Consider the following 47,237-nt stretch of genomic DNA (forward strand, 5'->3'; position numbering starts at 1 on the left):
CGGAACCCCCGCGCACCCGGGGGTTCCGCCGCGCCGCGGCCACTCCGGCCGTGACGAAAGTGACCGACCGTCAACTCTCGTCGGCCGCAATGAAGATCAGCGACGCCGAGGCCGTCGCCACCCCACCCCTCGCCGAACTCGCCGGCCGCCTCGGCCTCACCCGCTTCGAGCGCGACACCCTGTTCCTGTGCGCGGCCGTCGAACTGGACCCCTCCATCACCCGCCTCTACGCCCTCGCCCAGGGCGACGAACGCCTCACCCACCCCACCTTCGGCCTCGCCCTCGCCGTCCTCCCCGACCCCGCGTGGGACGTCGTCTCCCCGCAAGGCGGCCTGCGCTACTGGCAGTTGGTCGAGATCGCCCGCCCGCCCGGACAGAGCCTGGTCGGCAGCGTCCTGCGCGCGGACGAGCGGGTCGTCAACCACCTCAAGGGCCTGAACGACCTCGACGACCGCCTCACCCCGCTCGTCGAGCGCTTCCGCCCCGGCTCCCCCGCCGACCTGCCGCCCTCCCAGCAGGCCGTCGCCGACGAGATCGCCCGCACCTGGCGGCGGCCCGGCGCACCCGTCGTCCAGCTCGTCGGCGCCGACGCCCCCGGCAAGCGGCTCGTCGCCGCCCGCGCCGCCGCCGAGAGCGGACTGCTCGTCTGCCGCCTGCCCGCCGCGCTGCTGCCCGCCGAACCCGCCGCACTCGACCACTTCGCCCGGCTCTGGCGCCGCGAGGCCGCCCTCCTGCCGCTCGCGCTCTACCTCGACGCCGAGGACACCGACCCCGCGGACCCGCTGCCCGAACGCTTCCTCGCCCGGGCCGGCGGCGCCCGTCTGCTCGCCGCCCGCGAGGGCCGCCCCGACCCGGACGGCGAGGCACTGCTCCTCGACGTCGCGCCGCCGACCCCGGCCGAACGGGCCCGCGCCTGGCGGGACTTCTACGGCCCGGTGCCCGAAACGGACGCGCTCGCCGCGCAGTTCGGGCTGGAGCTGCCCGCCATCCGCGCGGCCGCCGCCGTCGCCGACGGGGACCCGGCGGCCGCCTGGCGGGCCTGCCGGATCCGCACCCGGCCCCGCCTGGACTCCCTCGCCCAGCGCCTCGAACCCAAGGTCACCTGGGACGACATCGTGCTGCCCGAGGCCGGCCGGCGCGCGCTGGAGCGGATCGCCGACCAGGTGGCGCACCGCACCACGATCTACGAGACCTGGGGCTTCGGGGAGCGCATCACCCGGGGCCTCGGCGTGGCCGCGCTGTTCGCCGGCCCGAGCGGCTCCGGCAAGACGATGGCCGCCGAGGTGCTCGCCCACCACCTGCGCCTCGACCTGTACCGGATCGACCTGTCCGCCGTCGTCAGCAAGTACGTCGGGGAGACGGAGAAGAACCTGCGCCGCCTGTTCGACGCGGCCGAGGACGGCGGCGCGATCCTGTTCTTCGACGAGGCGGACGCGCTGTTCGGCAAGCGCAGCGAGGTGCGGGACGCGCACGACCGCTACGCCAACATCGAGGTCAACTACCTGCTCCAGCGCATGGAGGCCTACCGGGGCCTCGCCGTGCTGGCCACCAACCTCCGCTCGGCGCTGGACGGCGCGTTCCTGCGGCGGCTGCGGTTCGTCGTCGAGTTCGAGTTCCCCGGCCCCGAGCAGCGCCAGGCGATCTGGGCGAAGGCGTTCCCGGACCCGGCCCCGCGGGGCGGTCTCGACCTCGACCGGCTCGCCCGGCTCCAGGCGAGCGGCGGCATGATCCGCAACATCGCCGTCAACGCCGCCTTCCTGGCCGCCGCCGCGGGCACGCCGATCACCATGCCGCACGTCCTGTCGGCCGCCCGCAGCGAGTTCGAGAAGCTCGAACTGCCCATGACCGAACGGGACTTCGCCTGGGAAGGAGAGCGGCCGTGACGATCGAGCTGCACATCGACCACCTTGTTCTCGACGGCCTGGACGGCCTGGACGACTTGGACGGTCTGGACGGCCCGGACGGCTCGCGCGGCGCCACGGAGGCGATCGCCGCCGCCCTGCGCACCGAGCTCGCCCGCCTCCTCTCCTCCGCCCCGGCGGCGACGTGGCGCCCCGCCCGGGCCGGCGTGCTGCACGGTCCCGAGGTGACCGTCGGCGGCGCCGAGTCGACCGGACGCGAGCTCGCCGGATCCGTCTTCCGGGCGGTGCGCGATGGGCGCTGAACACGTCCACCGTCCGGCCGACCGGGCCTGCGGGAAGGCCGAGAACGCCGGCGCGCCCCTGCCCGCGCCCACCGCCGAGCGGATGGGCGCCGCCCTCGGCCAGGACTTCAGCGAGGTCCGTGTCCACACCGGCGCCGACGCCGACCGGGCGGCCCGCGGGGCCGACGCTCAGGCGTTCACCGTCGGCCACGACGTCGTGTTCGCCGACGGCGGCTTCGCCCCGGGCACCGAGCACGGCGACCGGCTCCTCGCCCACGAACTCGGCCACGTCGTCGAGCAGCGCACCACCGGCCCCCGGCTCGCCCGCCAGCCCGCCGGGCAGCCGGTCGCCCCGCCGGAGACCGACCGGGGGCTCTTCGTCGACGAGGCGACCCGGTTCCTGCGCGGCGCCGCCGAGTACTACGGCCTCTCCGGCCCGCCGGGCCCCGGCGGTGGGCCGCTGGTGCGGGTCCAGCCCGCCGCCGTCCCCGGCCGGCTGAAGGACTTCCTGCGGATCCGCGACGACGCCTCGACCGCGATCACCGCGGTGCTGGGCGGCGACCCGACGCGCAGCGGCACCCTCCGCAGGGCCTACGCCGACGCCGTCCGCACCCTGCTCACCGCGGCGGCCGCCGCCTCCCCCGGCACGACCACCGACGCGCTCTACCTCCGACACCAGCGGCTCATCCACGCCTGGGGCTGGCCCGAGACCCGCCTCGACCCGCAGCGGAACGTCCTCCTGGACACCCTGCCCGCCGCCGAACGGGCCCGGATCCGCGTCACCACCGACGACGTGACACTCGCGGGGATCGCCACGGTCTTCGGCCCCAACCCGCCCGTCCGCCCGCTGCCGCCGGACACCACCGTGACGCTCGCACCCACCATCCCCGCCGGACAGCGGACGGGCCTCGCCAACCTGGCCCGCTACCTCGTCACCGACGCCCCGCCGCTCCTCGCGCCGAACCGGAGCACCACGCTGCGCCTCGACCTCACCGCCCAGGGCGGCGGCCGGGGCACGTACCGGTTCACCGAGGTCGAGCACCCCGGCCCGCCCGTCCGGCGCGAGGTGCTGGTGGAGCACCTCGCGACCCTCGGGCCGGAGCGCGACCAGGGCCAACCGCGGCCGGGTGACAACGAGTTGTTCACCCGGCACCGGTTCGTCCGCGGCACCGCCTGGACCGACGGCGAGTACGCCCAGCTCCTCGGCGCGCTGGCCGCCGTCCCCGACGGCGTCCTCGGCCGGATCGAGCAGATCACGTTCATCCGCGTGGCCTCCCTGTCCTCGGGACACGACGCCGAGTACTCGCTCGCGGACCACACCGTGTCCGTCGCCGACAGCGCCTTCCAGGGACGGGCCGGCTCCCTGCGCGCCTTCCAGGGCCCGGACCAGCCGGGGAGCGGCTTCCAGCGGCTGATCGCGCACGAGCTCGGGCACGCGTACGACTGGGCGGCCCTGCGCACCGCGCAGACCGCCGCCGCCCAGGCCACCACGGCGCGCAACACCTTCCTCCAGCAGAACGGGCGGCCCCGGCGCGGCGGACAGTTCTCCATCCCGCCCGGCCAGACCGCCGCCTGGGACCGGGTCCGGCACGCCGACGACGACGCCCGGGCCGCCGTCGGCACGGCGCGCGGCGGGTCCGGCGCCCGCTTCGTCCGCGACCTGCGCACCGGGACGAACACCCTCACCGACGCCCTCCCCACGGGCGAGGCCGCCGCCTTCCGCACCGCCGCCGCCCAGGACGGCGACACCCGGATCACCACCTACGCCGACCGCAACTGGCGCGAGTTCTACGCGGAGTCCTTCGCCCTCTACCTCACCGACCCGGAGACCTTCCAGCGCCTGCGCCCCCACCTGTACCAGCACTTCGCCGACCGCCTGCCCGCCCCGGGGAGGCAGCCGTGACCGCCCGCGAAGTCGCCGAACCCGCCGACCGCACGCCCGTCCTCAGGCGCTGCGCCCACGAGTCCGACGAGACCCGGCTGCGCCGCGCCACCACCGCCACCGCCACCGCCACCGCCACCGGCACCGGCACCGGCACCGGGCCCACGCACGCGCCGCAGGCCGTCCACGACGTCCTCGACACGCCCGGCGTCCCGCTCGACCCGGGGGCCCGCGCCGTGCTGGAGCCGCGCTTCGGGCGGGACTTCAGCCAGGTGCGCGTCCACGCCGACGCCGCCGCCGGCGCGTCCGCCCGGGCCGTCGGCGCCCGCGCCTACACCGTCGGGCAGGACATCGTGTTCGGCGCCGGCCGCTACGCACCGGGCACCGCCGAGGGGCGGCGGCTGCTCGCCCACGAGCTGGCGCACGTCGTGCAACAGAGCACCGCCGGCCCGGCCCTGGCCGCCGCGCCGCTCGCCGTCGGCACCGTCGACGACCCGGCCGAGCACGAGGCCGAGCGCACGGCGGAGCGCGTCACGGCCGGGCACTCGGCCGCACTCGCGCCCGCCCCGGCCGCCCGGGTCGTCCGGCGCGCCCCCACCGGGACGTCGGTCATCGTGGACACCGTCGCGCCCGGCAGCCTCACCAGCCACGGGTTCGTCTTCGACGGCCGGGTGGACCGCGTCCAGTACCGGAACCAGGGCGACGCCGACCGGGCCCGGGCCAACCCCTCGGCCGGCGTGCCGGTCATGGACACCGGCCACGCGCAGGTCCGCTACGACGCGCTCACCCGCCGCCTGACACTGCCGCTCGCGATCGCCTTCCGGGGCGCGACGCCCGCCGAGATCACCGCGGCCGGCGCACTCGTCGACCCCGGCCAGAGCGCCCCGGCCTCCGTCGACCCGAAGCTCGTCGACCGCGTCGCCGCCCAATACCTCGACACCGTCAACACCGCGCTCAACGGCTGGTACGAGGTGGAGACGGAGGGCGGCACCGGGATCTGCGCGGGCCCGCCGATCCCGATCGTCGTCGAGGTGACCAAGGCCACCGGCGGCACGCCCGACTACACCGTGGCCGTGAGCGGCCTGCGCGGCCGCTCCTACGTGTCCCAGGCCACCGGCACGGCCCTGTTCTTCGCGGGCAGCGCGGACCGGCTGACCTACGCCCACGAGGCCACCCACATGGTGCTCGGCCACCCGGACGAGTACCGCGAGACGAACGCGCGGCTGCGCAGGGACCACCCGCTCCAGAAGGGCGACGAGCGCATCCGCGACGACTTCCCGCTGACCGCGAGCCAGTTCGACTACGGGAGCTTCGTCCTCCTCCACGAACGGCACTTCTCGTTCGTCCCGGTCTTCCTGCGCAGCGTGTTCACCCAGCTCGGCCAGCCGCAGTGCCGCCCGGTCCTGCACGCGCGCACCCGTCCGATCGTGCCCGAGATCCGCCTCTCCGGCAGCGTCGGGTACGCCTCCTACGGCCGCGGCGCGCTGGGCGCCACCGTCGGCGCCGACCTCGGGCTGGAGCTCGACCGCACCCGGGAGTGGCAGTTCTTCCTCGGCGCGCACGCCTCCGTCCTGGGCGCGCTGGACTACCGCAGCGCCTCGGCCTTCCTCGCCGGCGCCCGCTTCGGGATCGGCTACCGCAACCGCCCGGCCGCCGGCGGGCTCCAGCTCGGCGGCTACGGGGAGGTGGGCGCGGCCGGCGAGTTCGGCAGCCCGGACGCCCGCCGGACCCTGCCCTTCGTCGGCGGTGGGCTGCGGGCCGGCTACCAGAGCGGCCGCTTCGACGGCGGCAAGGCCGCCGACTTCGGCCTGGACCTCGGCGCCGGGACCCGCCTCGGGGACCCCGACCCGGTGCGCTGGTTCCGGATCGGCGTGGAAGCGGGGATCTCCTTCTGATGAGCGTACCGAGAAGCCCGAAGGAGGTGTCCCCGTGACCGCGTTCCCCGAGGCGTTCAACCCGGTGCGCGGCGGGTTCGTGCTGGTCGACCCCGACCGCGGCACGGTGCAGCGCACGATCCCGTTCCAGTACAACCCGGACACGCTCACCCGCACGCTCACCCCGCAGGGCATCGGCAGCGAGCCCGGCGACCGGCTGGAGGTGCTGCGGCTCAAGGGGCCGGCGCACGAGCAGTTCCGGTTCGACGCCGAGTTCGACGCCGCCGACGCCCCGGAGAAGTACCCGGACGGGCTCCACCCGGTGCTCTCCGCCCTGGAGTTGAGCATGTACCCGACGGTCGAGCAGCTGCGCCACGAGGACGCCCTCGCGCGGGCCGGGCAGATCGAGGTGGCGCCGATGGAGTCGCCGCTGCTGGTCCTGGTGCTCGGTCCCAAGCGGGTGGTGCCGGTGCGGATCACCGAGTTCACCGTCACCGAGGAGTTCTTCGACCAGGCGCTCAACCCGGTGCGGGCGAAGGTCGGGATCGGCGTGCGGGTGCTCACCGTGGACGACCTCGGCCACCAGCACCACGGCGGGGTGCTCTACCTGACCTACCAGGGCCGCAAGGAGGGCTTCGCGCAGTCCGTCCGCAATCCGGTCTCCGACGTCGGCACGCCGCGCGTCTGACGATCCCGCGCGTCCGACCGACCCCACGCGTCCGACCGACCCCACGAGGAGACAGCCGTGTTCGCCCTCACCAGCCGCTACCGCGCCCTGCCGACCGCCACCCACCGCCTGCCGGACGGGCGGACGGTGACGTACGTCCGGCGGCGCTTCCTGCCGCACCCGGAGGACCTCACCCTCCTGCGCGAACACGTCGTCGCCGCGGGCGAGCGGGCGGACCGGATCGCCTTCGCCGAACTGGGCGACGCCGAGCTCGCCTGGCAGCTCGCGGACGCCAACCGGGCCGACGACCCGGACGAACTCGCCGTCACCGGGCGGCGGTTGCGCGTGACACTGCCCGCCGTGCCGGGACCGGGCGCCGCCTCACTGCTCGTCCCCGGAGCGCTCCATGGCTAGGAGCGTCCAACTCCTGCTCCGGATCGGCGACATCGTCACCGCGCCCGCGCCGCAGCCGCTCATGGACGCGCTGCAGTCCGTGCAGGTGACGTCGAGCGCCGGGGCCCGCAGCGGCTTCCAGCTCACCTTCGCCGTCAGCAAGAAGTCCGTCATCACCCGGACGCTGCTGCCGGCCGGCCTGCTCGACCCGCCCGCCCGGGTGGTGATCGCCGCGATCGTCGCCGGTTCCACCGAGGTGCTGATGGACGGCGTGATCACCCGGCACGAGCTCAACCCCGGCGACGCGCCCGGCACCGGCACGCTCACCGTCACCGGCGAGGACCTCACCCTCCTCATGGACCTGCGCACCGAGCACGCCTGCTACCCGGCCATGCCGCACAACGTCCGCGCCACGCTCGTCCTGCTCAAGTACGCGCTGTACGGGGTCGTTCCGGTCGCCGTCCCGCCGATCGTCCCCACCGTCCCGAACCCGCTCGACCAGATCCCCGTCCAGTCGTCCACCGACCTCGCGTACCTGCGCAGCCTCGGCCAGGAGGTCGGGTACACCTTCTACCTCGTGCCGGGGCCGGCGCCCGGCACGAGCATCGCCTACTGGGGCCCGGAGGTGCGCATCGGCGTGCCGCAGCCCGCGCTGACCGTCAACTCCGGTGCGGCGGACAACGTCGAGCACCTGTCCTTCTCCTTCGACGGGCTCGCGCGCACGCAGTACACCGTCCGCATCACCGAACCCACCACCAAGATCGGCATCTCGGTGCCGATCCCCAGCCTCAGCCTCCTCAAGCCGCCGCTCGCCGCCCGCCCGGCCGTCGCCCTGCGCGAGGAACCGCTCGTCAAGGTCACCGACCGCTCGCTCACCGACGCGATGCTGCGCGCCGTCAGCGTCACGTCCCAGGCCGCCGACGCCGTGTCCGGACAGGGCAAGCTCGACGTCCTGCGCTACGGCCGCGTGCTCGCCGCGCGCGGCCTCGTCGGCGTGCGCGGCGCGGGCCCCGCGTACGACGGCCTGTACTACGTCGGCAGCGTCACCCACGACATCAAGCGCGGCGAGTACACCCAGAGCTTCACCCTCGCCCGGGACGGCTTCGTCCCCTTCACCGACCGGGTGGCCCCGTGACCGCGCCCAGCGCCAACCAGCAGCCCGACTTCCGCGACCTCTACCGCGGCGTCGTCGTCTCCAACTTCGACCCGCTGCAGAAGAACCGCGTCATGGTCCGGGTCGACGACGTCCTGGGCAACGACCCGTGCATCTGGGCCGTCCCGCAGTACGCGACCGCCGGGATGCACGTCGTGCCGGCCGTGCAGTCCGGCGTGTGGGTCAAGTTCGAGGACGGCGACGTCAACCGGGCCGTGTGGACCGGGTTCTGGCGCGGCGGGACGATCGAGCAGCCGCCGGTCGCCGCGCTCGTGCCGCCCGAGGTGCCGCAGGTCGTGCTCAGCACCCCGGGCGGCTCCTACGTGCTGCTCACCGACGCCACCGAGCCCACCGGCGGCATCCGGCTCCAACTGCACGGCGCCGCAGGGCCGTACATCAAGCTCAGCGAGGCCGGGATCGAACTCTCCTGCGGGCCCGGCCTCGCGAGCATCCGCCTCGCCGGCACCTCCGTGATCATCAACAACGGCACGCTCGTCGTACCGCAATAGCGCTTGGGGGACCACATGCCCGGCCTCGCCCTCCACACCGGAGCGACCATGACCTGCCCGCACGGCGGCACCGTGACCATCCTGCCCGCCGGGCCGCCCGGGGCGCTGGTCCAGGGGATGCCGGTCGCGACCAGCGCCGGCCGGCTCGTGATCGCGGGCTGCGCCGTGACGCCGCCGTGCGCGACCGTGCAGTGGGCGAACGTGTCCTCCGTGCTCGTCAACGGCGCGCCACTGCTGGTGCAGGCGCCGCCGCCGACCCCGCCGCCCGTGCCCGGCGGCGGGGTGTGCATCGGGTCGCCGACTCCCGCTCCTCCGCTGGTCCTTGCGATGCAGACCCTCGTCACGGGGCTGTGAGCCATGGACCCGGCCTTCCCCTTCCGCATCGACGGCCGCGGCCGCACCGCCGAGGCCGCCTACCCGGACCACGTGCGCGACATGATCGAGCAACTCCTGTTCACCACCCCCGGCGAGCGCGTCAACCGCCCCGACTTCGGCTGCGGCCTGCTCGACCTCGTCTTCGAGCCCGACAGCGTCGAACTCGCCGCCGCCCTCCAGGTCTCCGCCGAGGGTGCCCTGCACCGCTGGCTCGGCGACGTCATCGTCGTCGACTCGCTCCGGGTGACGGCCGAGGAGAGCACCCTGCGCATCGAGCTGCGCTACCTGCTCATCGCCACCGGCGAGGTCCGCACCGACGTCCTCGAAGGGAGCGTGGCACGGTGACGTGTTCGGACGAGCGGCGGCGCGCCAAGCTGCGCACCTCCGACCTCAACGGCATCGACAGCGTGGACGTCCTCGACGACGCCCTCGTCGTCGTCCTCTTCGGCAAGGCGCCCGCGGGCCTCACTCCCGCCAACTTCCGCATCGACGGCGGCGAGCGGATCACCGGCATCACCGTCACGGCGGTGCGCCGGGAGGCCGACGCGGAACGGGAGTTGGCCGACCGGCTGGTCCTCTCCGTCGACCGGCCCGGCGATCTCTCCGCCTACCGCCTGAGCGTCGTCCGCGCCGACCCGCACGGGCGGCCGAGCACCGACCCGTACCCCGGATTCGACTCCCGGTACGCGAGCGCCGCGTTCACCTTCCGGCCCGAGTGCGCGACGCTCGACTGCGCCCCCGCCGACACCTGCACGCCCGCGCCCCCGCCCGCGCCCGAGATCGACTACCTCGCCAAGGACTACGCGAGCTTCCGCCAACTCCTGCTCGACCGGCTCTCGTTGACCATGCCCGCCTGGACCGAGCGGCACGTCCCCGACCTCGCCATCACCCTCGTCGAACTCCTCGCCTACGAGGCCGACCGCCTCGGCTACCGCCAGGACGCCGCCGCCACCGAGGCCTACCTCGACACCGCCCGCCACCGCGTCTCCGTGCGCCGCCACGCCCGGCTCGTCGACTACGCCATGCACGACGGCTGCGCCGCCCGCGCCTGGGTCTGCCTGGAGACCGGCGAGGAACTCACCCTGCCCGCCGGGGACTTCCGCTTCCTCACGCTCGCCCCCACCGTCCTGCCCGAGCTCGGCCCCGCCCTGCTCGCCACCGACCTCCAGCAGCGCCGCCACCTGCCGCCGTACCAGGTCTTCGAACCCGTCCACGCCGAACCCGTGCCGCTGCGCCCCGCCCACAACCTGATCCACGTGTGGACGTGGGGCGACGCCGAGTGCTGCCTCCCGGCCGGTGCCACCTCGGCCTCCCTCGCCGACGGTTCACCGGACCGCCGGGCCCTGTGCCTGCGCCCCGGCGACGTCCTGGTCTTCGAGGAGGTCCTCGGCGCCAGGACGGGCGCCCCCGCCGACGCCGACCGCACCCACCGCCAGGCCGTCCGCCTCGTCTCCGTCACCGAGGACCTCGACCGGCTCTACGACCAGCCCCTCCTGAACGTCACCTGGGCCCACGAGGACGCGCTGGCCTTCCCGCTCTGCGTCAGCGCGCGCGGCGGCCCCGACTGCACGGACCTGGAGGTCGGCGTCGCGCGCGGCAACACCGTGCTCGTCGAGCACGGCGCGAGCATCGACTGGTGCCACCAGCCGGCGGAGCCGATCGACGTGCCGGTCGCGCCGGCGCAGGAACCCGGTTGTCCTTCGTGCTGCGCAGACGACACCGTCGGCCGGCCGGCCTACCCGCCGCTGCCCGTCCGCTTCTCCCCCGCGCTGCGCCTGCTCCCCGTGACGCAGAGCGCCCCCTTCCCCACCGACCCCGTCATCGCCGCCGCCCAGGCCGCGCGCCTCCTCGGCCTGCCCGACCGCGCCGGGCAGCGCCTCACCGCCATCTGGCACCGCCTGTCCCCGCACGACGGCACGCTCACTCCGGCCGAACGCGCCTACCTGGTCGTGCTGTTCGGCGAGGCCGTCCTCCAGCGCCTCGGTGCCGACGACCACCCGCGCGAGGCGCTGCGCACCCTGCTCGCCCGCTTCGACGACCTCCTCGCGGCCAAGCTCGCCCGCCTGCGCGAGCTCGTCCGCCGGGCGAGGGCCGGCCAGGTGCTCCGGCACGACGCCGAGGGCTGGGAGCTCGGGCAGAGCTGGGGCGAGGACGAGGCCGCGCACCTCCGCGAGGACGACCCCGCGTTCCGCGGCCCGGCCGCGCTCGCCACCGCCCCCGACCCCCGCGCCGCGCTGCCCGCCGTCTGCCTCACCGACCAGGACGGCCAGGACTGGCACCCCCGCCGCGACCTGCTGGACAGCGGCCCGGCGGACCGCGACTTCGTCGGCGAGACGGACGACGACGGCGTCCTGCGGCTGCGCTTCGGCGACGGCCTGAACGGCGCGGCGTTCCCCCTCGCCGATGCCCCCGGCGCGCAGTGCACCGCCCGCTACCGCGTCGGCAACGGCACACCCGGCAACGTCGGCCCCGAGGCGATCAGCCGGATCGTCCTCCGCGCCACCCACCAGCACGGCATCCGCGCAGTCCGCAACCCGCTGCCCGCCGCCGGCGGCGTCGATCCCGAGCCCGTCGACGACGTCCGCCGCCTCGCGCCGGTCGTGCCGACCACCCGGCTCCTGCGCGCGATCACCGCCGACGACTACGCGGCGCTGGCCGCCGCCGTCCCGGGCGTCCGCCGGGCGGCGGCGGACCTCCGCTGGACGGGCAGCTGGTACGAGGCGCAGGTGGCCGTCGAGGCCTTCGGCACCGAGACGGCCCCCGGCGCGCTGCTCGACGCCGTCCGGGCGGCGCTGTTCCGCTACCGCCGGATCGGCCACGACCTCGCGGAGTTCACCGCGACGCTCGTTCCGCTCGACGTCGCGCTCCACGTGCGGGTCGAGCCCGGCCACGTCGCCGGGCACGTCCGCGCCGGGCTGCTGGCCGCCTTCGCCGCGCTCTTCGCCCCGGACGCGCTCGTCTTCGGCGACCCCGTCCGGGTCAGCCGGCTGGTGGCAGCGGCGGCGGCCGTCCCCGGCGTGCAGCACGCCGAAGTCACCCGCCTGCACCGCCTGTTCGCCGATCCGGCCGACCGCGGCGACGCGCTCACCAGCGGGGTGCTGCCGATCGGTCCGCTGGAGGTCGCGCAGCTCGACAACGACCCGTCCCGGCCCGAACACGGCCGGCTCGCACTCGACTTGGAGGGCGGCCGATGACCTGTACGTCCGGCTCCTGCGCCGACACCTGCTGCACGGGCGGCACCTGCTGTACAGGCGTGGAGGCCGTCACGCCGACGCCCGTCTTCAACCCGCCCGGGCAGCCTGCGCTCGCCTACCGCGCGGGCACCTACGCGACCTTCCGCGCGTCCATGCTCGCCCGGCTCTCCAGCCGCCGCGCCCTCGACCCGCTCACCACCCGCGAACCGGACGACCCCGCGATCGCCCTGCTCGACTGCTGGGCGGTGGTCGGCGAGGTGCTCACCTTCTACCAGGAGCGCATCGCCGACGAGGGCTACCTGCGCACCGCCACCGAGCCGGAGTCCCTCGACCACCTCGGCCTGCTCGCCGGCCACCGCCCCCGCCCGCCGCTCGGGTCGAGCACCCACCTCGCGTACACGCTCGACCCGGGGGCGCACACCCTCGTCCCGGCCGGGTCCGGGGTGAAGAGCCAGGCGGCGGCCGGGCAGCTGCCGCAGACCTTCGAGACGAGCGAGGACCTCGTCGCCCGCGCCGAGTGGAACACCCTGGCCGTCCGCCTCGCCGACCCGCCGGACATCACGCGCGAGAACATCGACTCGGCGCTCGTCACCTTCGCCGTGGACGGGACGACCGCCAACCTCCGCAAGGGGGACCGGCTGCTGTTCACGTTCGCCCCGACCGGCCTCGCCGCCGACGTTCACGCCCGGACGGTCGCCGAGTCCGCCGTCGACTTCACCGCCGGACGGACCCAGGTCACGCTCGTCTCCACCACCACACCGCTCGGCGCGTTCACCGCCGCCGTCGCCGCCCTCGCCGACGCCGTGCGCACCGCCACCGGGGACGCCGTGACCCGCACCGACCCGGTGGCGGCACGCATCGCCAGCGACATCCTCACCCCGCTGGCGGCCCTGCTCCTGCCCACGCTCACCCCGGCCGGCGCCCTGTTCGAGGTCGCCCCCGAGCTCCAACGGCTCACAGAGGCCGTGGCATTGGCCGCCCGCGGCGCGAGCTGCGCCCTCGCCGACTGGCTCGGGTCCGACTCCACCACCACCCCGAGTGCCGTCGCCACCGTCCGGAGCGACGGCGCCGCCCTGCTCGTCCTCGCCGCCCGACTGGCCCGCCGGACGGACCCCGAGCTCACCGGACTGCGCTCGCTCGCCCGCTCGCTGGTCTGCCCGGTGAGCTGCGAAGCCGACCTCACGGACGGGGGCGACGACTGCCCCGACCCCTACCAGGCCGTCGGGCTGGTCGCGTTGACGCCCGTCCTGCCGGCCCTGCGCCGCCCGCCGTCCCGCCCGCCGACGTCGGCACGCGCCCTGGACACGTCCGTCCGGCAGCTGTTCCGGCCCGACGCGGACGCCCACCTGCGGCTGCTCGCCGCCGCCGACCCCCGGCTCAGCGGGCTGTACGACGCGTGGCGGCGCGAGCGGATCGCCGACCCGCCGCCGCTCGCCGGGCTCGTGGTCCTGCGGGTCCGCGCCGCCGTCGCGCTGGCCCGGCGGAAGACGCCCGCCTCCGACAACCGCGTCGACCAGGTCCTCCTCGACTCCGTCCACGACACGGTCCTCCCCGGGCGCCCGGTCCTCGTCGGCACCGGCGACGGCACGGACACGCTCGTCCTCTTCCCCGACCGCGTCCTGCCCGCCCAGCTCGACGTGACCGACCCGAGCGGCAGGAAGATCGGCGAAGTCACCGTCACCATGCTGGAGTTCGACACCCCGGTCGAGGCGTCGAAGCTCGCCAGGGGCACCCCGCTGTGGGCCCAGGGCGAGCCGCTCACCCCCGTCGGCCCGCCGATCCCCGACGACGTCGGCGCCGCCGCGATCGACCTCGCCCAGTGCTACGACGGCCTCAAGCCCGGCCGCTGGATCGTCGTCTCCGGCGAACGCACCGACGTCCCGCACACCAGCGGCGTGCAGGCCGCCGAACTCGCCATGATCGCCGGCGTCGGCCAGCGGCTGGACCGGACGGTCGACGGCGAGCCGGTGCTCCAGCGCGGCCAGGGCCCGCAGACCCGCCTCCTGCTGGCCAACGACCTCGCCTACACCTACCGCCGGTCCAGCGTCACGGTCTTCGGCAACGTCGTCGCCGCCACCCAGGGCGAGACCCGCGACGACGTCCTCGGCAGCGGCGACGCGAGCGTGCCGGGCCAGGCGTTCCCGCTGCACTTCGTCTCCGACTCCACCCCGCTCACCTGGACCGCCGCCGACAACCCCCTCGGCGCGCAGAACTCCCTCACCCCCCGCGTCAACGGCGTCGCCTGGCACGAGACCCCGGCCCTCGCGCTCAACGGCCCCAACGACCACGCCAACGAACTGCGCGGCGCCACCGTCGCGTTCGGCGACGGCGTGCACGGCGCCCGGCTCCCCACCGGCACGCAGAACGTCACCGCCCGCTACCGCACCGGCGCGGGCGCCTCCGGCAACCTCCCCGCCGGCAAGGTCAACCAGCTCGCCGCCCGCCCGCTCGGAGTCAGCGCCGTCACCAACCCGCTGCCCGCCACCGGCGGCGCCGACGGCGACGGCCCCGACGACGCGCGCACCGTCATCCCGCTGCGGCTGCGGGCGCTCGACCGGCTGGTGTCCGTCCAGGACTACGAGGACTTCACCCGGGCCCGGGCGGGCATCGGCAAGGCGAGCGCCGCCAAGCTGTTCGACGGCACCCGGGAGGTGGTGCACGTGACCGTCGCGGCGGTCGGCGACGCGCCGGTCGACCCGCTGTCCGACCTGTTCACCACGCTCGAACGCTCGCTGGTGGACTTCGGGGACATCGGCGTCCCGGTCCGGGTGGCCGCGCGGGAGCTGCGGCTGATCATTCTGGACGCGGGCGTCAAGGTGCTGCCCGACCACGCGTGGGAGCTCGTGGAACCCGCCGTCCGGGCGGCGCTGGCGGCCCGGTTCGGCTTCGCCGCGCGGACGCTCGGGCGGCCCGCGTACCTGAGCGAGGCGATCGCGACGATCCAGGGCGTCGAGGGCGTGGACTACACGGACGTGCACGTCTTCGCGGACGTACCCGGCGACGTCACCCCGATCCAACTGGCCCAGCTGGCCGCCGGATTGACCACGGCCAACGCCTGCCTCCCGGCACTGCCGGCCCACTTCGAGCAGATCCGGCACCGGATCCTCCGCGGCGACACGCTGACCACGGTCGCCCAGCGGTACGGCCTCGGCATCGCCGAACTCGCCGCGCTCAACCCGGCGTTGGACTCACCCAAGCTCGACATCGGCCGCCACCTCACGGTGTACCGCGGCATCCGCCCCGCACAACTCGCCGTCCTCCCGGCCGACGTCCCCGAGGCCCTCACCCTCCGGAAACTCTCATGACCCTCCACACCCCCACCCCCCGGAGAGTCCCGTGACCGCCGACCGCCTGTACGACCTCCTCCCCGCCGTCGTCCGCACCCGCGACGCCGAACAGGGCCGGCCGCTCCGGGCGTTGATCGGCGTCATCCAGGAGCAGGCCGACGTCATCGAGGCCGACATCGACCAGCTCGCCGACGACTGGTTCATCGAGACCTGCCAGGCCTGGGTCGCCCCCTACCTCGGCGAGCTCGTCGGCTACCGCGTCCTGCCCGGCTCCGCCGAGGCCCTGAGCACCCCGCCCGGCGGCACCCCCACCGAGGCCGCCCGCCGTCTCCTCGCCGCCGTCGCCGGCCGCCGCGACGTCGCCCACACCGTCGCCAACCGCCGCCGCAAGGGCACCCTCGCCCTCCTGGAGCAGCTCGCCGCCGACGTCGCCGCCTGGCCCGCGCACGCCGTCGAGTTCCGCACCCTCCTCGGCCTCACCCAGCCCGTCCGCCTCCTCGGCCGCGACCCCCGCGCCGATCGCCGCCGGCTCGCCCGCGGCCGCACGGCCGACCTCCACGCCGTCGACGAACTGGACCGCCTGGGCGGCCCGTTCGAGCGCACCGCCCGGACCGTCGACGTCCGCCGCATCGACTCGGCCCGCACCCAGGGCCGTTACAACATCCCCGAGGTCGGCCTGTTCCTCTGGCGGCTGCGCCCGTACCCCGTCACCCGCGCGCCCGCCCACTGCGACGACCGCGCCCGCACCCACTTCACCTTCAGCGTGCTCGGCAACAGCGCGCCGCTGATCGTCAGCCCGGTCAACGCCCCCGGGGCGCGCCTCGCCGACGAGAGCGCCGTGCCCGCGTTCATCCGCCGCCGCGCCTTCGCCGAGCGCACCGCGCAGTTCTACGGCCCCGGCAAGAGCCTGTGCGTCTACGTCGGCGACGAGCCCGTGCCCCTGCACCGGATCGTGCCCGCCGACCTCACCGGCTGGCGCCACCACCCCGCCAACGACCAGGTCGCGATCGACCCCGTCCTCGGCCGGATCGCCTTCCCCGCCCGCCACGCACCCACCGAGGGCGTGTGGGTGGACTACCACCACGGCTTCAGCGCCGACCTCGGCGGCGGCGAGTACGTCCGCCCGCTCGGCCTCCGCCGCCCGCCCGCGTTCTACCCGGTCGGCAAGGGCCACCAGCTCACCGGCATCGACGCCGCGCTGCGCCGCTGGCAGGCCGACAAGGCCGCCGACCCGGGCGGCAGGCACGAGGCCGTCATCGAGATCACCGACAACGGGGACTACCTGGAGCACCTCGCCGTCACCCTCGACCCCGGCGACCGCCTCACCATCCGCGCCGCCCAGCGGACCCGGCCGCTCGTACGCGTCCTCGACTGGAGCAGCAACCGCCCCGACGCCCTGCACGTCATCGGCCCCGGCCCTGCGCCCGGCGGGAAGCCCCCGTGCATCACCTTCGACGGCCTCCTCATCGCCGGCCGCGGCCTGCGCGTCTCCGGCGGCGTCGGCGCGGTCACCGTCCGCCACTGCACGCTCGTACCCGGCTGGTCGCTCGACCAGGAGTGCAACCCCGAGCACGTCGAGGAGGCGAGCATCGAACTCGCCGACACCCCGGCCTGCCTCCGGGTCGAGCACAGCATCCTGGGCCCGGTCGTCGTCAACGCCGACGAGGTCCACGCCGAGCCCAACCGCGTCTCGCTGCGCGACAGCGTCCTCGATGCCACCGCCCACGGCCTCGCCGCCCTGTCCGCCCCGGACCGCCGCCCCGCCCACGCCGTCGTCGACCTGCGCCGCACGACCGTCCTCGGCTCGGTCCTCACCCACGCCGTCGGCCTCGTCGAGAACACCATCGTCACGGGCTGCCTGCACGTCGACCACCGCCAGTCCGGCTGCGTCCGCTTCACCCGGCTCGGCCCCGGCTCCCGCACACCCCGCCGGTTCCACTGCGTCGACGGCCCGCCCCTCCCCCGCTTCACCAGCACCCGCTACGGCACCCCCGGCTACGCCCAACTCGCCCAGGACTGCCCCGACGTGATCCGGCGCGGGGCCGACGACGGTTCCGAGATGGGCGCCTTCCACGACCTCTTCCAGCCCCAGCGCGAGGACAACCTGCGGCTGCGCCTGGCCGAGTACACCCCCGCCGGCTGCGACGCCGGCCTCGTGATCGTCACGTGACCGCCCCTTAGGAGCCCGTCCATGCAAGGCGACTTCTCCCGCACCACCTTCGACCCGGGCAAGCACTACTCCGCCGTCCTCACCCAGCAGGGCCGCGTCCAGCTCGACGCCGACCTGAACGAACAGGGCGCCCTCCTCCTGCACCAGCTGCGCACGACGATCGCCGACCTCCTCGGCCCGGCCGTCGCACCCGCCGTCGGCGGCGGCTTCGCGATCGACGCGGTCACGGGCAGGAAGCCCCAGGAGGACCTGAAGATCCCGGCGGGCCGGATCTACGTGGACGGCATCCTGGTCGAGAACGAGCTCGACACCACCTACTGGACCCAGCCGGACCTGCGCCTCGACCCGACCGACCCCACCGCCCAACTCCCCCAGGACAAGCCCTTCGTGGTGTACCTGCGGGTGTGGGAGCGGCTGGTCACCTCCCTCCAGGACCCGGCGATCCGCGAGGTCGCCCTCGGCGACCCCGGACCGGACACGGCGGCCCGCGCGAAGACCGTCTGGCAGGTCGCCGCACTCCCGGTGGCCGCCGCCACGACCGCCGACGCGCTGACCGAGTTCGCCACCCGCCTCGCCGCCTTCCGCCCCACCGGACGGCTGCGCGCCGGTGCCAAGCAGCCGCCGGCCGTCCCCGAGGACCACTGCGCACTGCCGCCGGACAGCCGGTTCCGCGGCCCGGAGAACCAGCTCTACCGCATCGAGGTGCACACCGGCGGCCCCGCCTGGCCCGCCACCGCCGGCCCGAGGTCGCGCCGCGGCTTCCTCCCCGGCGCCACGTTCAAGTGGTCCCGGGAGAACGCCTCCGTGGTGTTCCCGGTCACCGCCCTCCACGGCGCGGTCGCCACCGTCTCGGCGCTCGGCCGGGACGGCAAACTCGGCCTGGAGGTGGGCGACTGGGTCGAACTCGTCGACGACACGACCGCCGGGCACGTCGCCGACGACACCGTCCTCACCGGCCCGCCCCGGCCCGCGCCCCGCCTGCGCCAGGTCCTCGCGATCGACGCCGTCGACCTCCTCGTCACCCTCGACCGGCAGGACGGCGACACCGACTGCGGCCTCGGCCCCCACCCGTTCCTGCGCCGCTGGGACCACCTCGCGGCGGCGGACGACGGCGCGCTCCCCCTGGTCGAGAACACCTGGCTCGACCTGGAGGACGGGGTCCAGGTCCGGTTCCAGCCCGCCCCGGGCGCCAAGACCGGCACCTACCGCCGAGGCGACCACTGGCTGGTCCCCGCCCGCACCGCCATCGGCGACGTCCTGTGGCCCCAAGGCGCCGACGGCCCCGCCGCCCAGGCCCCGACCGGCGTGCAGTACCACTACGCCCCGCTCGCCTACGTCAACGGCGCCACCATCGACGCGTCCCCCCGCAAGACCTTCCGCCCCCTGGGCAGTTGAGCCCTGTCGACCGGCAGTCCCGGACGCACCGGCGAGTGGGCCGGCAGCCGGTCGAGGGCTGTCGGCCCACTCACCTCACAGGGGCCTCGCGGCTCACAGGGCCTTGAGGGTCACAGGGTCTTGAGGGTCACAGGGTCTTGAGGCCGCTCAGCAGGGCCGTGCCGACCGGGCTGCCGAATCCCGTGCAGGCGTCCCAGCCGGGCCCGGCATCGTAGGCGCCGTTGCTGCCCTGGGTGATGTCGCGCAGGATGCCGGTGGAGAGCTTCGTGTAGAGCAGCGGGTTGAGGAAGCCGACCGGTGCGCTGAGGCCCTCGTTGACGCGGCTGAGCAGCGCGGCCCAGAGCGGTGCGGCGGCGCTCGTCCCGCCGATCGGGTAGAGGCCCTGGCCGTCGACGGCCGGGATGACGACGCCGGTCACCAGGTCGGCGTCGGCGGCGACGTCCGGGACACCGCGGCCGGCGCTGTGCGGCGGGTTGGCCGAGTGCGGCACGTGGGCGTCGGACTGCCACGGCGGCACGGGGAACCAGCGGCTCACGCCGCCTCCCGTGGCGAACCCGGGGCCCTGGTCCCAGACCGTCTCGCTGGCGATGCCGCCCGTGTTCGCCACCAGGCTGGTGCCGCCGACACCGAGCACGTGCGGGCTGGACGCCGGGAAGTCGGCGTGGGCCTTCAGGTCGTTCGCGTCGTCCCTGGTGCCGTCGTCGCCGGAGGCGCAGCAGATGCTGATGTTGCGGGCGCCGGCCTGGGCGAAGGCCTGGTCGGCGGAGGTGATGGCCATCCGTGTCCACGCCGAGTTGGCGGAGTCCTCGGGGTTGCCGTAGCTGCAGGAGATCACGGTGGGCTTGTTGACGGTGTCGGTCACGATGGTGTGGATCGCGTCGACCCAGCCCTGCTCGGTGAAGACCGTGAAGTAGACGACGATCTTCGCCCCGGGGGCCAGGCCGCCGACCATCGCGAGGTCGAGCATGATCTCGGGCGTGCTGTCGGCCGGGTCGCTGCCGTCGTCGCTCCCGAGGTCGTTGCCGGGGCCGGCCACCACCACGTCGGTGATGTCCGGCATCGGGTTGCCGAGCACGTTCACGAAGTAGTTGCGCAGGGCGTCGATGCTGTAGCCGCCGGAGGGCCGGCCGGGCTGGGTCATGCCGTTGAAGGCGAGCACGGCGATGCACTGGCCGGCGCCGGTGGTGCCCACGGGGAACGAGTAGTGGCGGCCGAGCTCGGTCGGCAGGAAGGTGCCGGCCGGGATGCGGGCGCCGGCGACGGCCGGGATCGTCGCACGGGCGGCGGTGGCCTGGCGGGTGCGCAGGTCGGCGCCGATCGGGCGGTTGTCCAGGCCGAGGACGCCGGTGACGATCCCGTCGAGTTCGGCGGGTACGTGGACGGCGCCTTCGCGGCCGCGGTAGGTGTGCCACCGGCTGTCGCGGCCCTGGTAGCGGTAGCGGGCCAGGGTCACCTGGAACGCGTTCGAGATCTGTTCCACGGTGCCGGTCAGCTGCACGCTGCGGGCCGGCTCGTTGACCGTGCCGAGCGTCAGCCCGTGGTCGAGGGCGAAGGCCTTGACGGCGGTGATGTCGGCCGGGGCGGCCCGGTAGGCCCGGTCGACCTCGCCGTGGTCGGCGGGCTTGCGCTTGGCCGGTGGTGTGAGCGCGAATTCGAGGAGGTCGGGCGGGGCCGGCGCGGCCGGGTCGCGGCGCAAGTAGACGGTGACGGTGAGTGGTTCGGAGAGGTTGGCCGGGCCGACGACACTGGCCCCGGCGCGCGGGGTGCGGTCACTGTCCGGGATGGGGAGGTACGGGCTGCGCGGCATGATCGCCTCCAGATGCTTCCACACGGAGCTCTGTACGTGTATCGCGCATATGTACTTTGTATACCCAGCTTCATCCTCGCCCGCAGCAGGCGTCAAGCGTTCCGGCCAGGGAGTCCGGCCGGGATAGGCCGGATGTTTACCCCGTATCCCTACCGTGCATTTTCCCGCCCCGCGCCCCCGGTGCGGGCCCGGCAGGATCAGCGGAGCCGGGCGCGCGCGATCCCGTCGTCCGCGCCCGGGGCCGCCTGCACCGCCGCGTCCAGCAGGCGCCGCATCCCCGGGGAGGGGTTCACCCCCAACTCCCTTTGGAGCAACAGGCGGTAGGCGTGGTAGGTGTGGATCGCCTCGCTGTAGTTGCCCTCGGCGAGGTGGATCTCCAGCAGCAGCCGGTGCGGACTCTCCCGCAGGGGCTCGGCGCGCAGCGCGGCGTGGACGGCTTCGAGGGCGGCGGCGTAGTCGCCGGCGCGGAGGTCGCGCAGGGCGAGCTTCTCCATGGTGTGGAGGTAGAGCTGGCGCAGCCGTTCGCGCTCCAGCAGCACCCAGTCGTCGTACCAGCCGGGCAGGAGCTCGCGCGGGCCGCCGGCGAGCAGTACGCGCGGGTCGCCCGTCCCGGACTCTCCGATGCCGCCGAGCAGTTCGTCGACGTCGAGGCGCACCGAAGCGTGCAGCCGCAGCGTCTCGCCGGCGGCGGCGAGCACCGGGGCGGCGAGCACGGGCGCGCCGGACTGCTGGAGGCGCCACAGCGCCGTCCGCAGCCGGCCGGAGGCCTTGGCCTCGTCGGACTCCGGCCACAGCGTGCCGGCCACGAGGGCGCGGTGGGCCTCGCGGCGCAGGGCGACGAAGGCGAGGAGGCGTTGGAGCGTCCTGGTCAGGTGGACGGGTTTCGCCCCGCAGTCGAGCGCGAAGCCGTCGAGCAGCCTCAGCCGAGCGGAAACAGCCATACACCCGCCCCCTCATGCCCTCATGGATGTCCGCGTACGATCATGCCCCGCTGCGGCGCCCTCACCCCGAACGTCACGAATTCACCCTTTCGAGCGATTCCGTCACTCCGGGCTGACGTCGGGCCCGCGCCGGGCCCGCGCCTCGCCGTACGCGGCCAGGACCCCGAGGTAGCGGCGGCGGACGTCGTCCCGGTCGGTGGCCTCGGCCACCGACTCCTGGTTGAGGCGTTCGATCATCTCGGCCTGGGCGATGAGCACCCGGCACTGCTGCTCGGTCCTGGTCTCGGTCATGATCTCGGCGAGCGCGTCGAGCTGGCGGATCAGGACGGCCGGCATGCCGGGGGCGGCCTGGCGGATCTTCTCGAAGCTCCGCTGCACGAGCCGCTCGTAGCTGACGGGGACGGTCATCACCCGGATGTAGCCGTCCTCGTCCCGGTGGACGGGGTTCGGGCTCCAGTGGGCGGCGATCCGGCACAGGCCCTCGCCGAGCCAGTCGATGCAGGTCAGGGCCGTGAAGGTGTCGTTGACGGCGGTGGACAGCGCCCGGATGGCGATCTCCACGAGCTGGTCGACGGCGAAGGCGATGTCCTGGGCGAGGGTGCGGGTCGAGCCGGTGATGTGGGCGCGGGCGAAGCTGCGGGCCACCTCGGGCGCCGCCTCGGCGGGCCAGACGGTGGCGAGCTGGTGCCCCTGCACGAGGAAGTGCCCGGGCCGGTGGTCCAGCCGGATGACGGCGTCCAGTCCGGCCGCCATCCGCACGAGCGTACGGTGCCGGACGAACTGGAGGTACCCGCTGGCGGGCGCCGGGACGGCGGCCCCCGAGGTGTCCAGCCGGACGTTCAGCTCCTCGACCGTCGGCCCCTTCGCCGCGACCCCCGCCGCCGGCCCCGGCCCGCCCGCACTCGCCTCGATGGCCTCGGACAGCTCCGTCGCGATGCTGGCGATCACCCGGGGCAGCTGGATCGACGTGGCGATGTGGTGGATGAAGAAGATCAGCACGGCGAGGTCCGCCATGACGAGCACCATGCACACGGTGATCGACAGGTGCGGCACGAAGTCCCCGTGCGTCCCGGGCCCGATGACGACGAGCGCGAGGATCGCGTACACGAACGTCCCGACGAAGGTCCCGAGGGTGAGCTGCGTGGTCCGGTCCCGGATGAAGGTGCGCAGCATGCGCGGCCCGAACTGGGTGGAGGCCAGCGTCAGCGTCACGATCATGATGGAGAACACCACGCCGACGACGGTGATCAGGGCGGCCGCGATGGCCGCGAGGATCTGCCGCGCCGCGTCCGCGGTCCCGCTGATCACCCAGGTGGGAAGCCCCAGGTCCCCCCGGTAGGCGGCCTTGTCCAGCGCGAGCGTGACCACGAACAGCACCCCGGCGAGGCCGACCTCCAGGATCGGCACGACCCACAGGTTCGTCCGCAGGGCCTCCCGCCGCCACTGCGCCTCCAGGTGGACGCCGCGGATCACCTCGCCCACCTCCCGACACCCGGCCCAGCGGAACATTTCCACCCTAAAGTGAACGGACCGGGAGCACAGCGCCGAGGCCGCCCCGGAGCTCACGCCCCGGGCGGCCCGACCCGACCGTCCGCGTCAGCGGTACCAGGTCCGGATCACGGCGGCGGTCTCGCGGATGTCGGCCTGCCCGTCCCGGATGCGGGCGGCGAGTTCGGCCGCGGACTTCGGTTCCACGGTGACGATCACGCCGGAGGCGCTCAGGTAGGCGGCGGCGACGACGGCCGCGAAGTGCTCGTTGGCGAACTCCAGCGGCGGGACCCGGATGAGCTGGTGCATGAGCGCGGCCGCGCGCTGGTGCGCGCCCGCGTAGACCGGCACCTCCATGACCTCGTCGACGTGGCGAGCCACAGCGGCGGCGAGGGTCCCGTAGTCGGTGACGTCCGGATCCGCCGGGAGGAAATGGCGGGCGATGTCCAACAGCCACGCCCGGTCGATGCGCAGGATCACGCCGCGTCCGCCGTCCCGGGTCGGCGCGCAACGCTCTCGGGGTAGGGGCCGAACTCGGCCTCGAAGGCCGGCGCCCAGGCCTGGGAGAAGTGCGCGGCGGCGGTCAGGAAGCGCTCGCGCTGCTCGTCGGCCTCCTCCGCCAGCACCTTGCGGGCGTAGTCTGGCAGGCTCATCCCCGCCGCTTCCGCCCGCCGTTCGAGCGCTTCGTGGACCTGGTCGTCCAGCCGGACGTTCAGCTGTTTCATGCCGGACAGCGTAGCGATCCGTACAAGGCGCTACAAGCGGCGCGCCCGCCACGCCACGCGCCGGACGGCTCCCCTCCCGGCGCGAACCGGGAGGGGGCCGTCGTCAGACAATGACAGCTGTCACTCGGGCAGTTGGCGCTTCAGGAGGAAGTTCCAGCGGTCGCCGGTGTAGGGGTTCACGGGGGCGACCACCTCCCAGCCCTCCTTGCCGAGCTTCTCCAGGTCGCCGACGGTCTTGCCGCCGGGCTGGGCGAGGGCCCAGCGGTACTCCCAGTGCGGGGTCGTGGCCTTGGGAGCCGCCGGGGTGGTGTCGGCGGTGGCCGCCACGGTGCCGGCCGCGGCGAGCAGCACGGTGGCCGCGGCGCCGATGGCGGCCCGGCCGAGGTAACGGCGGGGGGATCGAGCAGGGGCTTCGTTCATGGGGTTCACGGGCTCCTAGGTGATGGTGATCGAGAAGGCGACCTGGGCCTTGGTGCCCGCGCTCGCGGTGACCAGGTCCGGCCCGGCGTGGCCCGCGGCGGTCAGCTGGGGAGCGGTGGCGTAGCCGTCCTGGTCGGTGGTGACGGCGGCGTCGTCCTTGCCGTCGGGGAACTTGAGGCCCGGGCCGGGGGTGGAGAACGCGATGGTCGCGCCCTTGACCGGCTTGCGGTCCTTGTCGACGGCCCGGACCTTGAGGCGCACCGGCACCTGCTGGCCGCTCTTCACCTTCTGGTCGTCGCCGTCGACGGCCCACAGGCGTTCCACCTTGGCGGTGGTGGCGTCCACGCCACCGGCACGGACGCTGGGGGTGGATGGGGCGGGCGCGGACTGGGCGGCCTGGCCGGCGGTGGCGGTCAGGACGACCCCGAGCACGGCGGTGGCCACGGCCGCCGCCGTGCGCTTGAGGGGCAGGCTCACGAGCGTTCCTCCTTTGAGGAGTCGGACGGGTCCGGGGTCAGCACGGCTTGAACGACTTCAGCGCGTCGTTGGGCTTGATGTGGTCTTCCTTGCCGAGGGACGCGAACTCGTGCGAGGCGCCCGTGAATCCGGCTCCCTCGTACCAGCAGTAGTGCACCGGGGAGTTGTTGACCCAGGACGAGACGCCGGCGCCCCCGGTGAAGGACCCGCCGTTGGTGAACTTGATCCGCTCGATGTTCTCGACCTGGCTGCCGGGCAGGACGGCGATCGCGCCCCACGTGTAGTCGAAGCCGCCGTAGATGCACAGCCACCCCGCCGGACACGGCGTCGCCTTGCTCTCCTTCATCTCCGGGTTCAGCAGGTGCACACCGGGCGGGTTGGCGGTCTGCGGCCCGTCCGCGGCGGCGGCCGTGCCGCAGGTGAGGGCAGCGGCACCGGCCAGGGCGAGGGCGGCCCTGGCCAGGCGGGCGCCCCGGCGGTTGACGGTCATGACGGTCATCTGGCTGGTCCTCACTTCGAGTCGGGCAGGGTCTCGGTCCACACGGCCTTGCCCTTGAGCGGAGCCTCCTCCGTGACCGGCCCGACGCGCTGGTAACGCTGGGACTTCTTGTCGCAGTCGAGGATCCGCTCGTAGTAGCCGGTGACCTGCACGGTCTCGATGCCGACGTACCGGGTGTAGCCGACGCCGGGGCCGGCGACCAGCCGGATCTCGGTCTCCTTCTCCACCGAGTTGGTCTCGGCGAAGGCGAAGCCGTAGGAGGCGGAGAACTTGCTCTGCACGCTGGCCGAGAAGATCCCGAAGCTGGCGCTGGCCTCGGTGCTGATCTCGTAGCCGAGGTCGACCTTGTGGGAGAACTTCTTGGTCACCGACTCCTTGGTCTTGACCGTCTCGTCCAGCGGCTCGGGGCCCTTGCGGTTGTCGAGCGTGAACTTGTCGGCGATGTCGCGCTTGAACACCGGGTCGCCGACCGGCTCGAAGTGCCACTTGCCGTCGCACTCGACGGTGGGCTGCTGCGCAACCGCCGCCTGGGGCACCGCGAGCAGCGGGACGGAGGTGGCGAGCAGCGCGGCGGCGAGGGCGGCCGCGCGGGAGCGGTTCAGGAGTTCCACGGCGTCCCCAGGAGCTTCATGTCGGTGGCCTTGTCGGTGCCGTCGGCGGTCCACCAGACCTGGGCGTTGGAGCCCTTCTGGATGTCGAAGTCGGCGTGGACGCTCTCCTTCGACTTGACCTGCCGCCACTCGATGTCGTTCATCCCCTTCATCGACGCGGCGCACTTCTTGAGGTCGGCCGAAGTACCCTTTCCGCCGTCGCAGTTGTAGACGACGAGCGACAGATCGCGGTACGCGCGGCCGGTGTTGGTGAAGGTCAGCCGGCCGCCCGCGGCGGTCGGGCACCACGTGACGGTGCCGCCGGTGATCTGCATGTCAGACCCCGCCGCACCGGTGCAGGCCGGTTCGGCGGTCGGGGTCTGGGCGCCGACCGCCGGGGCGCCGGCCGAGATGGCGAAGACGGCTGCGGCTCCGGCCGCCGCGGCGATGATGCGGCCGCGGCGGGCGGGCGCGGGTGGTGAGTGGAACACGGTCCTCCCAAGTCACAAGTGATCCCCGGGACTTGACTCCCGGGGTCGAGCACCGTGCCTAAGTGGGAGGAGCTGCTCGGAGTAACGGATGATCACCCTCCCGGTGATCATCGGACGAACCGATGTTCCCGTCGATCTTGGCCGACCTGCCGGTTTGCGATCTTCATCGAATGCGCGTCCGGGACCTTGGAGTCGTCTCCGTCGGACCACTCACCCCCCGACCTCCGCCAGCCGCCGCCGGAGGTAGCGCCGCTCGGCCGCGCTCGCCGTCAGGCCGAGCGCCTCGCGGTACGCCGCCGCGGCCTCCGGCCGGCGGCCCAGCCGGCGCAGGAGGTCGGCCCGCGTCGCGGGCAGCAGGTGGTACCCGGCCAGCCGGGGATCCTCGGCCAGCCGCCCCACCAGGTCGAGGCCGACCGCCGGGCCCTCGGCCATCGCCCGCGCCACCGCCTGGTTCAGCGCGACCACCGGCGAGGACGTGAGCTCCGCGAGCAGCCCGTACAGCCGCGCGATCAGCGCCCAGTCGGTGTCCGCGGCCGTGGGGGCGGTCGCGTGGCAGGCGGCGATCGCCGCCTGGAGCTGGTAGAAGCCCGGCCGGGCGGCCCGGCGCGCGGCCGTGTCGAGGACGGCGCAGCCCTCCGCCACCAACGCGGCGTCCCACCGGCGGCGGTCCTGTTCCTCCAGCGGCACGAGCTCGCCGGCCGCGTTGACCCGGCCCGCGCAGCGGGCGTCGTGCAGCAGCATGAGCGCGAGCAGGGCGAGGGTCTCCGGCTCGTCGGGCATGAGTGCGGACAGCAGGCGGGCCAGCCGGATCGCCTCGGCGCAGAGGCCGGTGCGGATCAGTTCGGCGCCCTCGGTCGCGCTGTAGCCCTCGTTGAACAGCAGGTAGAGGACGGCGAGGACGCCGGCGGTGCGCTCGGGCAGGAGGTGGCCGGGCGGCACCCGGTACGGGATGCCGGCGTCGCGGATCTTGGCCTTGGCGCGGACGAGCCGTTTGGCCATGGTCTGCTCGGAGACCAGGAAGGCGCGGGCGATCTCGGCGGTCGTCAGCCCGGCGAGGGTGCGCAGGGTGAGCGCGACGCGGGCCTCCAGGGGCAGCGCCGGGTGGCAGCAGGTGAAGATCAGCCGCAGCCGGTCGTCGGCGATGCCGCTCTCGTCCGCCTCGTCCGCGCCGCCGCCGTCCGCCGGGGCCGGCCCGGGGTCCGGGTCCATGGCGACCTCCCGGAGTTTGGCGGCCTCGGTGCGGGCGCGGCGCAGCCGGTCGACGGCCCGGTTGCGGGCCGTCGTGATCAGCCAGGCACGCGGGTTGTCGGGGACGCCGTCGCGGCCCCAGCGCTCCAGCGCCTTGGTGAAGGCGTCCTGCGCGCACTCCTCGGCGAGGTCCCAGTCCCCGGTCCAGCGGATCAGGACGGCGACGATGCGGCCCCACTCGGAGCGGAAGGTCTCGGCGACGGCGTCCGCCGCGCGATCGGTCAGCGCTCCCAGATCGGTCTCACCTCGATCGTCCCGTGCCGGGCGCCGGGGATCTTGGAGGCGATCTCGATCGCCTCGTCGAGGTCCCGGGCGTCGACCATGTAGTAGCCGCCGACCTGCTCCTTCGTCTCCGCGAAGGGTCCGTCGGCCACCAGCACGTCGCCGTCGCGCACGCGGACGGTGGTGGCGTCGGCGGTCGGCCGCAGGCGCTCGCCGCCGAGGAGGACGCCGCGGCGGCCCATCTCCTCGCCGAAGGCGGTGTACTCGGCGAGCATCGCCGCGCCCTCGTCGGGGCCGAGGGCGCCGATGGCGTTCTCGTCGGTGCAGATGATCAGCAGGTATCGCATGTCGTCCTCCTCGCAACAGTCCTTGGACCGAGTGGACCGGAGTCCCGGAATCGGTCGGTCACAGATGGGACGAACGGGACGAAGCCGGATGGACCACTCCATCGTCCGACGTCACCGCGCACCCGGCCATCGCTGTCCTCCGGACGCGTTCCCGTTCGTCCCACCCGTGCAAGCCACCCACCCCGAGGAGGTGCGTCCCGATGACCACCGCCACCGCGCAAGCCGCCCCCGCGCGGCCGGCCCGGCAGGCCTGGACCCTGGTCCTCGCCTCGCTGGGCGTCTTCATGACCGCCCTCGACACCCTCGTCGTCACGACCGCCCTGCCCGCGCTGCGGATCTCCCTGCACGGCGGCCTGTCCGACCTGGAGTGGACGGTCAACGCCTACAACCTGTGCTTCGCCTGCGCGCTGCTCACCGGTGCCGCGCTGGGCGACAGATTCGGCCGGCGGCGGATGTACGCCGTCGGGCTGGCCGTGTTCACGGCGGCCTCGGCCGCGGCCGCGCTCTCCCCGACGGTCGGCGCGCTGATCGCCGCCCGGGCCGTGCAGGGCGCGGGTGCGGCGCTGGTGATGCCGCTGACGCTCACCCTGATCAGCGCGGCGTTCCCGGCCGGGAAGCGCGGCATGGCGATCGGCCTGTGGGGCGGCATCGCCGGGCTGGCGGTGGCGGCCGGTCCGGTGGTCGGCGGCGCGGTCGTGCAGGGGATCAGCTGGCACTGGATCTTCTGGCTGAACGTGCCGATCGGCCTCGCCCTGATCCCGCTCGCGGCGACCCGCCTGCGCGAGAGCTTCGGTCCGCGGCCGCGCCTGGACGTACCCGGGTTGCTGCTCGCCGGGGCCGGGTTCTTCGGCCTCACGTGGGGGCTGGTCCGTTCGAACACCGTCGGCTGGGCGAGCGGCGAGGTGCTCGGGTCGCTGCTCGCGGGCGCGGCCGTCGTCGGCGCGTTCCTGTGGTGGGAGCGGCGGGCCCCGGCGCCGATGCTGCCGCTCGCGATGTTCCGGCGCCGCAGCTTCTCCGCGGCCAACGGCGTGAGCTTCTTCCTCTACGCGGGCCTGTTCGGCGCGCTGTTCCTGATGGCGCAGTTCTTCCAGACGGCGCAGGGCCTCACCCCGATGCAGGCGGGCCTGCGCCTGCTCGCCTGGACGGCGGCGCCGGTGGTGGTCGCGCCGCTCGCCGGACGGCTGGCCGACCGCTATGGGAACCGGCCGTTCATCGTCCTCGGCCTGCTGCTCCAGGCCGGCGGGCTCGCCTGGGTCGCCGGGATCGCCCAGCCGGCTTCCGGCTTCGCCGCGCTGGGCGTCGCCCTGGCGATCGCCGGGATCGGCACCTCCCTGGTGTTCCCGACCGTGGCCAACGCCGTCGTCGAGTCGGTCGACGACCGGGACGTCGGCATGGCGGCCGGCACCAACAGCGCGATGCGCGAGCTCGGCGGCGTCTTCGGCGTGGCCGTCCTGGCCTCCGTCTTCGCCCGCCCCGGCGCGTACTCCTCGCCCGCCGTGTTCGTCGACGGCTTCACCACGGCGCTGTGGGTGGGCGTCGGATTCTCCGCCGTCGGCGTCCTGGTCGGCCTGTTCGGCCTCCAGCGCAAGGCCCCCGCGCCTACTCGGCGTGGATCACCGACAGTGCGTGTTCCCGCGCGCCCGTACTCAGCATCGCGTTGAGCTCGTCGAACAGGGCGCCGGCGCTGACCCCGTTCCAGCCCGGGGGGAGCAGCGAGAGCGGCAGGCCGGGGTCCCGGTACGGGAGGCGGCGCCACTGGGTGAGCATCGGGACGTAGACCCGGAAGGCCTCCAGCGGAGTGACGCCGGAGGTCTTCACCCGGTCCAGGACCGGGCGGTGGCGGGCGAGGAACTCCGCGTACAGCTCGGCGAGTTCGTCGAGGTCCCACCAGCTGCGCACCTTGGAGCGCAGGTCGCCGAAGGCGTAATGCTCGCCACTGAAGATGTCGACGTAGGCAGCGAGCCCGCGGCGCTCCAGGGTGCGGCGGGTCTCGGCGGCGAGGTTGCCCGGCGCCACCCAGACGCCGGGCGCCGCGGTGCCGAGGCCGAGCCGGGTGAGGCTGGTGCGCAGCTCGTGGCGTTTCTGGCGCTCGGACTCGGGGACGGAGAAGACGACGACGATCCAGCCGTCCTCGGGCACGGCGCGCACGCGCTCGAAGATGCGGGCGTCGCCCTCGGCGAGCGTCTCCAGCACCGACGGGACGAGCGCGTACCCGGCGGCGCCCCCGTGCCGCCCGCTCTCCAGGACGCCACGCCGCTTGAGGCGGGAGATGGACGAGCGGACGGCGGGCGGCTCGACGCCGAGGTCGCCCATCAGCCGGACCACCGACGCGACGGAGAGCCAGTTCTCCTCACCGCGCGCGTACAGGCCGAAGGTGGTGGTGATCAGGGGGCCGTGCCGCGCGTCGCGGCCGGCCGCGGGGGACTCCTCGTGCCCGGCCGTCACAGGTGCGCTCTCCTCGTCTCGGGCCGGCATTGTGGATCAAGCCCGGTGTTGATCAAGCTCGGCCGCGGGCAGCCTATCGCCTCTGCGGGTCATCACATCAGCGACGTCCGCACGACCCGGTTGCGCAGCTCGCCGAGCCCGTCGACGCGCGTGACGACGACGTCCCCGTCGCGCAGGAAGACCTGCGGGTCGCGGGCGCTGCCGATGCCGCTCGGGGTGCCGGTGAGCAGGACGTCGCCGGCGCGCAGCGTCATCCCCAGGCTCAGTTCGGCGATCAACCGGGCGATCGGGAAGGCCATCCGGGCGCTGGTGGCGTCCTGGCGCGGTTCGCCGTTGACCTCGCAGCGCACGCGCAGGGCGCTCGGGTCCGGCACTTCGTCGGCGGTGGTGAGCCAGGGGCCGAGGGGCATGGTGGCGTCGATGCTCTTGCCCTTGAGCCACTGGCCGCCGTGGGCGCGCTGGAGGTCGCGCTGGGAGACGTCGTTGGCGACGAGGTAGCCGAAGACGTGGCCGAGGGCCTCGGACTCCGGGATCGAGCGGCCGTCGCGGCCGATGACGAGGGCGATCTCGGCCTCGTAGTCCCACTGGGCGGAGAGTTCCGGGTCGTAGGCGATGTCGTCGGCCGGGCCGATGACGGTGTCCGGGCCCTTGGTGAAGAACGTGGGCCGGTCGGGCCGCCCGGCCGGGTCCTGGCCGCCGCGCTTGCCGCGGGACTCCTCGAAGTGGTCCCAGTAGTTCCACCCGGTGCACAGGATGTCGCGGTTGAAGTGCTGCAGCGGCGACTCCAACCGCACGTCCGCGAGCGCGACGACCGGCGCGTGCGCCACCGCGGCCCGCGCCGCCGCCAGGCCCTCCGGCCCGCCGCGCACGAGGACGTCGACCGTGCCGAGCCACTCGGGCAGCAGGGCCAGGGCCTTCGCGTCCTCGTCGACGGCCCCTGCGCGCGGCCGGCCGTCGACCGTCAGGGCTGCGAGCTTCATCGTTGCGGTACCTCCGTTGCGACCGTCAGGGAAGATCGATCCACCGTGCACTCGTCACGGCGCCCGGTTCAGGTGCCCGATTCGCGGCGATCCACTCGCGCTGCCCGGTGCGCGGTGCTCCACCCCCGCAGATCGGCTCACGCCGCGGGCCGCACCAGCCGCTCGTCCGGGATCACCGCGACCCCGAGGATCTCGATCAGCGCCTCCGGCTGCCACAGCGCGGTGCAGCCGATGCCCGCCATCGCCGGGTAGACCGGGCCGGCCAGTTCGCGCCAGACCTCGCCGATCTCCTTGCCGTGCGCCTGGTAGTCGGGGATGTCGGTCAGGTAGATCGTCACACTGACCAGGTCCTCCGGCTCGCCGCCCGCCTCGCGCAGGGTGGCGAGGACGTTGCCGAAGGCCTGCCGGAACTGCTCCACGATGCCGCCCGGCACGATCCGCATGCCGGCGTCGAGGGCGGTCTGCCCCCCGAGGTGGAGGATGTTGCCGGCCAGCGTCCCGTGCGAGTAACCGCTCGGCTTCGGCAGGGAGCTCGGGTTGACGGGCACCGGCGTCATGCGGCCTCCATCGTGTGTCGGGGCGAGATGTATTGACACTAGATGACGGTCGTGAAAAAAACGAGATACCGATCCCGAGAAACGGAGCCGTCCGCATGGAGCCCGATCTCAGCACGTACCAACTCGACGGCGACAATTCGATGTACCGCCTCCCGAGCGGTCTGGTCGCCCCCGTCGTCACCCGCCGCGGCATGGAGGACCCGGGCACCGCCGACTCCGGCGGCGCCGTACGGATCTCGGGCGTGAGCATCCAGCACACCCCCGCCCGCCGGCTCTGGTTCGGCCAGGTCAGCAACGAGCCCGGCTACCGCTCGGTGACCCACCACCACGGCGAGGCCGAGACCGGCGGCTACGTCCTGGAGGGCCGCGGCCGCATCTACTTCGGCGAACGGTTCGAGGACTACATCGACATGGAGCAGGGCGACTGGGTCTTCGTGCCCCCGTTCATGCCCCACATCGAGTGCAACCTCTCGCGCACCGAGCGCCTCGTGTGGATGACCACCCGCACGCCCGAGAACATCGTCGTCAACCTGCCGGACGTCGCCGACGACGACCTGCGCGACTGGACGGACCGCTGATGGCCGCCGATCCCACCTCCGAGGCCTTCACCTCGGCCGTCACCCTCAAGCCCGCCGAGCCCGAGCACTTCGACCTCGCCTTCACCGCCACCACCCAGCCCTGCCCGTGGCCCAAGGCCTACGGCGGCGACCTCGTCGCCCAGGCCGCCGCCGCCGCGATGCGCTCGGTGACGGACGGCAAGTCGCTGCACTCGATGCACGGCTACTTCCTGCGCCCGGCCGACATGGGCGCCGACGTCCGCTACGAGGTGGAGGTCCTGCGCGACGGCCGCGGCTACAGCACCCGCCAGGTGCGCGGCTACCAGAACGGCAAGCCGCTGTACGTCTGCCTGGCCAACTTCGCGGCCGGCGAGCCCGGCGGCACCTTCGCCGCCGGCTTCGACGGCTCGCTGCCCTCCCCCGAGAGCCTGCCGAGCTCGGCCGCCTACCTCGCCGACCGCACCGGCGGCACGATGACCGACGCGTCCAAGGCGTACTGGTCCGGCGGCCGCAGCTTCGACATGCGCCACGTGCCGGGCCCCGTCTACCTCACCGTCGAGGGCGAGCGGACCCCCCACCAGGCCGTCTGGATCAAGCCGTTCGACCACCTGCGGCCCGTCGAGGGCCTCACCGACGCGCAGCGCGACCAGGCCGCCCTCGCCTACGTCTGCGACTACACGATCCTGGAGCCCGTCCTGCGCGTGCTCGACCTCGCGTGGGCACGGCCCGGGCTGGTGACGGCGAGCCTCGACCACGCCATGTGGTTCCACCGGCCGGGACCGGTGGACGACTGGCTGCTGTACGTGCAGGAGGCGGTCGCCGCCGACAGCGGACGCGGGCTCGGCACGGGCAGGTTCTTCACCCGCGACCACCGCCACCTCGCCACCGTCGCCCAGGAGGGCATGATCCGCACCACCTGATCGTGCCTGTCTTCGAACCCCCGCCTGCGTGGCGACGCCTGGGCACGCACCTCGCCGCGTTGTCGTCGGTCGCCGATGCTCCGCATGGAACTCCCTCCTCCGCCTTGCGATGCACGCACCCAGACGCCGCCACGCCCGCCCTCCGGGCGGACGGCGGGGGTTCGAAGACAGGCCCGCGGTGCCCCCACCGCCAGCGAGTTCCCGGAAGGACCCGTCCGTTGTCCCTCTCACCCTCGGCCCACCAGGACACCTTCACCCGCGACCACCTCCCGCCGGCGGACCACTGGCCGACGATCGAGTTCACCACGCCGGAACTGCACTACCCGGACCGGCTCAACGCCGCCACCGAGCTGATCGACCGCCCGGTGGCGGAGCACGGCCCCGACCTCCCAGCCCTCCGCACGCCCGACGGCGAGACCTGGTCCTACGGCCTCCTCCGGCGCCGCGCCAACCAGGTCGCCCAAGTGCTCACCGAGGACCTCGGCCTCGTGCCCGGCGGCCGCGTGCTGCTCCGCTCGCCCAACACCCCCTGGGCGGTGGCCGCGTGGCTCGGCGTGCTCAAGGCGGGCGGCGTGGCCGTCACCACGATGGCCGCGCTGCGCGCCCGCGAGCTCGCCCCGATCGTCGAACGCACCAGGCCCGCCGTCGCACTCGTCGACCACCGCCACACCGAGGAGGTCGAGCGGCTCCAGAACGCCTCCCTCGTGATCGTCACCCACGGCGCGGACACCCCGGACGACCTCCTCGCCCGCACCGCCGCCAAGTCGGGCGAGTTCACCAACGTCCCGACCGCCGCCGACGACGTCGCCCTGCTCGGCCCGACCTCCGGCAGCACCGGCGTCCCCAAGATCACCATGCACTTCCACCGCGACGTGCTCTCCATCGACCACACCTTCGGCCGCCCCCTCCTCGGCCTCGGCCCCGGCGACACCGTCGCGTGCTCCGCGCCGCTCGCCTTCACCTTCGGCCTCGGCATGCTCGTCGTCTTCCCGCTGCGCGCCGGCGCCTGCGCGCTGCTCACCGAGTCCGCCACCCCGCTCCAGCTCGCCGGACACGTCGAGCGCCACGGCGTCACCGTCCTCGCGACCGCCCCCACCGCGTACAAGGCGATCCTGCGGGAGGAGCAGGAGCACCGGCTCGCCGGGCTGCGCGTCGCCGTCTCGGCCGGCGAGCACCTCCCGCAGACCACCTGGGAGCAGCTGCGCGACCGCCTCGGCCTTCGCGTCATCGACGGCATCGGCGCCACCGAGCTGCTGCACATCTTCATCTCCGCCGTCGGCGACGACATCCGCCCCGGCGCCACCGGCCGCCCGCTGCCCGGCTACCGGGCCACCATCCTCGACCTCGACGGCCACGAGCTCGGCCCCGGCGAGCCCGGCCGGCTCGCCGTCATCGGCCCGGTCGGCTGCCGCTACCTGGACGACCCGCGCCAGGACGAGTACGTCGTGGACGGCTGGAACGTCACCGGCGACCTCTTCCACCGCGACGCCGACGGCTACTTCTACTACCAGGCCCGCAGCGACGCCATGATCGTCTCCTCGGGCTACAACATCGGCGGCCCCGAGGTCGAGGCCGCCATCGACACCCACCCGGACGTCGTCGAGTCCGGCGTCGTCGCCAAGCCCGACCCCGAACGCGGCTCCGTCGTCTGCGCGTTCGTCGTCCTGCGCGACGGCGTCCCGGACGGCGAGGCGGCCGCCGCCAAGGCCAGGGAGATCCAGGACCACGTCAAACAGGTCCTGGCCCCCTACAAGTACCCGCGCGACGTGCGGTTCTGCGACGCCCTGCCCCGCAACACCAGCGGCAAGCTCCAGCGCTTCGTGCTGCGCCGGCTCGTCGCGGACGGCGAGCGCAGCGGCGGCAAGGCCCCTGCCGAGAAAGGAACCCAGTGAAGATCGCGATCGTCGGCGGCGGCCCCGGCGGCCTGTACCTCGCCGCGCTCATGAAGCAGCTCGACCCCGCCCACGAGGTCACCGTGTGGGAGCGCAACGCGCCCGACGTCACCTTCGGCTTCGGCGTGGTCTTCTCCGACGAGACGCTCGGCGGCATCGAGAACGCGGACGCCGAGTTCGCCGCCGCCATGGCCGACCGCTTCGCCCGCTGGACGGACATCGACATCCACGTCGGCGGCCGCACCCACACCGTCGGAGGCCAGGGCTTCGCCGCCATGAGCCGCCGCGAGCTGCTGCACCTGCTCCAGGAGCGCTGCCGCGGCCTCGGCGTCGACCTGCGCTTCGGCACGCCCGCGCCGGACACCGCCGCGCTGCGCGCCGGGCACGACCTGGTCGTGGCCGCCGACGGCGTCAACTCGGCCGTCCGGCAGGCGAGTCCGGAAGCGTTCGGGCCCACGCTCGACACCCGCCGCAACAAGTACATGTGGCTCGGCACCGACCTGGTCTTCGAAGCCTTCCAGTTCTTCATCAAGCAGACCGAGTGGGGGACCATGCAGGTCCACGGCTACCCCTACTCCGCCACCGGCTCCACCTTCATCGTCGAGATGCACGAGGACGTGTGGCGCCGGGCCGGCTTCGACACCGGCCCCGACCTCCCGCCCGGCGCCTCCGACGAGCCCGCCGTGGAGCGGATCCGCGCCCTGTTCGCCGACGAGCTCGACGGACACCGGCTGTTCGCCAACAACTCGCGCTGGCTCAACTTCACCACCGTGCGCAACGAGCGCTGGCACGACGGCGGGCTCGTCCTGCTCGGCGACGCCGCGCACACCGCGCACTTCTCGATCGGCTCGGGCACCAAGCTCGCCATGGAGGACGCCCTCGCCCTCGCCGCCTGCCTGCACGAACACCCCACGCTGGACGAGGCGTTGACGGCCTACGAGGCCGAGCGCCGCCCGGTCGTCGAGTCCACCCAGCGCGCCGCCCAGGCCTCCCTTGAGTGGTTCGAGAACATCGGCAGGTACACCGGCCAGGAGCCCGTGCAGTTCTGCTTCAACCTGCTCACCCGCTCCCGCCGCATCACCTACGACAACCTCCGCACCCGCGACCCGCACTTCGCCGACCGCGTCGACGAGACCTTCGCGAAGGCGCAGGGCGCCGACAGCGTCGTCCCGGCGATGTTCCAGCCCTTCCGGCTCGGGCCGCTGGAGCTCAAGAACCGCGTCATCGTCTCCCCCATGGACATGTACTCCGCCGTCGACGGCCTCCCCGGCGACTTCCACCTCGTCCACCTCGGCTCGAAGGCGATGGGCGGTGCCGGCCTGGTCATGACCGAGATGGTCTGCGTCTCCCCCGAGGGCCGCATCACCCCCGGCTGCACCGGCCTGTGGAACGACGGGCAGCGCGACGCGTGGCAGCGCATCGTCTCCTTCGCGCACGCCAACTCGACCGCCCGGATGGGCCTCCAGCTCGGCCACTCCGGCCGCAAGGGCTCGACCCGGCTCATGTGGGAGGGCATGGACGAACCGCTGGAGCAGGGCAACTGGGACGTCGTCGGACCGTCCGAAGTCCCCTACGGCCCCGCCTCCGCGACACCCCGCGAGCTCACCCGCGCCGAACTCGACCGGATCACCGCCGAGTTCGTCGCCGCCGCCCGGCGCGGCGCGGAAGCCGGCTTCGACCTCCTCGAACTCCACTGCGCCCACGGCTACCTGCTCTCGTCCTTCCTCTCCCCGCTGGCCAACCACCGCACCGACGAGTACGGCGGCCCGCTGGAGAACCGCCTGCGCTACCCCCTGGAGGTCTTCGACGCCGTCCGCGCGGTCTGGCCCGCCGACCGCCCGGTGATCGTGCGCATCTCCGCCACCGACTGGGCCCCCGACGGCAACACCGAACACGACGCCGTCGAGATCGCCCGCGCCTTCATCGCCCACGGCGCCGACGGCCTCGACGTCTCCACCGGCCAGGTCACCAAGGACGAACGCCCCGCCTACGGCCGCTCCTACCAGACCCCGTACGCCGACCGGATCCGCCACGAGGTCGCCGCCGTCACCGGCACCGCCGTCATCGCCGTCGGCGCCATCGCCTCCTACGACGACGTCAACTCCATCCTCATGGCCGGCCGCGCCGACCTCTGCGCCATCGGCCGCACCCACCTCTACGACCCGCAGTGGACGCTGCACGCCGCCGCCGAACAGGACTACCGCGGCCCGGCCGCCGACTGGCCCCTCCCCTACCGCGCCGGCAGCCGCAAACCCCCCACCTCCCGCACCGACGCCATCCGCCCCCGCCTCACCCTGCTGCGCGCGGAGGACCCCGACCACACCGTCCACCTCCGCTGGACCCCGCCCCGTGAACCGGCCCCCGTCTCCTGAGCCGGTGGACGGTGCGCGCTTCGCGAGTACCGTCCACCGCGGCCGCGTCGAGTGGATGGACACCGACGCGGCCGGCCACCACCACAACACCGCGATCGTGCGCTACGTCGAGGCGGCGGAGGCCGAGTTGATGCGCACCCACGGCATCACCGGCTACTTCGGCGCGGCCCCGCGCGTCCGCTACGAGGCCGACTTCAGCGCGCCGCTGTGGTTCGGCCAGGAGGTGACGACCGAGCTCACCGTCGAACGCATCGGCACGACGTCCATCACCCTCCGCTTCGAGATCCGCGCGGAGGACGGCCGACTCGCCGCCTCGGGACGGTACGTGGCGGTGCACGTCCCCCGCGGCGAGCGCACGAGCACCCCGTGGCCCGCCGCGTGGGTCGAGGCCTGGTCGTCAGGGAAGGGGGATCACGTGTAGCCGCGCCTGGTAGCCGCCGTTGGACCCGCCGGCGACGAGGGCGTCCGGCCCGACGGCGAGGCCGCTGAGCTGCTCCTCGGCGACGGTCGTGCTCTCCTCCGGGACGGTCTCGCCGGTCGCGGCGTCCACGGAGAGGATCTGCGCCTTGTTCGGGGCGTTGTCCTTCACCGCGTAGAACCGGCTGCCGTCCGCCCCGGCCCGGGCCGTGTTCACGGTCGAGCCCTCGGGGGCGAGCGTGACGTGCCGGCTCACCGTGTCGGTCGCGGGGTCGATGAGGTCGCCCCGGCCGGACGAGCCCCCGTCGACGGCGAAGAGCCGCGTGCCGTCCGGGGAGAAGGCCAGGTCGAACTCGGCGGCCGAGACCGTCCCGGCCACGGTGCCGACGAGGGTCGGGCCGGCCGTCCTCCAGTGCTGGATGCCGCTTGAGGTGCCGATGTACAGGTCCCGCCCGCCCGGCCGCACCACCGGGGCACCCGCGCCGCTGGAGGGCAGCGGGACGGAGCCGGTGAACACCCGCCGAGCGGTGTCGAAGGTCAGCATCCGGCCCGGGCCCGGCTTCTGCTTGTAGTGCATCGGCCCGCGCTGCGACACGTACACCGTGCCGCCGTCCGCGCCGACGGCCAGCCCGAGCGCCGGGCCGGCGCTCCAGCGGGCCGGGCGCGGCTGGTCGGGCAGCGCGACGGTCGCGAGCACGGCCCTCCCCGCGGTGTCGACGACGACGAGCCGCTGCCCGTCCGCGACGTACAGCCGCGAACCGTCCGCGCTGAGCGCGGCGTTGACGCCCCACTCCAGCGCGCCCAGCCCTACCCGCCCCCGCGTCGCGCCCGTCCGGACGTCCACCGCCTTGACGCTCACGCTGCCGTCGCTCTCGACGGCGACGACGTACAGCGTGCCGCCGTCCGGGCTGACGAGCGGCACCGGCCGCTCGCCGCTCACCGTCACGACGGTCTCGCCCGCGGGCGCGGCCTGCGCCGCCGCGGTGCCCGTCGGTCCGAGCACGACGACGGCCGCCAGAGCCGCGATGCGCATCCTCCTGGACATGCTTCTCCTCCCCTTGCTGCGTATGCGATCCCCCAACGGGCACGCTAGCGGACGGAGTTGACATCTGTCAGTCAATTCTCCGCTTGAGGAGAAGGTGTGATGGACAGTCAGGCCTGCGCGGTGGGCCGGACGACGATCTCGCTGACGTCGACGCCCTCCGGCTGCCCGATCGCGTAGCCGATGGCCGAGGCGATCGCCGACGGCGGCATGGCGATCTCGTCGCGCTGCCGGGTCATCGCGGCGGCCGCCTCGGGGCTCGCCCCCTTGCCGACCCCTTCGGTATGGGTGAAGCCGGGCGAGACGAGGGTGACGCGCAGATCGGGCCCGGACTCCTGCCGCAGCCCCTCGGTGAGCACCTTCACCGCCGTCTTGGTCGCCGCATAGACGCCCTGCGGCGACTTGACGACATACGCGGCGGTGGACGCGACGTTGACGAACTGGCCGGAGCACTGGCGACGGAAGACCGGCAGGGCCGCCCCGATGCCGTTGAGCAGGCCGGTGATGTGGGTGGCCACCATGGCGTCCCAGTCGTCCTGGCGCAGGTCGTCGAACGGCGAGACGGCCATCGTGCCCGCGTTGGAGACGAGGACGTCGAGCCGGCCGTACCGCTCGACGGCGGTGTCCGTCAGCCGCTGGAGGTCCTCGCGGCGCGTGACGTCGACGATGACACCGACGGCGGTGCCACCCTTCGCCGTGATGCCGTCCACGACGGCGGCCAGCCGGTCCTCGCGCCGGGCCCCGAGCACGAGCCGGGCGCCCTCCTCGGCGAGGTGCGTCGCGGTCGCCTCGCCGATGCCGCTGCTGGCGCCCGTGATCGCGATGACCTTGCCCTGGATACCCGACATGATCGGCCCCTTCCCCTGGCTGCGTGCGGGTCGTCACCACGACCCACAGTGAAAGCGGAGATGCCCCCACTTATTCCCACGCTAAGTGGGGATGCCTCCGTTTAGCAAGTCGATAGGCTGCCGCCAGACCTCCGGGAAGGGATGGCACCACCGATGAGCGACGTAGCGCCGCGACCGCTGCGGGCCGACGCGCAGCGCAACCGGGAGAAGATCCTCACGACCGCCGTGCGCGTCTTCACGACGGAGGGCCTGGACGCCCACCTGGAGCGCATCGCCAAGGAGGCCGGCGTCGGCAGCGCGACGCTGTACCGCAACTTCCCCACCCGCGAGGCCCTCGTCGAAGCGGTCTACCGCAACGAGGTGGCCCACCTGTGCGAGGCCGCCCCCGCCCTGCTCGCACAGGAGCCGCCCGTAGCGGCCCTGCGGGCGTGGACGCGCCTCTTCCTGGACTACGTCACCGCCAAGTACGGCATGATCGACGCCCTGCGGGCGATCGCCGCCACCGGGAACAGCCCCTACGGGCACAGCCGGGAGATGATCCAGGCCGCCATCACGTCGCTGATGGACGCCTGCACGGCCGCCGGGGCGATCCGCACCGACATCCGGCCCACCGACGTCTTCGCCGCCCTCGAAGGCATCGCCCTCACCTCGGCGGGCACCGAACACCGGCCGCAGGCGGAGCGCCTGCTCGACCTCGTGCTGGACGGCCTCACCGTCCGTCCGTAACGCCTCGCGGGCGGCCTCAGGCGGCGACCAGCGCCAGCCGGATCCAGCGCTCGGCCTCCGCCGTCGCGACCGTCACGTCGAACGCGTCCGGGTCGGTGGCGCCCTGGACGACGAGGCCCTTGACCAGGCCCACCATGGCCAGCGCGAACGCCCCGGGGTCCAGCGCCGCCCGCACCTCGCCCCCGGCCACGCCGTGCCGGACGACGTCGGCCACCCACGCCCGCGTACGGGCGTCCAGCTCCGCGACCGCCGCCGTCAGCTCGGACGCCCCCGCGAGCGCCTCCGCCCCGAGGACGACGAACGCCCGCCCCAGGTCGGTGGGCTTCCGCACCCCCTCCAGGCACCCCCGGACGAATCCGCACAGCTCGTCCACCGCCCCGGCACCGCTGCGCTCGGGCGCGGCGGCGGCCATCGCCTCCGCCAGCGCCTCCTCCTGCAGCCGGGCCAGCAGGGCGGCCTTCGAGCCGAAGTAGTGCGACGCCAGCCCCCGGCTGAAGCCCGCCTCCTCCCCCACCCGCGCGAGCGTGACGCCGGCACTGCCGTGCTCGGCGATCAGCCGGGCCGCGGCGGCGATCAGGGCGGCCTCGGCCTGGGCGCGCCGCTCGGCCTGGGTGCGGCGGGACGGGGTGCCCGGAGAAGCGGCGTCCGGACCATCGTGCGTGGGCATGGCACCATGCTAGTGTCGAACTTGCTTGTTGACCAACAAGTAAGTGTGCGGGGCGGGCCCGGAGACGATCCCCCGGCCGCGCCGCCCCCGTCGGAAGGGAAGATCCGGATGACCGCCACGATGCTCGCCGGCCGCCTCGACGTCACGAAGGGCACGTTCGCCGTCGAAGAGGTGCCCGTCCCGGTGCCCGGCCCCGGCGAGGTCCTGATCAAGGTCGAGGCGGCGGGCGTCTGCCTGTCCGACGTCCACCTGATCGACGGCACCCTCAAGCCCTTCTACCTCCCCGGCGACAAGGTGACCCTCGGCCACGAGGTCGCCGGCACCGTCCACACCCTCGGCGAGGGCGTCACCACCGCCGCCGTCGGCGACCGCGTCCTCCTCCAGGCCGGCGAGCACCGGGGCGGCGTCGTCTTCACCCGCGGCGTCGACTACGACGGCGGCTGGGCCGAGTACAGCCTCGCGACCGCCACCACCCTCGTGCCGATCCCCGACGAACTCCCCTTCGAGCAGGCCTGCTTCATCCCCGACGCGGTCTCCACCCCGTGGGCCGCCATCACCGCCACCGGCGCCGTCCGCCCGGCCGAGGCCGTCGGTGTCTGGGGCGTCGGCGGACTCGGCGCCCACGGCGTCCAACTCCTGCGCGCCATCGGCGCCTTCCCCATCGTCGCCGTCGACCCCCTCCCCGCCGCCCGCGAACGCGCCCTCGCCTTCGGCGCCGACGCCGCCCTCGACCCCCTCGACCCCGGGTTCGCCGCCCAGCTGCGCGAGGCCACCGGCGGCCGCCCGCTCGCCGCCGCCTTCGACTTCGCCGGCGCGGCCGCCGTGCGCGAGCAGGCGATGGCCGCCCTCGGCGAACGCGGCCGCCTGGTCCTGGTCGGCCTCACCGACCAGCCCCTCACCATCACCAAGGGCACCATGGTCAGCTTCCTGCGCCAGGAGATCCGCGGCCACTACGGTTCCCAGTCCCAGGACGTGATCGACCTCGTCGCCCTCACGCGCGGCGGCCGCCTCGACTTCTCCCGCTCGGTCAGCGGCACCTTCCCGCTCGCCGACGCCGCCAAGGCCGTCGAAGCCCTGGAACAGAAGGCGGGCAACCCGATCCGGCTGATCCTCAAGCCCTGAGGGAATGTCATCATGACGGCGTGACTGACTCGGTGCACAACAACCTTGACGGACAGGTCACGGGGAATGTGATCCAGGCGCACACCGTCAACAACTACGCGCCCCCTTCGCCCGCCGAGGACGAACTGGCCAGACACGTGCTCGTCCAATGGGAAGACGAGGCCAACGCCCGCCGGTTGACCGGTTCCGTACGCATGCCGGTTCGCTGGGACGCACGGCAACTCGGCGCCCTCGAAGAGCCGATCGACACTGACGAGGCACTCTCCCGGATCCGGACGCTCGACCCCGCCCGGCTGGTCATCACCGGACCCGCCGGAGCGGGGAAGTCGTCCCTGGCAGTGCTCCTCGTCCTCGACCTGCTGCACCACCGGAAGTCGGGGGATCCCGTTCCCGTCCTGCTGTCGCTCTCGGGCTGGACGCCCAAGAAGAACCTTCAGGACTGGGTCATCGAGCGCATCCAGCAGGACTACCGGGCCGCGGCGCGCCCTGCGTGGAATCACGAGGTGCAGTCGCTGGTCACCGGGAAGAGAGTCATCCCCATCCTGGACGGCCTCGATGAGCTCATGTCCCTCTCCGGCCAGGAGGTCGTCCTCGGAATCGACGGCTGGCGCGCGAACACCAAGGTGCCCCTGGTCCTGCTGTCGCGGCCGGAAGCGATCGAGAAGATTCCCCCGGACTCCGAGCTCCGGCACATCCCGGTGATCCAGGCCTGTCCGATGTCCCCGGAAGCCGGACGGCACTATCTCACCGGGAAATGCCGTAAGGACCAACTTCCCCAGTGGGAAGAAGTCTTCGAGCAGATCACACGAAGTCCTGACGGACCCGTCGCAGCCGCCTTCTCCTCGCCCCTGATGCTCTGGCTCGCGACGAAGGTCTACGCGAGCGGGGCCCGAGATCCTCGCGAACTCCTCGACTCCGCGAGGTTTCCGACACGCGCGGACGTCGAAGGCCACCTCCTCGACGAGTTGATCCCCGCCGTTTACTCGCGGGCCCCGGCATCCGCCTCCAAATCCAAGCCCGTCCGCCGGTGCAGTGTGAAGGACGCCCGGACGTACCACGGCTTCCTGGCCCGGCAGTTGATCCGCCGCCGGACCCAGGACATCGCGTGGTGGCAGCTGCGCGGCGTGGTCACGCATCCCCTCGCATGGGGCGGCATCGTCCTCACGGCCGTCCTGGCGCTCCTCTCCCTCGACCGGCTCCTGTGGCCCGGCACCACCACCGAAGCGATCGACCTCGTCGCCGAGTTGGCCACCATCTCCACCGTCCTCGGACGCACCACCGCCCGGCACCTGTTCCCCGGCCTCGACGGCCGCCCGCGCCGGCCGGCCGCACCCAGGATCCAGGTCATCATGGCCCTGCTCGCCGCAAGCCTCGTCGGTGCGGCAACGGTCGTTCCGGGCGGCGTCCCCGCGGTCGTGCCCACCGTCGCCCTGCCCACGCTGTCGGGCCTCCTCCTCACGCGGCGGGCCGAGTACGACACGGCCACGAAGCCCAGGATGCTGCTCGCCGACGAACGGCGGATCGCCCTGATCGAGGCGGCGGTCGTCGCACCCGCCATCGCCGGGCTCTCGATGGCGGTCTTCTCCCAGACCCACGACAGTCCCCTCATCCCCACCGTGTCCTTCCTCACCGCCTGGTCCTGCTCGGCCCTGGCCCTCGTCGCGATGAGCCGATGGGGGCGCTGGACCGCCACGCGGGTCGAACTGTGGCTCTTCGGGCGCCTTCCGTGGGACGTGATGGGTTTCCTGGAGGACGCACACGGACTGGGCCTGCTGCGCCAGGTCGGCGGCGTCCACCAGTACCGGCACACCGAACTGCGCCGGCGCCTCGCCGGAGCGGACGCCGACCGGTCCGCGGCCGAGGCGTGGACACCGCGCACCGTCCTCATGCGCAGCAGCGCCCACACCGTCCGCACCGTGTGGTTCCTCGCCCTCGACCTCGCCATGCCGGTCCTCGCGTACCTCGCCGTCGCCTCGCCGCTCACTGCACACGACGGCCCGAGAGCGGACTGGCAGCAGAGCTGGGACCTGTTCCGCAGGCACCAGTTCCAGTTCGTGGGGGTGACGGTCACGCTCGTCCTGACGGCGGTCGCCCTGTGGGCCGTGGCCACGAGGCTCCGGATCGACGCCGAGACGGTCGAGATCAACCGGGGCCGCAAACTTCGAGTGCGGTGGGAGGACGTGACTGCGGTGCGGGTTCACGGGACCGACGGCGACGTCCTGCCGAACCAGTACCACGTCGCCTTGGAGCTCAAAGAGGGCCTGACCGTCCCGAAGGCCCTCACGGACTCGAAAGGCTGGGCCCGCATCTGGGATCTCGGCCCGACCCGCGCCCTCCCCCTCGACCTCGAAGCCGCCCTCGCCTACTTCGCCGGCGACCGCTGGAAGGGCAGCGGTGACGGGTGGGACCACCGACAAGGTCCCTCTGACGCCCTGGAGGAAGCCGGCCGTCGGGCCCGGCCCTGAGCGGGCGGGGCCCGAAAGGCTGGGGCGTCAGCGGTTGTCGTGGAGGTCCTGGTGCATCTGCGGCTGGTCGTCCTGGTCGTGGGTGAGGGCGTACCGCTCGACCTTGCTGAACGCCTCGGACACGGCTCCGAGGATGTCCTTGTAGGGATTGACGCCCGTGACCTGCTTGGCGGCGCCGCCGAGCAGGCCGCCACCGATGCCGCTGACGATGCCGTGGCCGGCGGCCGCGACCTTGCCCGCCTCCGACAGCGGCGTCCGGTCCAGGCCGGCCATGTCGGCGTACTTGTCGGTGAGGGCGACGCGGGAGAGGGCGAGGTAGGCGTCGCTCATTCCCGGCTTGAGGAAGTCCCGGTAGAACCTGACGGCCTGGGCGGTCATGAAGACGCCGTCCTCCGACTTCCGCCATTCCCGGTCGCGTTCCTGGTTCCACAGCCGTTCGAGCTCATCGGCGTCCTTGGGCAGCTGCCACCTCTCCGGGGTGCCGAGGTAGTGGTTGACGTAGTGCCAGGCGCAGACGAAGCCGCGGGCGTCGTCCTTCGACACATCGATCCCGAGGTTCCGCATGGCCTGCAGGATCTGGGTGCTGAAGACGCAGGCGGCGCCGGTCGTGTACTTCTGCGAGACCGGCTCGCCCCACTTCGCGTAGTCCCACTCCCCGCTCTTCTTGTGCAACTGCCGCACCGAGGCGTGGACCAGGCGCACCTTGGTGACGTTCGCGGCCAGGGTGCCGTTGCGCAGGGCGTCCTTGTCGCCCATGTCGATGAACAGCCGGCTGGACTGCGAGAGCCGTCGGCCTGGCCCTTCCACGCCGCCCAGGCGGCCGGTCGAGCGCAGGGTGAACGCGCCGGTCGGGGAGAGGTAGGTGCCGATGAGGCCGACGGTGCCCTGCAGCATGGACGCCTCGCCGTGGTGGTGGGCGAAGAAGCCCTCGGCGGCCTTGACGTCGGCCTCGCTCCAGTCCGGCGGCGGCGCCGCCGCCTCGCGCAGGAAGTCGGCCAGCCGGTCGGGCAGTCGGGAGAGGTCCTGCCCGGGCTTGAGGGTGCCCACGGTACGGAAGAGGGCGTTGACCCCGTCGATCTCCCTCTTCTCGATCAGCTCCGAGACCAGGGCGTCGGCCTCCGGGTCCCCGACCGTGCTCGCTGCCTCGAGTTCGGCCGTGACCGTTGCGGCTGTCAGTGCCACCAGCAGTACCTCGTTTCTGGGGTTCGGGTGCGTCCCGCGCCACGAGGCAATCGAGTTCGTGCTCGCATGATGCCCTGGCGGCAGCGGGTGTGCGCGAGCGTACTGTTCATCAGGCATACGGACGATCGCTCGAATGGGGGACCCCGGCGCGCGCCCTGTCCGCAGGGGGCGCACACCAGGGAAGCGTGAACTCGCGCTACCCCGCCGGGACCGGGCGGTGCGGGAGGTCGGTGGGGTTGTCGGGGCCGAGGGAGAAGGTCGGGGCGGGCGTCGGGTGCATGGGCGGCGGGGTGGTCACGGCCGTGCTCGGGGCGGTCGGCATCGTCGTGGGCCGTCCCGTGGCGGTGGGCGTCGGCGCAGCAGGCGAGCTGGACGGGCTCGACGCCGTGGACAGCGTGGACGGCGTGGACGGCGTGCCCGTGACGGCCGGTGTCGGCGACGGAGTCGGCGGCGCAGCCGTGGAGTTGCACGCGGCGGTGGCCAGCGCGAGGAGCAGGGTGCCGGCGGCGATGGTGGCGGCGGGTCGCTTCACGGGGCGGGGTCTCCTGATCGTCGGGGGTCGCCGCTTGGACGGTGCGGCCCCCGAACCGGTTCCGCAACGCCGGTTCCGCAACGCCGGTGCCCGGGCCCCCCCCCGTGGGGGCCGGGGGGGGCGCCCCGCCCCGCCCCCCGCCCCCGGGCGTTGGCGCGCCGGGGGGCGCCGCGACTGCAGGGCGGGGCGGGTGCTCGGGCCGGTCAGCGGCAGCGG

At 73.8% G+C, this 47,237-nt stretch carries 43 protein-coding genes; 23 read left to right on the plus strand and 20 right to left on the minus strand.

Annotation, left to right across the window (positions count from 1 at the left end):
- Positions 1 to 89 precede the first annotated feature (89 nt).
- The 14 genes from ACFV4G_RS16635 to ACFV4G_RS16700 are packed head-to-tail and all read left to right on the plus strand — an operon-like array spanning position 90 to position 19,042.
- Positions 90 to 1,883 carry an ATP-binding protein gene (locus ACFV4G_RS16635; protein ID WP_380440816.1) on the plus strand — a complete coding sequence of 598 codons (1,794 nt, stop codon included), beginning with the start codon at positions 90 to 92 and terminating at the stop codon, positions 1,881 to 1,883.
- Positions 1,880 to 2,164 (plus strand): hypothetical protein, encoded by a 285-nt coding sequence (locus ACFV4G_RS16640; protein ID WP_380440818.1) that lies wholly within the window; start codon positions 1,880 to 1,882, stop codon positions 2,162 to 2,164. The genes ACFV4G_RS16635 and ACFV4G_RS16640 overlap by 4 nt, the downstream gene beginning before the upstream one ends.
- Positions 2,154 to 4,046 (plus strand): DUF4157 domain-containing protein, encoded by a 1,893-nt coding sequence (locus ACFV4G_RS16645; protein WP_380440820.1) that lies wholly within the window; start codon positions 2,154 to 2,156, stop codon positions 4,044 to 4,046. Before ACFV4G_RS16640 ends, ACFV4G_RS16645 begins: the two co-directional genes overlap by 11 nt.
- Positions 4,043 to 5,920 carry a DUF4157 domain-containing protein gene (locus tag ACFV4G_RS16650; RefSeq protein ID WP_380440822.1) on the plus strand — a complete coding sequence of 626 codons (1,878 nt, stop codon included), beginning with the start codon at positions 4,043 to 4,045 and terminating at the stop codon, positions 5,918 to 5,920. The genes ACFV4G_RS16645 and ACFV4G_RS16650 overlap by 4 nt, the downstream gene beginning before the upstream one ends.
- A 34-nt stretch (positions 5,921 to 5,954) precedes the next feature.
- Positions 5,955 to 6,587 carry a hypothetical protein gene (locus ACFV4G_RS16655; protein ID WP_380440824.1) on the plus strand — a complete coding sequence of 211 codons (633 nt, stop codon included), beginning with the start codon at positions 5,955 to 5,957 and terminating at the stop codon, positions 6,585 to 6,587.
- A 57-nt stretch (positions 6,588 to 6,644) separates the two neighbouring features.
- Positions 6,645 to 6,980 (plus strand): LysM domain-containing protein, encoded by a 336-nt coding sequence (locus tag ACFV4G_RS16660; protein ID WP_380440826.1) that lies wholly within the window; start codon positions 6,645 to 6,647, stop codon positions 6,978 to 6,980.
- On the plus strand, positions 6,973 to 8,094 hold the full coding sequence (locus ACFV4G_RS16665) for a hypothetical protein (RefSeq protein WP_380440828.1): 1,122 nt from the start codon (positions 6,973 to 6,975) through the stop codon (positions 8,092 to 8,094). Before ACFV4G_RS16660 ends, ACFV4G_RS16665 begins: the two co-directional genes overlap by 8 nt.
- Complete coding sequence (locus ACFV4G_RS16670; RefSeq protein WP_380440830.1) at positions 8,091 to 8,621, plus strand: phage baseplate assembly protein V; 531 nt, start codon at positions 8,091 to 8,093, stop codon at positions 8,619 to 8,621. Before ACFV4G_RS16665 ends, ACFV4G_RS16670 begins: the two co-directional genes overlap by 4 nt.
- 3 nt (positions 8,622 to 8,624) lie before the next feature.
- On the plus strand, positions 8,625 to 8,975 hold the full coding sequence (locus ACFV4G_RS16675) for a hypothetical protein (RefSeq protein WP_380440832.1): 351 nt from the start codon (positions 8,625 to 8,627) through the stop codon (positions 8,973 to 8,975).
- Positions 8,976 to 8,978: 3 nt separating this feature from the next.
- Positions 8,979 to 9,341: a GPW/gp25 family protein gene (locus ACFV4G_RS16680; protein WP_380440834.1), complete on the plus strand. Its 363-nt coding sequence runs from the start codon at positions 8,979 to 8,981 to the stop codon at positions 9,339 to 9,341.
- Positions 9,338 to 12,190: a putative baseplate assembly protein gene (locus tag ACFV4G_RS16685; protein ID WP_380440836.1), complete on the plus strand. Its 2,853-nt coding sequence runs from the start codon at positions 9,338 to 9,340 to the stop codon at positions 12,188 to 12,190. Before ACFV4G_RS16680 ends, ACFV4G_RS16685 begins: the two co-directional genes overlap by 4 nt.
- Positions 12,187 to 15,495 carry a putative baseplate assembly protein gene (locus tag ACFV4G_RS16690; protein ID WP_380440838.1) on the plus strand — a complete coding sequence of 1,103 codons (3,309 nt, stop codon included), beginning with the start codon at positions 12,187 to 12,189 and terminating at the stop codon, positions 15,493 to 15,495. The genes ACFV4G_RS16685 and ACFV4G_RS16690 overlap by 4 nt, the downstream gene beginning before the upstream one ends.
- Before the next feature lie 31 nt (positions 15,496 to 15,526).
- Positions 15,527 to 17,647, plus strand: a complete 2,121-nt coding sequence (locus ACFV4G_RS16695; protein WP_380440840.1) for a hypothetical protein — start codon at positions 15,527 to 15,529, stop codon at positions 17,645 to 17,647.
- 21 nt (positions 17,648 to 17,668) lie between these two features.
- The gene (locus ACFV4G_RS16700) at positions 17,669 to 19,042 is read left to right on the plus strand and encodes a DUF6519 domain-containing protein (protein WP_380440841.1); all 1,374 of its coding nucleotides are present in this window, start codon (positions 17,669 to 17,671) and stop codon (positions 19,040 to 19,042) included.
- Positions 19,043 to 19,169: 127 nt separating this feature from the next.
- Here ACFV4G_RS16700 and ACFV4G_RS16705 read toward each other — a convergent pair whose 3' ends face one another.
- The 12 genes from ACFV4G_RS16705 to ACFV4G_RS16760 all read right to left on the minus strand — a co-directional run bounded on the left by ACFV4G_RS16705 (position 19,170) and on the right by ACFV4G_RS16760 (position 28,297).
- Positions 19,170 to 20,849, minus strand: coding sequence for a protease pro-enzyme activation domain-containing protein (locus tag ACFV4G_RS16705; RefSeq protein ID WP_380440843.1), 1,680 nt, complete (start codon positions 20,847 to 20,849; stop codon positions 19,170 to 19,172).
- A 197-nt stretch (positions 20,850 to 21,046) separates the two neighbouring features.
- Complete coding sequence (locus ACFV4G_RS16710) at positions 21,047 to 21,790, minus strand: BTAD domain-containing putative transcriptional regulator (RefSeq protein WP_380440845.1); 744 nt, start codon at positions 21,788 to 21,790, stop codon at positions 21,047 to 21,049.
- Between the two features lie 102 nt (positions 21,791 to 21,892).
- Positions 21,893 to 23,272, minus strand: coding sequence for a DUF2254 domain-containing protein (locus ACFV4G_RS16715; protein ID WP_380440847.1), 1,380 nt, complete (start codon positions 23,270 to 23,272; stop codon positions 21,893 to 21,895).
- A 114-nt stretch (positions 23,273 to 23,386) separates the two neighbouring features.
- Positions 23,387 to 23,758, minus strand: coding sequence for a fic family toxin-antitoxin system, toxin component (locus tag ACFV4G_RS16720; protein ID WP_380440849.1), 372 nt, complete (start codon positions 23,756 to 23,758; stop codon positions 23,387 to 23,389).
- The gene (locus ACFV4G_RS16725; protein ID WP_380440851.1) at positions 23,755 to 24,003 is read right to left on the minus strand and encodes a plasmid mobilization protein; all 249 of its coding nucleotides are present in this window, start codon (positions 24,001 to 24,003) and stop codon (positions 23,755 to 23,757) included. Before ACFV4G_RS16725 ends, ACFV4G_RS16720 begins: the two co-directional genes overlap by 4 nt.
- 120 nt (positions 24,004 to 24,123) lie before the next feature.
- Positions 24,124 to 24,423 (minus strand): hypothetical protein, encoded by a 300-nt coding sequence (locus ACFV4G_RS16730; protein WP_380440853.1) that lies wholly within the window; start codon positions 24,421 to 24,423, stop codon positions 24,124 to 24,126.
- Positions 24,424 to 24,438: 15 nt separating this feature from the next.
- The gene (locus tag ACFV4G_RS16735; RefSeq protein ID WP_380440855.1) at positions 24,439 to 24,900 is read right to left on the minus strand and encodes a hypothetical protein; all 462 of its coding nucleotides are present in this window, start codon (positions 24,898 to 24,900) and stop codon (positions 24,439 to 24,441) included.
- A gap of 37 nt (positions 24,901 to 24,937) precedes the next feature.
- Positions 24,938 to 25,399: a peptidase inhibitor family I36 protein gene (locus tag ACFV4G_RS16740; RefSeq protein WP_380440857.1), complete on the minus strand. Its 462-nt coding sequence runs from the start codon at positions 25,397 to 25,399 to the stop codon at positions 24,938 to 24,940.
- Positions 25,400 to 25,410: 11 nt separating this feature from the next.
- Entirely contained in the window at positions 25,411 to 26,010 is a 600-nt protein-coding gene (locus tag ACFV4G_RS16745) for a hypothetical protein (protein WP_380440859.1), read from the minus strand.
- Positions 25,998 to 26,480, minus strand: coding sequence for a hypothetical protein (locus ACFV4G_RS16750; protein ID WP_380440862.1), 483 nt, complete (start codon positions 26,478 to 26,480; stop codon positions 25,998 to 26,000). Before ACFV4G_RS16750 ends, ACFV4G_RS16745 begins: the two co-directional genes overlap by 13 nt.
- Positions 26,481 to 26,690: 210 nt before the next feature.
- Entirely contained in the window at positions 26,691 to 27,953 is a 1,263-nt protein-coding gene (locus tag ACFV4G_RS16755; RefSeq protein ID WP_380440908.1) for an RNA polymerase sigma factor, read from the minus strand.
- Entirely contained in the window at positions 27,950 to 28,297 is a 348-nt protein-coding gene (locus tag ACFV4G_RS16760; RefSeq protein ID WP_380440910.1) for a YciI family protein, read from the minus strand. The genes ACFV4G_RS16755 and ACFV4G_RS16760 overlap by 4 nt, the downstream gene beginning before the upstream one ends.
- 200 nt (positions 28,298 to 28,497) lie before the next feature.
- Between ACFV4G_RS16760 and ACFV4G_RS16765 the strand changes: the two genes are divergently transcribed.
- The gene (locus ACFV4G_RS16765) at positions 28,498 to 29,958 is read left to right on the plus strand and encodes a DHA2 family efflux MFS transporter permease subunit (RefSeq protein ID WP_380440865.1); all 1,461 of its coding nucleotides are present in this window, start codon (positions 28,498 to 28,500) and stop codon (positions 29,956 to 29,958) included.
- Here the strand turns inward: ACFV4G_RS16765 and ACFV4G_RS16770 are convergent.
- The 3 genes from ACFV4G_RS16770 to ACFV4G_RS16780 all read right to left on the minus strand — a co-directional run bounded on the left by ACFV4G_RS16770 (position 29,897) and on the right by ACFV4G_RS16780 (position 32,279).
- A complete protein-coding gene (locus ACFV4G_RS16770) occupies positions 29,897 to 30,772 on the minus strand; it encodes a PaaX family transcriptional regulator C-terminal domain-containing protein (protein ID WP_380440868.1) in 876 nt (291 codons plus the stop codon). The genes ACFV4G_RS16765 and ACFV4G_RS16770 overlap by 62 nt on opposite strands.
- A gap of 62 nt (positions 30,773 to 30,834) precedes the next feature.
- A complete protein-coding gene (locus ACFV4G_RS16775) occupies positions 30,835 to 31,722 on the minus strand; it encodes a fumarylacetoacetate hydrolase family protein (RefSeq protein ID WP_380440871.1) in 888 nt (295 codons plus the stop codon).
- A 137-nt stretch (positions 31,723 to 31,859) separates the two neighbouring features.
- A complete protein-coding gene (locus ACFV4G_RS16780; protein WP_380440874.1) occupies positions 31,860 to 32,279 on the minus strand; it encodes a RidA family protein in 420 nt (139 codons plus the stop codon).
- Positions 32,280 to 32,374: 95 nt separating this feature from the next.
- Between ACFV4G_RS16780 and ACFV4G_RS16785 the strand changes: the two genes are divergently transcribed.
- From ACFV4G_RS16785 to ACFV4G_RS16805, 5 genes are all read left to right on the plus strand, one after another.
- Complete coding sequence (locus ACFV4G_RS16785; RefSeq protein ID WP_380440877.1) at positions 32,375 to 32,857, plus strand: cupin domain-containing protein; 483 nt, start codon at positions 32,375 to 32,377, stop codon at positions 32,855 to 32,857.
- Positions 32,857 to 33,756 carry an acyl-CoA thioesterase gene (locus ACFV4G_RS16790; RefSeq protein ID WP_380440880.1) on the plus strand — a complete coding sequence of 300 codons (900 nt, stop codon included), beginning with the start codon at positions 32,857 to 32,859 and terminating at the stop codon, positions 33,754 to 33,756. The genes ACFV4G_RS16785 and ACFV4G_RS16790 overlap by 1 nt, the downstream gene beginning before the upstream one ends.
- A gap of 218 nt (positions 33,757 to 33,974) precedes the next feature.
- Complete coding sequence (locus ACFV4G_RS16795; protein ID WP_380440883.1) at positions 33,975 to 35,648, plus strand: AMP-binding protein; 1,674 nt, start codon at positions 33,975 to 33,977, stop codon at positions 35,646 to 35,648.
- A complete protein-coding gene (locus ACFV4G_RS16800) occupies positions 35,645 to 38,020 on the plus strand; it encodes a bifunctional salicylyl-CoA 5-hydroxylase/oxidoreductase (protein WP_380440885.1) in 2,376 nt (791 codons plus the stop codon). Before ACFV4G_RS16795 ends, ACFV4G_RS16800 begins: the two co-directional genes overlap by 4 nt.
- Positions 38,021 to 38,024: 4 nt before the next feature.
- On the plus strand, positions 38,025 to 38,441 hold the full coding sequence (locus tag ACFV4G_RS16805) for an acyl-CoA thioesterase (RefSeq protein WP_380440887.1): 417 nt from the start codon (positions 38,025 to 38,027) through the stop codon (positions 38,439 to 38,441).
- On the opposite strand, the gene ACFV4G_RS16810 is transcribed toward ACFV4G_RS16805, so the two are convergent.
- Positions 38,418 to 39,482 carry a YncE family protein gene (locus tag ACFV4G_RS16810; protein ID WP_380440889.1) on the minus strand — a complete coding sequence of 355 codons (1,065 nt, stop codon included), beginning with the start codon at positions 39,480 to 39,482 and terminating at the stop codon, positions 38,418 to 38,420. The genes ACFV4G_RS16805 and ACFV4G_RS16810 overlap by 24 nt on opposite strands.
- A gap of 107 nt (positions 39,483 to 39,589) precedes the next feature.
- Positions 39,590 to 40,327 carry an SDR family oxidoreductase gene (locus tag ACFV4G_RS16815; protein WP_380440891.1) on the minus strand — a complete coding sequence of 246 codons (738 nt, stop codon included), beginning with the start codon at positions 40,325 to 40,327 and terminating at the stop codon, positions 39,590 to 39,592.
- A gap of 153 nt (positions 40,328 to 40,480) precedes the next feature.
- On the opposite strand from ACFV4G_RS16815, the gene ACFV4G_RS16820 reads away from it, so the two are divergent.
- On the plus strand, positions 40,481 to 41,053 hold the full coding sequence (locus ACFV4G_RS16820) for a TetR/AcrR family transcriptional regulator (RefSeq protein WP_380440892.1): 573 nt from the start codon (positions 40,481 to 40,483) through the stop codon (positions 41,051 to 41,053).
- Positions 41,054 to 41,069: 16 nt separating this feature from the next.
- On the opposite strand, the gene ACFV4G_RS16825 is transcribed toward ACFV4G_RS16820, so the two are convergent.
- Entirely contained in the window at positions 41,070 to 41,720 is a 651-nt protein-coding gene (locus ACFV4G_RS16825) for a TetR/AcrR family transcriptional regulator (protein ID WP_380440894.1), read from the minus strand.
- A gap of 108 nt (positions 41,721 to 41,828) precedes the next feature.
- Here ACFV4G_RS16825 and ACFV4G_RS16830 point away from each other — a divergent pair, with 108 nt between their 5' ends.
- Together ACFV4G_RS16830 and ACFV4G_RS16835 are read left to right on the plus strand one after the other, a co-directional pair.
- Positions 41,829 to 42,842: an alcohol dehydrogenase catalytic domain-containing protein gene (locus ACFV4G_RS16830; RefSeq protein ID WP_380440896.1), complete on the plus strand. Its 1,014-nt coding sequence runs from the start codon at positions 41,829 to 41,831 to the stop codon at positions 42,840 to 42,842.
- Positions 42,843 to 42,862: 20 nt separating this feature from the next.
- Positions 42,863 to 45,307, plus strand: coding sequence for an NACHT domain-containing protein (locus ACFV4G_RS16835; RefSeq protein WP_380440898.1), 2,445 nt, complete (start codon positions 42,863 to 42,865; stop codon positions 45,305 to 45,307).
- A 27-nt stretch (positions 45,308 to 45,334) separates the two neighbouring features.
- Here ACFV4G_RS16835 and ACFV4G_RS16840 read toward each other — a convergent pair whose 3' ends face one another.
- Positions 45,335 to 46,489: an oxygenase MpaB family protein gene (locus ACFV4G_RS16840; RefSeq protein WP_380440900.1), complete on the minus strand. Its 1,155-nt coding sequence runs from the start codon at positions 46,487 to 46,489 to the stop codon at positions 45,335 to 45,337.
- 196 nt (positions 46,490 to 46,685) lie between these two features.
- Positions 46,686 to 47,021, minus strand: a complete 336-nt coding sequence (locus tag ACFV4G_RS16845) for a hypothetical protein (protein ID WP_380440902.1) — start codon at positions 47,019 to 47,021, stop codon at positions 46,686 to 46,688.
- Positions 47,022 to 47,237 lie beyond the last annotated feature (216 nt).

Source organism: Kitasatospora sp. NPDC059747 (assembly GCF_042732955.1).
Classification (GTDB): Bacteria; Actinomycetota; Actinomycetes; order Streptomycetales; family Streptomycetaceae; genus Kitasatospora.

Bases quoted from the DNA above. Each gene is read 5' to 3' on its own strand.
- ACFV4G_RS16690 (WP_380440838.1), top strand. From the start codon at position 12,187: ATGACCTGTACGTCCGGCTCCTGCGCCGACACCTGCTGCACGGGCGGC.
- ACFV4G_RS16665 (WP_380440828.1), top strand. From the start codon at position 6,973: ATGGCTAGGAGCGTCCAACTCCTGCTCCGGATCGGCGACATCGTCACC.
- ACFV4G_RS16825 (WP_380440894.1), bottom strand. From the start codon at position 41,720: ATGCCCACGCACGATGGTCCGGACGCCGCTTCTCCGGGCACCCCGTCC.
- ACFV4G_RS16820 (WP_380440892.1), top strand. From the start codon at position 40,481: ATGAGCGACGTAGCGCCGCGACCGCTGCGGGCCGACGCGCAGCGCAAC.
- ACFV4G_RS16645 (WP_380440820.1), top strand. From the start codon at position 2,154: ATGGGCGCTGAACACGTCCACCGTCCGGCCGACCGGGCCTGCGGGAAG.
- ACFV4G_RS16785 (WP_380440877.1), top strand. From the start codon at position 32,375: ATGGAGCCCGATCTCAGCACGTACCAACTCGACGGCGACAATTCGATG.
- ACFV4G_RS16680 (WP_380440834.1), top strand. From the start codon at position 8,979: ATGGACCCGGCCTTCCCCTTCCGCATCGACGGCCGCGGCCGCACCGCC.
- ACFV4G_RS16740 (WP_380440857.1), bottom strand. From the start codon at position 25,399: ATGACCGTCATGACCGTCAACCGCCGGGGCGCCCGCCTGGCCAGGGCC.
- ACFV4G_RS16830 (WP_380440896.1), top strand. From the start codon at position 41,829: ATGACCGCCACGATGCTCGCCGGCCGCCTCGACGTCACGAAGGGCACG.
- ACFV4G_RS16730 (WP_380440853.1), bottom strand. From the start codon at position 24,423: ATGAACGAAGCCCCTGCTCGATCCCCCCGCCGTTACCTCGGCCGGGCC.
- ACFV4G_RS16815 (WP_380440891.1), bottom strand. From the start codon at position 40,327: ATGTCGGGTATCCAGGGCAAGGTCATCGCGATCACGGGCGCCAGCAGC.
- ACFV4G_RS16760 (WP_380440910.1), bottom strand. From the start codon at position 28,297: ATGCGATACCTGCTGATCATCTGCACCGACGAGAACGCCATCGGCGCC.
- ACFV4G_RS16725 (WP_380440851.1), bottom strand. From the start codon at position 24,003: ATGAAACAGCTGAACGTCCGGCTGGACGACCAGGTCCACGAAGCGCTC.
- ACFV4G_RS16705 (WP_380440843.1), bottom strand. From the start codon at position 20,849: ATGCCGCGCAGCCCGTACCTCCCCATCCCGGACAGTGACCGCACCCCG.
- ACFV4G_RS16810 (WP_380440889.1), bottom strand. From the start codon at position 39,482: ATGTCCAGGAGGATGCGCATCGCGGCTCTGGCGGCCGTCGTCGTGCTC.
- ACFV4G_RS16780 (WP_380440874.1), bottom strand. From the start codon at position 32,279: ATGACGCCGGTGCCCGTCAACCCGAGCTCCCTGCCGAAGCCGAGCGGT.
- ACFV4G_RS16765 (WP_380440865.1), top strand. From the start codon at position 28,498: ATGACCACCGCCACCGCGCAAGCCGCCCCCGCGCGGCCGGCCCGGCAG.
- ACFV4G_RS16710 (WP_380440845.1), bottom strand. From the start codon at position 21,790: ATGGCTGTTTCCGCTCGGCTGAGGCTGCTCGACGGCTTCGCGCTCGAC.
- ACFV4G_RS16790 (WP_380440880.1), top strand. From the start codon at position 32,857: ATGGCCGCCGATCCCACCTCCGAGGCCTTCACCTCGGCCGTCACCCTC.
- ACFV4G_RS16700 (WP_380440841.1), top strand. From the start codon at position 17,669: ATGCAAGGCGACTTCTCCCGCACCACCTTCGACCCGGGCAAGCACTAC.
- ACFV4G_RS16770 (WP_380440868.1), bottom strand. From the start codon at position 30,772: ATGCCGGCCCGAGACGAGGAGAGCGCACCTGTGACGGCCGGGCACGAG.
- ACFV4G_RS16635 (WP_380440816.1), top strand. From the start codon at position 90: ATGAAGATCAGCGACGCCGAGGCCGTCGCCACCCCACCCCTCGCCGAA.
- ACFV4G_RS16775 (WP_380440871.1), bottom strand. From the start codon at position 31,722: ATGAAGCTCGCAGCCCTGACGGTCGACGGCCGGCCGCGCGCAGGGGCC.